The 55716-nt window shown below is 73.4% G+C and carries 52 protein-coding genes, 1 other RNA gene and 2 pseudogenes (1 of these 55 only partly in view); 29 read left to right on the top strand and 26 right to left on the bottom strand.

Annotation, left to right across the window (positions count from 1 at the left end; all coding sequences use genetic code 11):
* Positions 1-1288, bottom strand: the beginning of a protein-coding gene (locus ABZY31_RS17880) for a BTAD domain-containing putative transcriptional regulator (RefSeq protein WP_356411140.1). The gene continues 2030 nt to the left of window position 1, outside the view; 1288 of the gene's 3318 nt are visible here — the first part of the coding sequence; it begins with the start codon at positions 1286-1288; its stop codon lies beyond the left edge, outside the window.
* Positions 1289-1409: 121 nt separating this feature from the next.
* On the opposite strand from ABZY31_RS17880, the gene ABZY31_RS17875 reads away from it, so the two are divergent.
* Positions 1410-2219 (top strand): site-2 protease family protein, encoded by an 810-nt coding sequence (locus tag ABZY31_RS17875; RefSeq protein ID WP_356411138.1) that lies wholly within the window; start codon positions 1410-1412, stop codon positions 2217-2219.
* Here ABZY31_RS17875 and ABZY31_RS17870 read toward each other — a convergent pair.
* Positions 2197-2376, bottom strand: coding sequence for a hypothetical protein (locus ABZY31_RS17870; protein WP_356411135.1), 180 nt, complete (start codon positions 2374-2376; stop codon positions 2197-2199). The two genes, ABZY31_RS17875 and ABZY31_RS17870, sit on opposite strands and share 23 nt — an antisense overlap.
* Before the next feature lie 243 nt (positions 2377-2619).
* On the opposite strand from ABZY31_RS17870, the pseudogene ABZY31_RS17865 reads away from it, so the two are divergent.
* A pseudogene (locus ABZY31_RS17865) lies at positions 2620-4425 on the top strand (TerD family protein); the annotation flags it as partial.
* A 73-nt stretch (positions 4426-4498) separates the two neighbouring features.
* Here ABZY31_RS17865 and npdG read toward each other — a convergent pair.
* On the bottom strand, positions 4499-5203 hold the full coding sequence (npdG, locus tag ABZY31_RS17860) for an NADPH-dependent F420 reductase (RefSeq protein WP_356411132.1): 705 nt from the start codon (positions 5201-5203) through the stop codon (positions 4499-4501).
* A gap of 94 nt (positions 5204-5297) precedes the next feature.
* Here npdG and ABZY31_RS17855 point away from each other — a divergent pair, with 94 nt between their 5' ends.
* Positions 5298-5900 (top strand): hypothetical protein, encoded by a 603-nt coding sequence (locus ABZY31_RS17855; RefSeq protein WP_356411129.1) that lies wholly within the window; start codon positions 5298-5300, stop codon positions 5898-5900.
* Positions 5901-5944: 44 nt separating this feature from the next.
* Here ABZY31_RS17855 and ABZY31_RS17850 read toward each other — a convergent pair whose 3' ends face one another.
* Positions 5945-6190, bottom strand: coding sequence for a hypothetical protein (locus ABZY31_RS17850; RefSeq protein WP_356411127.1), 246 nt, complete (start codon positions 6188-6190; stop codon positions 5945-5947).
* Between the two features lie 58 nt (positions 6191-6248).
* Between ABZY31_RS17850 and map the strand changes: the two genes are divergently transcribed.
* Both map and ABZY31_RS17840 read left to right on the top strand, forming a co-directional pair.
* Positions 6249-7106 (top strand): type I methionyl aminopeptidase, encoded by an 858-nt coding sequence (gene map, locus ABZY31_RS17845; RefSeq protein WP_356411124.1) that lies wholly within the window; start codon positions 6249-6251, stop codon positions 7104-7106.
* A 146-nt stretch (positions 7107-7252) separates the two neighbouring features.
* Complete coding sequence (locus tag ABZY31_RS17840) at positions 7253-7900, top strand: biliverdin-producing heme oxygenase (RefSeq protein ID WP_356411121.1); 648 nt, start codon at positions 7253-7255, stop codon at positions 7898-7900.
* A 51-nt stretch (positions 7901-7951) separates the two neighbouring features.
* On the opposite strand, the gene ABZY31_RS17835 is transcribed toward ABZY31_RS17840, so the two are convergent.
* Positions 7952-8620, bottom strand: a complete 669-nt coding sequence (locus ABZY31_RS17835) for a PhzF family phenazine biosynthesis protein (protein WP_356411118.1) — start codon at positions 8618-8620, stop codon at positions 7952-7954.
* Positions 8621-8870: 250 nt separating this feature from the next.
* Here ABZY31_RS17835 and efeO point away from each other — a divergent pair, with 250 nt between their 5' ends.
* The 3 genes from efeO to efeU are packed head-to-tail and all read left to right on the top strand — an operon-like array spanning position 8871 to position 12187.
* Positions 8871-10007, top strand: a complete 1137-nt coding sequence (gene efeO / locus ABZY31_RS17830; RefSeq protein WP_356411115.1) for an iron uptake system protein EfeO — start codon at positions 8871-8873, stop codon at positions 10005-10007.
* Positions 10008-10018: 11 nt separating this feature from the next.
* Complete coding sequence (efeB, locus tag ABZY31_RS17825; protein WP_356411113.1) at positions 10019-11332, top strand: iron uptake transporter deferrochelatase/peroxidase subunit; 1314 nt, start codon at positions 10019-10021, stop codon at positions 11330-11332.
* Between the two features lie 18 nt (positions 11333-11350).
* Complete coding sequence (efeU, locus tag ABZY31_RS17820; RefSeq protein WP_356411110.1) at positions 11351-12187, top strand: iron uptake transporter permease EfeU; 837 nt, start codon at positions 11351-11353, stop codon at positions 12185-12187.
* Positions 12188-12212: 25 nt separating this feature from the next.
* On the opposite strand, the gene ABZY31_RS17815 is transcribed toward efeU, so the two are convergent.
* The 3 genes from ABZY31_RS17815 to ABZY31_RS17805 form a co-directional block, all read right to left on the bottom strand.
* Positions 12213-12779, bottom strand: coding sequence for a GNAT family N-acetyltransferase (locus tag ABZY31_RS17815; RefSeq protein WP_356411107.1), 567 nt, complete (start codon positions 12777-12779; stop codon positions 12213-12215).
* Positions 12776-13642, bottom strand: coding sequence for a PhzF family phenazine biosynthesis isomerase (locus ABZY31_RS17810; protein WP_356411105.1), 867 nt, complete (start codon positions 13640-13642; stop codon positions 12776-12778). The genes ABZY31_RS17815 and ABZY31_RS17810 overlap by 4 nt, the downstream gene beginning before the upstream one ends.
* Positions 13643-13757: 115 nt before the next feature.
* Positions 13758-14519 (bottom strand): SDR family oxidoreductase, encoded by a 762-nt coding sequence (locus tag ABZY31_RS17805; RefSeq protein WP_356411103.1) that lies wholly within the window; start codon positions 14517-14519, stop codon positions 13758-13760.
* 118 nt (positions 14520-14637) lie between these two features.
* Here ABZY31_RS17805 and ABZY31_RS17800 point away from each other — a divergent pair, with 118 nt between their 5' ends.
* Positions 14638-15936 carry a multidrug effflux MFS transporter gene (locus ABZY31_RS17800; protein ID WP_356411100.1) on the top strand — a complete coding sequence of 433 codons (1299 nt, stop codon included), beginning with the start codon at positions 14638-14640 and terminating at the stop codon, positions 15934-15936.
* A 9-nt stretch (positions 15937-15945) separates the two neighbouring features.
* Positions 15946-17022: a small ribosomal subunit Rsm22 family protein gene (locus ABZY31_RS17795; protein WP_356411097.1), complete on the top strand. Its 1077-nt coding sequence runs from the start codon at positions 15946-15948 to the stop codon at positions 17020-17022.
* Positions 17023-17065: 43 nt separating this feature from the next.
* Here the strand turns inward: ABZY31_RS17795 and ddaH are convergent.
* Positions 17066-17917: pseudogene (gene ddaH, locus ABZY31_RS17790) on the bottom strand (dimethylargininase); the annotation flags it as partial.
* A 304-nt stretch (positions 17918-18221) separates the two neighbouring features.
* Here ddaH and ABZY31_RS17785 point away from each other — a divergent pair.
* Positions 18222-18971, top strand: coding sequence for a bifunctional DNA primase/polymerase (locus ABZY31_RS17785; protein ID WP_356411095.1), 750 nt, complete (start codon positions 18222-18224; stop codon positions 18969-18971).
* 294 nt (positions 18972-19265) lie between these two features.
* Here ABZY31_RS17785 and yaaA read toward each other — a convergent pair whose 3' ends face one another.
* Positions 19266-20066: a peroxide stress protein YaaA gene (gene yaaA / locus ABZY31_RS17780; RefSeq protein ID WP_356411092.1), complete on the bottom strand. Its 801-nt coding sequence runs from the start codon at positions 20064-20066 to the stop codon at positions 19266-19268.
* 112 nt (positions 20067-20178) lie between these two features.
* On the opposite strand from yaaA, the gene ABZY31_RS17775 reads away from it, so the two are divergent.
* On the top strand, positions 20179-21633 hold the full coding sequence (locus tag ABZY31_RS17775; RefSeq protein ID WP_356411089.1) for an RNB domain-containing ribonuclease: 1455 nt from the start codon (positions 20179-20181) through the stop codon (positions 21631-21633).
* A gap of 94 nt (positions 21634-21727) precedes the next feature.
* An RNA gene (gene rnpB / locus ABZY31_RS17770) (RNase P RNA component class A) lies at positions 21728-22129 on the top strand.
* Between the two features lie 71 nt (positions 22130-22200).
* Here rnpB and ABZY31_RS17765 read toward each other — a convergent pair.
* The 4 genes from ABZY31_RS17765 to ABZY31_RS17750 all read right to left on the bottom strand — a co-directional run bounded on the left by ABZY31_RS17765 (position 22201) and on the right by ABZY31_RS17750 (position 26240).
* The gene (locus ABZY31_RS17765; protein ID WP_356411086.1) at positions 22201-23547 is read right to left on the bottom strand and encodes a bifunctional RNase H/acid phosphatase; all 1347 of its coding nucleotides are present in this window, start codon (positions 23545-23547) and stop codon (positions 22201-22203) included.
* On the bottom strand, positions 23547-24290 hold the full coding sequence (locus ABZY31_RS17760) for a C4-type zinc ribbon domain-containing protein (RefSeq protein WP_356411259.1): 744 nt from the start codon (positions 24288-24290) through the stop codon (positions 23547-23549). Before ABZY31_RS17760 ends, ABZY31_RS17765 begins: the two co-directional genes overlap by 1 nt.
* Positions 24287-25144 carry a Nif3-like dinuclear metal center hexameric protein gene (locus tag ABZY31_RS17755; RefSeq protein WP_356411083.1) on the bottom strand — a complete coding sequence of 286 codons (858 nt, stop codon included), beginning with the start codon at positions 25142-25144 and terminating at the stop codon, positions 24287-24289. Before ABZY31_RS17755 ends, ABZY31_RS17760 begins: the two co-directional genes overlap by 4 nt.
* Positions 25145-25208: 64 nt before the next feature.
* Complete coding sequence (locus ABZY31_RS17750; protein ID WP_356411080.1) at positions 25209-26240, bottom strand: iron-siderophore ABC transporter substrate-binding protein; 1032 nt, start codon at positions 26238-26240, stop codon at positions 25209-25211.
* A gap of 235 nt (positions 26241-26475) precedes the next feature.
* On the opposite strand from ABZY31_RS17750, the gene ABZY31_RS17745 reads away from it, so the two are divergent.
* The 3 genes from ABZY31_RS17745 (at position 26476) to ABZY31_RS17735 (ending at position 29481) form a co-directional block, all read left to right on the top strand.
* Complete coding sequence (locus tag ABZY31_RS17745) at positions 26476-27723, top strand: hypothetical protein (protein WP_356411077.1); 1248 nt, start codon at positions 26476-26478, stop codon at positions 27721-27723.
* A gap of 127 nt (positions 27724-27850) precedes the next feature.
* Complete coding sequence (locus tag ABZY31_RS17740) at positions 27851-28729, top strand: chitosanase (RefSeq protein WP_356411074.1); 879 nt, start codon at positions 27851-27853, stop codon at positions 28727-28729.
* A gap of 305 nt (positions 28730-29034) precedes the next feature.
* On the top strand, positions 29035-29481 hold the full coding sequence (locus ABZY31_RS17735; protein WP_356411072.1) for a hypothetical protein: 447 nt from the start codon (positions 29035-29037) through the stop codon (positions 29479-29481).
* Positions 29482-29659: 178 nt separating this feature from the next.
* Here ABZY31_RS17735 and ABZY31_RS17730 read toward each other — a convergent pair whose 3' ends face one another.
* The 3 genes from ABZY31_RS17730 to ABZY31_RS17720 all read right to left on the bottom strand — a co-directional run bounded on the left by ABZY31_RS17730 (position 29660) and on the right by ABZY31_RS17720 (position 32631).
* Positions 29660-30601, bottom strand: coding sequence for a 3-oxoacyl-ACP reductase (locus ABZY31_RS17730; protein ID WP_356411069.1), 942 nt, complete (start codon positions 30599-30601; stop codon positions 29660-29662).
* 35 nt (positions 30602-30636) lie between these two features.
* Positions 30637-31713 carry a Zn-dependent alcohol dehydrogenase gene (locus tag ABZY31_RS17725; protein WP_356411066.1) on the bottom strand — a complete coding sequence of 359 codons (1077 nt, stop codon included), beginning with the start codon at positions 31711-31713 and terminating at the stop codon, positions 30637-30639.
* 63 nt (positions 31714-31776) lie between these two features.
* A complete protein-coding gene (locus ABZY31_RS17720) occupies positions 31777-32631 on the bottom strand; it encodes a MaoC/PaaZ C-terminal domain-containing protein (protein WP_356411063.1) in 855 nt (284 codons plus the stop codon).
* A 265-nt stretch (positions 32632-32896) separates the two neighbouring features.
* On the opposite strand from ABZY31_RS17720, the gene ABZY31_RS17715 reads away from it, so the two are divergent.
* Positions 32897-33271: a DNA-binding response regulator gene (locus ABZY31_RS17715; RefSeq protein ID WP_356411256.1), complete on the top strand. Its 375-nt coding sequence runs from the start codon at positions 32897-32899 to the stop codon at positions 33269-33271.
* Positions 33272-33351: 80 nt separating this feature from the next.
* Here the strand turns inward: ABZY31_RS17715 and ABZY31_RS17710 are convergent, their stop codons facing one another.
* The 3 genes from ABZY31_RS17710 to ABZY31_RS17700 form a co-directional block, all read right to left on the bottom strand.
* Positions 33352-34542 (bottom strand): lipid-transfer protein, encoded by a 1191-nt coding sequence (locus ABZY31_RS17710; protein ID WP_356411060.1) that lies wholly within the window; start codon positions 34540-34542, stop codon positions 33352-33354.
* A 16-nt stretch (positions 34543-34558) separates the two neighbouring features.
* A complete protein-coding gene (locus tag ABZY31_RS17705; RefSeq protein ID WP_356411058.1) occupies positions 34559-36691 on the bottom strand; it encodes an acyl-CoA dehydrogenase family protein in 2133 nt (710 codons plus the stop codon).
* Between the two features lie 101 nt (positions 36692-36792).
* Positions 36793-38727, bottom strand: coding sequence for a serine/threonine-protein kinase (locus ABZY31_RS17700; RefSeq protein WP_356411056.1), 1935 nt, complete (start codon positions 38725-38727; stop codon positions 36793-36795).
* A 122-nt stretch (positions 38728-38849) separates the two neighbouring features.
* Here ABZY31_RS17700 and ABZY31_RS17695 point away from each other — a divergent pair, with 122 nt between their 5' ends.
* Positions 38850-41174, top strand: a complete 2325-nt coding sequence (locus tag ABZY31_RS17695; RefSeq protein ID WP_356411054.1) for a bifunctional serine/threonine protein kinase/MFS transporter — start codon at positions 38850-38852, stop codon at positions 41172-41174.
* A 19-nt stretch (positions 41175-41193) separates the two neighbouring features.
* Here ABZY31_RS17695 and ABZY31_RS17690 read toward each other — a convergent pair whose 3' ends face one another.
* Both ABZY31_RS17690 and ABZY31_RS17685 read right to left on the bottom strand, forming a co-directional pair.
* On the bottom strand, positions 41194-41454 hold the full coding sequence (locus ABZY31_RS17690) for a DUF397 domain-containing protein (RefSeq protein WP_356411051.1): 261 nt from the start codon (positions 41452-41454) through the stop codon (positions 41194-41196).
* Positions 41414-42262, bottom strand: a complete 849-nt coding sequence (locus ABZY31_RS17685) for a helix-turn-helix transcriptional regulator (RefSeq protein ID WP_356411048.1) — start codon at positions 42260-42262, stop codon at positions 41414-41416. Before ABZY31_RS17685 ends, ABZY31_RS17690 begins: the two co-directional genes overlap by 41 nt.
* Before the next feature lie 134 nt (positions 42263-42396).
* Here ABZY31_RS17685 and ABZY31_RS17680 point away from each other — a divergent pair, with 134 nt between their 5' ends.
* The 9 genes from ABZY31_RS17680 (at position 42397) to ABZY31_RS17640 (ending at position 50312) form a co-directional block, all read left to right on the top strand.
* A complete protein-coding gene (locus ABZY31_RS17680; protein WP_356411253.1) occupies positions 42397-42810 on the top strand; it encodes an ATP-binding protein in 414 nt (137 codons plus the stop codon).
* A 62-nt stretch (positions 42811-42872) separates the two neighbouring features.
* The gene (locus tag ABZY31_RS17675) at positions 42873-43514 is read left to right on the top strand and encodes a class I SAM-dependent methyltransferase (protein ID WP_356411045.1); all 642 of its coding nucleotides are present in this window, start codon (positions 42873-42875) and stop codon (positions 43512-43514) included.
* Between the two features lie 104 nt (positions 43515-43618).
* Complete coding sequence (locus tag ABZY31_RS17670; protein WP_356411042.1) at positions 43619-44623, top strand: N-acetylmuramoyl-L-alanine amidase; 1005 nt, start codon at positions 43619-43621, stop codon at positions 44621-44623.
* Between the two features lie 174 nt (positions 44624-44797).
* Positions 44798-45652, top strand: coding sequence for a hypothetical protein (locus tag ABZY31_RS17665; protein ID WP_356411039.1), 855 nt, complete (start codon positions 44798-44800; stop codon positions 45650-45652).
* A 116-nt stretch (positions 45653-45768) separates the two neighbouring features.
* Positions 45769-46779: an LLM class F420-dependent oxidoreductase gene (locus tag ABZY31_RS17660; RefSeq protein ID WP_356411036.1), complete on the top strand. Its 1011-nt coding sequence runs from the start codon at positions 45769-45771 to the stop codon at positions 46777-46779.
* Positions 46780-46922: 143 nt separating this feature from the next.
* The gene (locus ABZY31_RS17655; RefSeq protein WP_356411033.1) at positions 46923-47486 is read left to right on the top strand and encodes a hypothetical protein; all 564 of its coding nucleotides are present in this window, start codon (positions 46923-46925) and stop codon (positions 47484-47486) included.
* A gap of 77 nt (positions 47487-47563) precedes the next feature.
* Positions 47564-48463: a DUF4097 family beta strand repeat-containing protein gene (locus ABZY31_RS17650; RefSeq protein WP_356411031.1), complete on the top strand. Its 900-nt coding sequence runs from the start codon at positions 47564-47566 to the stop codon at positions 48461-48463.
* Between the two features lie 95 nt (positions 48464-48558).
* Positions 48559-49539, top strand: coding sequence for an ATP-binding cassette domain-containing protein (locus ABZY31_RS17645; protein WP_356411028.1), 981 nt, complete (start codon positions 48559-48561; stop codon positions 49537-49539).
* Positions 49536-50312, top strand: coding sequence for an ABC transporter permease (locus ABZY31_RS17640; protein ID WP_356411025.1), 777 nt, complete (start codon positions 49536-49538; stop codon positions 50310-50312). The genes ABZY31_RS17645 and ABZY31_RS17640 overlap by 4 nt, the downstream gene beginning before the upstream one ends.
* An 80-nt stretch (positions 50313-50392) precedes the next feature.
* Here the strand turns inward: ABZY31_RS17640 and ABZY31_RS17635 are convergent, their stop codons facing one another.
* Positions 50393-51034 (bottom strand): hypothetical protein, encoded by a 642-nt coding sequence (locus ABZY31_RS17635; RefSeq protein ID WP_356411250.1) that lies wholly within the window; start codon positions 51032-51034, stop codon positions 50393-50395.
* A 141-nt stretch (positions 51035-51175) separates the two neighbouring features.
* Here ABZY31_RS17635 and ABZY31_RS17630 point away from each other — a divergent pair, with 141 nt between their 5' ends.
* Complete coding sequence (locus ABZY31_RS17630) at positions 51176-51466, top strand: hypothetical protein (RefSeq protein ID WP_356411022.1); 291 nt, start codon at positions 51176-51178, stop codon at positions 51464-51466.
* 33 nt (positions 51467-51499) lie between these two features.
* Here ABZY31_RS17630 and ABZY31_RS17625 read toward each other — a convergent pair whose 3' ends face one another.
* From ABZY31_RS17625 to ABZY31_RS17615, 3 genes are all read right to left on the bottom strand, one after another.
* Positions 51500-52579 (bottom strand): prenyltransferase, encoded by a 1080-nt coding sequence (locus ABZY31_RS17625; RefSeq protein WP_356411020.1) that lies wholly within the window; start codon positions 52577-52579, stop codon positions 51500-51502.
* Positions 52576-53310 carry a class I SAM-dependent methyltransferase gene (locus tag ABZY31_RS17620; protein ID WP_330330181.1) on the bottom strand — a complete coding sequence of 245 codons (735 nt, stop codon included), beginning with the start codon at positions 53308-53310 and terminating at the stop codon, positions 52576-52578. The genes ABZY31_RS17625 and ABZY31_RS17620 overlap by 4 nt, the downstream gene beginning before the upstream one ends.
* Positions 53311-53398: 88 nt before the next feature.
* Positions 53399-54706 (bottom strand): glycosyltransferase family 4 protein, encoded by a 1308-nt coding sequence (locus ABZY31_RS17615; protein ID WP_356411018.1) that lies wholly within the window; start codon positions 54704-54706, stop codon positions 53399-53401.
* Positions 54707-54934: 228 nt separating this feature from the next.
* Between ABZY31_RS17615 and ABZY31_RS17610 the strand changes: the two genes are divergently transcribed.
* Positions 54935-55573, top strand: coding sequence for a TetR family transcriptional regulator (locus tag ABZY31_RS17610; protein ID WP_356411016.1), 639 nt, complete (start codon positions 54935-54937; stop codon positions 55571-55573).
* Positions 55574-55716 lie beyond the last annotated feature (143 nt).

The raw sequence follows: 55716 nt of genomic DNA, 5'->3' as shown, positions 1-55716 counted from the left end.
GCCGCAGCAGCTCCCCCGGCACGCCGAGGGGTTCGCGGCTGGTGGCCAGGATCTGCACGCCGGGGCAGTGGGTGAGGAGCCGCTCGGCCAGTTCGGCGGCGGCGCCGATGACGTGCTCGCAGTTGTCCAGGAGGAGGAGCATGCGGCGCCGGGAGCAGTGTTCGGTGAGCCGGTCCAGGGGGTGGTCGCCGGTCTGCCCGGTGAGCACGCGCAGTTCCTCGGCGGCGGCGCCGCGCAGCTTGGTCTCGCGGGCGCCGAGCGCGGCGAGCGCCGCTTCGACGACGCCGTCCGGGTCGTCGACGGGGGCCAGTTCGACCATCCAGACCCCGTCCGGCCAGTCGGTCGCGGCCGCCGAGTGCGCCTCCGCGGCCTCCTGGGAGAGCCGGGTCTTGCCCGCGCCGCCGGGCCCGAGCAGGGTGACCAGCCGGGCTCCGGCGAGGTCCGATCCGATGACCCGGATGTCCTCCTGGCGGCCGACGAAGGTGGTGAGCCGGGCCCGCAGGTTCCCCGTGGGGGCGGCCGCCACGGGTGCGGGCGGCGGGGCGGCGGCGGGGGCCCGGCCGGCGGGCGCCGGGGCCAGCAGCTGCGTGTGCAGGGCCCGCAGGGCGGGTCCCGGGTCGGCGCCGAGCCGGTCGGCCAGGTCCCGGCGCACGCCGTCGTAGGCGGCCAGCGCCTCGGCGGCGCGGCCCGCGTCGCGCAGGGCCCGGATCCGCAGCACCTGGAGGGGCTCGTCCAGCGGCAGTTCGGCGCACAGGGCGGTCAGCTCGGGCAGCACCCGCTCCGCCTCGCCCAGGGCGAGGGCCGCGCCGAGGCGGCCCCGGCGCGCGTCCAGCCGTACGGTCTCCCAGCGCGCGGCCTCGGCGGCCCCGTCCGGCAGATCCGCGAGGGCGGCCCCGCGCCACAGGGCCAGGGCCTCGTCGTACAGGCCGGCGGCCGCGCCCGGGTCCCCCGCCTCCAGGCGCTGCGCGGCGGTGCGGGCGAGGCGCTCGAAGCGGTAGAGGTCGATGTCGTCGCGCCCGGCGGCCAGCCGGTAGCCGCCCTCCTCGGAGACGACGGCCGCGTGCCCGGCGGCCCGGCGCAGCCGCGCGATCAGGGCCTGCAGGGCGCCGGACGCGTCCTGGGGCGGTCCGTCGCCCCAGACCTCGTCCACCAGGAGCTCGGCCGGCACCACCCGCCCGGGGCGCAGCGCGAGCGCGGTCAGGAGCGCGCGCAGGCGTGCTCCGCCGAGGGCGACGGGGGTCCCGTCGCCGCGGACTGCCTGGGCACTGCCGAGAATCGCGTAACGCACCGGCCCATTGTGACCGCACCGGAGCCCGGACCCACCGGGATTTCGCGGCGGGCCGATGCCCGCGACCACGGCGGCGGTCCCCGGGGCGGGGCCCCGGACCCCCTGGGATAGGTTTCGGAGCATGGATCATCAGGGCGGCCGCGGCGAGCGGCGGATCAGCGCGGTCTTCCTCGGGATCGCCGCGGTGATGGGCGTCACCGGGTGGGCCGTGTGGACGGGGTACTCGACCAGTACCGGACTGGCCGTCTTCCTCTTCGTCACGTCCGCGTGGATCGTTTCGCTGTGCCTGCACGAGTACGCGCACGCCCGGACCGCCCTGCACGGCGGCGACCTGTCGGTCGGTGCCAAGGGCTATCTGACGCTGAACCCGCTGAAGTACACGCACGCGCTGCTGAGCATCGTGCTGCCGGTGGTCTTCGTGATCCTGGGCGGGCTCGGCCTGCCCGGCGGGGCCGTGTACATCGAGCGCGGGCGGATCCACGGCAGGTGGAAGCACAGCCTGATCTCGGCCGCCGGGCCGCTGGCCAACGTGGCGTTCGCCGTCGTGTGCACGGCGCCGTTCTGGCTGGACGCGCTGGACGGGGTGCCGACGGCCTTCCGCTTCGCGCTCGGGTTCCTGGCGCTGCTCCAGGTCTCGGCCGCGATCCTGAACTTCCTGCCGGTCCCGGGCCTGGACGGCTACGGCGTGATCGAGCCGTGGCTGTCGTACCGGGTGCGCCGCGAGGTCGAACCGCTGGCGCCCTTCGGGCTGATCGCGGTCTTCGCCCTGCTGTGGATCCCGGGGGTCAACGCGTTCTTCTTCGACGTCGTGAACGGCGTCCTCGGCGCGCTCGGCGTCTCCGACTTCGAGACCTACTGCGGCCGCGACCTCTACACCTTCTGGCGGGAGGCCGCTGCGGTCTGCTCGGTCAGTTCGCCGCTCGCCGGCTGAGCCGGTCCTTGCGCAGGTAGAACCACGCCATGTTCGAGGTCACGCCCGCCAGCAGCACCCAGACGATGCCGAGGAAGCTGCCCTCCACGAAGGCGACGACGGCCGCGGCCACGGACAGGGCGCAGACGATCAGGGCGAACACGGCAAGGCGGGGCATGGGCCGAACTCCTCGGGGACACTGAACGGGGCCGATCCCCTCCAGTGTCCCCCATCGTGGCGGGCGCTCATATCCGGACCTTTTTCGGCCGAACCCGCGCGTTTCGCGCGACGGCGGGTCTACGGTGCGCCCAGCGCGCTTCTCAGCGCGCACGAACAGAGCGACGGCCCGGCCCGCTCGGCCCGGTGACGGACGGCACCGGGCCGAGGCTTCTTGTCGAGTGCGGCACCCTGCCGACCGCGGCGGATCGTGATCGCGGCCAGCCAGTACGGCGGGACGTGCTTCGGGGACCTGGACGACCTGCGGATGACGGTCGCGGACCGCTCCGGCGAGCCGCTGGTCGGGTTCTCCATCAAGGACGCGAGCGTGGAGACGGCCTTCATCTTCGGCGAGCTCTACCGGCGGGGCGAGGAGTGGAAGTTCCGCGCGGTGGGCCAGGGCTACGAGACCGGGCTGACCGGGCTGACCAACGACTTCGGCCACGCGCTCCCCGAGGACCCGGACGAGCAGGCGGGCCCCTCGGACGCGGAGGAGGCGCAGGCGGGCGCCGTGGCGGTGGGCGTCGTGGAGGCGGGCGTCGCACAGGGCACGGCGGTCGGCCCGGCAGCGGCGGACGCCGGGGCGACAACGGATCCCACGGGGACGGCGGACCCGGCGGCTCCGGCCGGCACGGCGGGCGGCGCGCTCGCCCCCGCGGCGGCCGACGCCGTGCCCGCCCAGACCCGCGGCCGGGCCCCGCGCACCACCAAGAAGAAGATCACGCTGCCGCGGGTGCCCAGGACCACGCTCGCCGAGAACGAATCCTGGCGCCCGGCCCGGCTGTTCCCCGTCCCCTCCCTGAAGAGCGACGGCGAGCGCGAGGTGCGGGCCACCTCGGTGCTGCTGTCCGTGATGGCGCAGGTACCGGAGCTGGGCCGCAGGCTGACGGCCGGCTTCGGCGCGCCCGCCGGGCGGATGGAGACCTTCACCGAGGTGTCCCTGCCGCACGGCGACTCGCCGAAGCGGCCGGACGGGGTGATCCGGGTGGAGCGCGCGGGCAAGCTGTGGACGGCGCTCGTGGAGACGAAGACGAACGGCAACCCGCTCAAGGCGGAGCAGGTGCAGCAGTACATGGACATCGCCGCGCGGCGCGGCTACGAAGCCGTGATCACGCTCTCCAACGACGTGGCCCTCGAAGGCGCCGCCATGGTGGACGTCAAGATCGACGGGCGGCGCAAGCACAAGGTCGGCCTCTGGCACCTCTCCTGGGCCGAGGTCGCCCACCAGGCACAGATGCTGATCCGGCACGAGGGCGTGGGCAACGCCGCGCACGCCTGGCTGCTCCAGGAGCTGCTGGAGTACCTCCGGCACGAGAACTCCGGCTGCCACGGCTTCCAGAACATGGGGCCCGCCTGGGTGCCCGTGCGCAAGGGCATCGAGGACGAGACCCTCGGCGCGGACGACCCGCGGGCCGTCGAGGTGGTCGGCAGCTGGGAGCGGCTGATCCGCCAGGTCTGCCTGCGCCTCGGCGGGGAGCTGGGCCAGAAGGCGCTGCCGGTGCAGCGGGCCCGCAGGGGAAGCGATCCGCAGGCGCGGCGGGCCGCCGCGGCCGCGCGGCTCGCCGCGGAGGGCCGGCTGGCGGCGGAGCTGCGGATCGACGGGACCAGCGTGGTCATCGCGGTCGTCGCTGACCTGCGCACGGCCAAGGTGCGCACGTCGGTCGAGGTGCCGGCGCCGGAGGCCGCGTACCCGCTGGTGGGGGCGAAGCGGCTGCTGAAGCTGCTCGCCGACTCCCCGGCGGACCTGCACGTGGAGACCTTGACCGACGGTGCGGGTCCGTGGCCGCGCGGCACCCTGGAGCGGCTGCGCCCCGAGCCCGGAGACCTGCTGCCCCGGGACGGCGCGGCCGTCACCGGCTTCCGGCTGTCGCTGGTCAAGGGGATGGGCAGCACCCGGGGCAATACGGAGTCGGGCTTCATCCGCAGCGTCGACGACGCCGTGGCCCGCTTCCACCAGGCCGTCGTGGCGCCCCTGGGCGCCGGGGAGGGGCGTACGGGCCGCCGCGGCTGAGCCGGGCGCGGGCGTACGGGCCCCCGGCCGCCGCCGTGTTCGGGCGGCCGGGGCGCCCGTACGCCCCGGGCGCTCAGACGTCCGTGACGCGCAGGCCCGCGTGGGCCTTGTAGCGGCGGTTGACCGAGATCAGGTTGGCGACCAGGGACTCCACCTGGTGGGCGTTGCGCAGCCGCCCGGCGAAGACGCCGCGCATGCCCGGGATGCGGGCGGCGAGGGCCTGGACGATGTCGGTGTCGGCGCGGACCTCGCCGAGGACCATCACGTCGGTGTCGATCTCCTCCACCGACGCGTCCTGGAGCAGGACGGCCGACAGGTGGTGGAACGCGGCGGTGACCCGCGAGTCCGGCAGCAGCAGCGCGGCCTGCTGCGCGGCGCTGCCCTCGTCGGGCTTCAGCGCGTAGGCACCCTGCTTGTCGAAGCCGAGCGGGTTGACGCAGTCGACGACGAGCTTGCCCGCCAGCTCCTCGCGCAGCGCTTCCAGGGTCTTGGCGTGGCCGTCCCACGGCACCGCGACGATGACGATGTCGCTGCGCCGGGCGCACTCGGCGTTGTCCGCGCCCTCCACGCCGAGGCCCAGTTCCGCGGCGGCGGCCCCGGCCCGGTCGGCGGCGCGCGAGCCGATGATCACCTTCTGGCCCGCCCGGGCGAGCCGGTAGGCGAGGCCGCGGCCCTGGTCCCCGGTGCCGCCGAGGACGCCGACGACCAGGCCGGAGACGTCGGGCAGGTCCCGGGGGTCCTTCGCCGGAGCCTTCTGGGTGCTGTCTGTGGAAGTCATGAGGGCGAGGGTACTGCCGGGTAGCTCAAGGCCGAACGGGTGAGCGTGCGCCGGACGCCCCCGGTTGCTCCGTCCGTGGTGCAGGATGCCGCCCATGGATGCCGTCCGAGTCTCCCTGCTGCGCGACGTGCTCGCCGGCACGCAGTGGCCCGCCGCCGCCCGCCGCTTCGCGGGAGCGCTGCGCGCCTCGGTGGTCCCGGCGGGCGGGAACCTGCTCCTGGTGGGCACCGAGCAGTACGAGCCCTGGCACCTGGCCGCCCACCTCGTCGACGAGGCGGCCTGGTCGGGACTGCCCGCCCTGGCGCCGACGCTGGTGCGCCACCGGGTGCTGCCCGGGGAGCCGGCGCACCTGTCGGTGGGCCTGGGGCGGCTGGCGGCGGCCCGGCGCGGCCACACGCTGCTGGTGGTGGCTCCGCAGCGGCCCGGCGCGGGGCTGCTGGAGCGGGTGCACGACGCGCGGCGCGCGGGGGCGACCGTCCTGTCCCTGGACGGCGGGGACCGGGAGCTGGCCGCGCTGGCGCACGACGCGCTGTCGGTGCCCGACGGCGCGGAGCTGGACCTGGACACGGCGGCGCACCTGGTCAGCGCGGCCGCCGGGGAGAACAGCGTGCCCGCGCAGCGCACCCCGCGCCGCTTCCGGGACCGGCTGGCGCGGCTGGCCGAGCAGCTGACCGCGCCGCCGCCCAGCCGCTGGTAGCCGGGCGGCGCGGGTCGGGCCGGGTCCTGCGGGAGTTCCGGGACCTACGGCGCGCTCCGGGCCTCTCCCTCCCCTTCCTCCCGGGACGCGTCGTTCCACTTGGGGTCGTTCTGCCACTCCAGGTTCCGCTCCTGGGCGGTCTCCATCGCGTGGTTGGCCTCTTCGGGCGTGGCGTAGGGCCCGAAGCGGTCCTTGGCGGGACAGTCCGGCCCCTCCTCGACCTTCTTGTGGACGAGGCAGTAGTACCATTCGCCCGGTTTGCCCACTTGACGCTTCTTGAACAGAGCCATTCGGCGCTCCTTCCTGTGCCGCCATGCTGCCCGATCCCCGCTGGATACACTCGTTCGCATGTCTGGCCAGTCACTGCTCGTTCCAGGCGAGCTCTCCCCCGCCCTTTCCGTTCCCGGAAACATCCGCCGCCCCGAGTACGTGGGCAAGCCCGCACCCACTCCGTACACCGGGCCCGAGGTGCAGACGGCCGAGACCATCGAGGCGATGCGCATCGCCGGCCGCATCGCCGCCCGGGCGATGGAGGAGGCCGCCAAGCTGATCGCCCCCGGGGTGACCACCGACGCGCTGGACCGGGTCGCGCACGCGTACATGTGCGACCACGGCGCCTACCCGTCGACCCTGGGCTACCGCGGTTTCCCCAAATCCCTCTGCGCCTCCGTCAACGAGGTCATCTGCCACGGCATCCCGGACTCCACGGTGCTGCGCGACGGTGACATCGTGAACCTCGACGTCACGGCGTACATCGGCGGCGTGCACGGCGACAACAACGCCACCTACCTGTGCGGCGACGTCGACGAGGAGTCGCGCCTGCTGGTGGAGCGCACCCGCGAGGCGCTGAACCGCGCCATCAAGGCGGTCAAGCCGGGCCGCCAGATCAACGTCATCGGCCGGGTCATCGAGTCGTACGCCAAGCGCTTCGGCTACGGCGTGGTCCGGGACTTCACCGGGCACGGCATCAACTCGTCCTTCCACTCCGGCCTGATCGTCCCGCACTACGACAGCCCGCACGCCACCACCGTCATCGAGCCCGGCATGACCTTCACCATCGAGCCGATGCTGACGCTGGGCACCCACGAGTACGACATGTGGAAGGACGGCTGGACGGTGGTCACGAAGGACCGCAAGCGCACGGCGCAGTTCGAGCACACGCTGGCGGTGACGGACACTGGGGCGGACATCCTCACGCTGCCGTAGCCGGGCGGGCAGCAGGCGCCGGTGACAGGGCGGCGGGTACGGCGTACCTTTTTACCGACAGGGCGTCGGCAACCGACCGACTCGGGTGAGCCCGAGCAGGAGGACCCGGCGTACGCCCGCCCGCCCCCGGCCCCCGGAGGTCCGTCTTGGACACCTTCTCCACGGTCATCCGCGTCGCCTCCCACGCGCAGCACACGGAGGCCGAGACCTCGTCCTTCATGAGCGACCTGCTCGGCGGCCGGCTCGGTGTGGACGCCTACGCGCGCTACACCGAGCAGCTCTGGTTCGTGTACCGGGCGCTGGAGGACGCGGCCGGGTCCCTTCAGCACGATCCGGTCGCGGGCCCGTTCATCCGGCCCGAACTGATGCGCGTCCCCGAGATCGAGCGCGACCTGGCCCACCTCCTCGGCCCCGGCTGGCGCGAGCGCGTCGCGGCGCTGCCCGCGACCCGCGCGTACGCCGACCGGGTGGCCGCCTGCGCCGCCGAGTGGCCCGGCGGGTACGTCGCCCACCACTACACCCGCTACCTCGGCGACCTCTCCGGCGGCCAGATCATCCGCGACAAGGCGGAGCGCACCTGGGGCTTCGCGCGCAAGGGCGACGGCGTCCGGTTCTACGTCTTCGAGGCCATCGCCAACCCGGCCGCCTTCAAGCGGAGCTACCGCGAACTCCTGGACGCCATCGACGCGGACGACCTGGAGAAGCAGCGGATCGTCGACGAGTGCAAGCGGGCCTTCGACTTCAACGGGGCCGTCTTCCGCGAACTGGGCGAACGCTTCCCGCTCAGCGCCTGAGCCGCCCGCCGCGGGGCGGCGCCGGTGCGCGGCGGCCGCCCGGGCGGGGGCTCAGTTCCCGCCCGGCGACTGCGCGGCGAAGCGCACCCGGCCGCCGATGTCGATCGTGCCGTCCGGGCCCGGGGCGGTGAGGATCTGGGAACCCGCGCCCTGGGTGATGTTCAGCGCCCGGTTCAGCTGGGCCGTCAGCAGCAGCGCCGCCGAGCCCGTGGCCTCGTCCTCGGCGATCGCCCCGTCGGGGCGGCGCGGGAAACCGCGGGCGCGGACCCGGCCCGCCGGCTCGTCCTCCCAGGCCCACGCGTACAGCCAGCCCTCGCCCGGCGGCGGGGCGGGCAGCGCCTCCACCTCGGCCGCGCTCGCGTACTGCTCGGTCCGCTTGCCCTCGACCCATTCGGCGCGGGCGGTGATCCAGGTGAACTCGCCGTCGTCGCGCGCCCACACGGCGCCCGCGGGCGGCCGCAGCTCCTCGATGTCCAGGAGCCAGGCGACCCCGACGAGCGGGTGCCCGGCGAAGGCCATCCGGGTGCCGGGGGTCCGGATGTCGACGATCCCGCGTTCGGGGTCGTCGACGAACACCGTTTCGCTGTAGCCGAGTTCCGCCGCGAGCGCCTGGCGGGACGCGTCGTCGGGACAGCTGCCGCCGTCGCGCACGACGCCGAGCAGGTTGCCGAACCGCCCGTCACCCGCGCAGAACACCCTGAGTACGTCGAGATCGTTCACGACGGCATTCAAGCACGGGCGCGGGCCGCCGCCCGCCCCTCCGGCGGGTGCCTACCGCGCCCTGACGCGCCCGCCGGACTTGACCCGCACTTGACCCGACCATGGGGTGCCCATGGGGGCGTTGTGACGGCCCCGTGTCCGGCATCGGCCAATGAGAGCTGAATCACTGGACGAGCGGGCATCGGTCAGGTAAGCCTCGGTTAAGTTAGGTCCGCCTCACCCAGCCTTCGCCTTTTCGCCAGGAGCCTCCATGCGATCCGCCGCCCGCTTCACCGTCGTCACCGCGGCCGCCGCCGTGGCCGCGCTCACCGCCGTCACGGGCTGCGCCGAGAAGAACGACTCGGTGTACGGGACGATCAAGGTCGCCGCCTCGGACACCGCCTGCGACGTCTCCACGAAGGAGATCCCGTCGGGCAAGGTGCAGTTCGAGGTCGAGAACAAGGGCTCCAAGGTCACCGAGCTGTACGTCCTCTTCCCGGACGGCCGCATCGTGACCGAGAAGGAGAACATCGGCCCGGGCACCAAGGCCTCCATCACCGCCGAGATCAAGGCCGGCGACTACGAGGTCGCCTGCAAGCCCGGCATGAAGGGCGACGGCATCCGCCAGAAGCTCAAGGTGACCGGCGGGGACGCCGTGAAGCGCAGCCCCGAGCTGGACGCGGCCGTCGCCGAGTACCGCAAGTACGCGCAGGCGCAGGCCGACGAGACCCTGCCGAAGACGCAGGCCTTCGTGGACGCGGTCAAGGCCGGCGACGTCGAGGCCGCGAAGAAGGCGTACGCCCCCTCCCGCATCGGCTGGGAGCGCACCGAGCCGGTCGCCGAGTCCTTCGGTGACATCGACCCGAAGGTCGACGTCCGCCAGGACGGCCTGGAGGCCGGGCAGAACTGGACCGGCTGGCACCGCCTGGAGAAGGCCCTGTGGGCCGACAACAAGATCGGTGACGAGGAGAAGAAGCTCGCCGACCAGCTGATCACCGACCTCACCGACTGGCAGAAGCGCGTCGGCACCGCGGAGATCACCCCCACCTCGATGGCCAACGGCGCCAAGGAGCTCCTCGACGAGGTCGCCACCGGCAAGGTGACGGGCGAGGAGGAGACCTACAGCCACACCGACCTGGTCGACTTCAAGGCCAACGTCGAGGGCGCGCAGAAGGCGTACGAACTGCTGAAGACGACCGCCGCCAAGAACGACGCGGCGCTCACCCAGCAGCTGGACACCCAGTTCGCGGCGCTGAACACGCTGCTGGACAAGTACCGCGCGGACAAGACGGGCTACGAGTTCACCTCGTACGACAAGGTCGGCGCCCCCGAGCGCAAGGAGCTCTCGGACGGCGTGAACGCGCTGGCCGAGCCGCTCTCCAAGCTCGCCGCCGCCGTCACGAAGTAAGGGAGGCCCCGATGACCGACCCGACCCCCGACCAGGCACCCGGCTCCGCGAGCACCGCTGACGCCGCCCCGGCCGCCGACACCGCCACCGGCAAGGGCGCGGCGCCCTCGCGCCGTGCCGTCCTCGGCTGGGGCGGTGCCGGGCTCGCGCTCGGCGCCGCCGCGGCGGGCGGTACGGTCGCGGCCCTGAGCGGCGGCTCCGACGCCGTCCCCGCGGCCGCGGCGGGCGCGGCCGTGCCCTTCCACGGCGAGCACCAGGCCGGTATCGCCACCGCCGTCCAGGACCGGCTGCACTTCGCCGCGTTCGACGTGACGACGAAGGACCGCGCCGAGCTGGTCAAGCTGCTCAAGGACTGGACCGAGGCGGCCCGCCTGATGACCGCCGGCCAGGCGGTCGGCGAGGGCGCCTTCGGCGGCCTCGCGCAGGCCCCGCCGGACGACACGGGCGAGGCCGTCGGCCTCAAGCCGTCCCGGCTGACCCTGACCATCGGTTTCGGCCCCGGCCTGTTCGCCAAGGACCGCTTCGGACTGGAGGGCAGGCGCCCCGACGCCCTGGTGGACCTGGAACTGTTCCCCGGCGACAACCTGGACCCGGCCCGCTCCGGCGGCGACCTGTGCGTCCAGGCCTGCGCCGACGACCCGCAGGTCGCGGTGCACGCCATCCGCAACCTGGCCCGGATCGGCTTCGGCAAGATCGCGGTGCGCTGGTCGCAGCTGGGCTTCGGCAAGACCTCCTCCACGACGCCCGACGCGCAGACCCCGCGCAACATGATGGGCTTCAAGGACGGCACCCGGAACGTCTCGGGCACCGACGAGAAGGCGCTCGCCCAGCACGTGTGGGCGGCCGCGGGCGACGGCAGCGACTGGATGGCCGGGGGCTCGTACCTGGTGGCCCGCCGCATCCGGATGCACATCGAGACCTGGGACCGCACCTCCCTCCAGGAGCAGGAGGACGTCTTCGGCCGCGACAAGGGCGAAGGCGCGCCGGTCGGCAAGGCCAAGGAGCGCGACGAGCCGTTCCTGAAGGCCATGAAGCCGGAGGCGCACGTGCGCCTCGCGCACCCGGACAGCAACAACGGCGCGACGATCCTGCGCCGCGGCTACTCCTTCACCGACGGCACGGACGGGCTGGGCCGGCTCGACGCGGGCCTGTTCTTCCTGGCCTACCAGCGCGACATCCGCAAGGGGTTCGTGCCGGTGCAGCGGAGCCTGTCGAAGAACGACGCGCTCAACGAATACATCCAGCACGTGGGTTCGGCCGTCTTCGCCGTCCCGCCGGGCGTCCGCGACAAGGACGACTGGTGGGGCCGGACGCTGTTCGCCTAGGGCCGGGAAGGAACCGACGTGTTCAGCAACTACCTGATCGGGCTGCGCGAGGGGCTGGAAGCCAGCCTCGTGGTCTGCATCCTCATCGCCTACCTGGTGAAGACCGGCAACAAGGACAGGCTGGGGCCGCTGTGGCTCGGCGTGGGCCTGGCCGCCGCGCTGTCCCTGGCCTTCGGCGCGGGGCTGGAGTTCGGCACCTCGGAGCTGACGTTCCAGGCGCAGGAGGCGATCGGCGGCAGCCTGTCGATCATCTCGGTGGGCCTGGTGACCTGGATGGTCTTCTGGATGAAGCGCACCGCGCGGCACCTGAAGAGCGAACTCCAGGGCAAGCTCGACGCCGCGCTCGCGATGGGCACCGGCGCGCTGGTGACGACCGCGTTCCTGGCGGTGGGCCGGGAGGGCCTGGAGACCTCGCTGTTCGTGTGGCGCTCGGTGCACGCGGCCGGTGACGGCGCGGGCCCGCTGATCGGCGTGCTCCTCGGCATCGGCACGGCGATCGTGCTGGGCTGGCTGTTCTACCGGGGCGCGCTGCGCATCAACCTGGCGAAGTTCTTCAAGTGGACCGGCGGCATGCTCGTCGTCGTCGCCGCGGGCGTGCTCGCGTACGGCGTCCACGACCTCCAGGAGGCGGACTTCCTGCCCGGCCTGAACAGCAGGGCGTTCGACGTCACCGGGGCGGTCCCGCCGGACAGCTGGTACGGCACCCTGCTGAAGGGGACGTTCAACTTCCAGCCGGACCCGACCGTGCTCCAGCTCTGCGTGTGGGCGCTGTACCTGGTGCCCGTCCTGGCGCTCTTCCTCTACTCGGCGAAGTCCCCCGCGCCGGGGAAGACGCCCGTGGGCGCCGGCAGGTAGCACCACCGGAGCCGGTCGGCCGCGGCTACCAGAGCCGGTCGACCGTGCCCGGGTACAGGCCGATCCGCGTCCCCGCGAAAGCGGCGGCCGGGTCGGCCTCGTGCGTCGGGCCGAAGAAATCGGCCAGCACCACCTTGTCGAAGCCCGGCGCGTCCGTGGCCAGCGGGTCCTGCGGGGTTCCGCCGACCAGCACGGCCCCGGGCAGCCGCCGGAAACCGGCCGCCTCGTAGAAGGCGGCCAGGCCGCGGTCGCAGCTGAACAGGGCCAGGTCCGGCCCCGGCCGCAGCGCCAGCGCGGACCGCGCCGCCGCCACCAGACGGCCGCCGTGGCCGCGCCCGCGCACGTCCTCCCGGGTCACGACCGCGCTCAGCCCGGCGGCCCGGTACGTGCGCCCCGCGTGCCGGATCTCCTTGTGCAGCAGGGTCAGGGCCGCGGCCACCGCCCCCGGCGCGTCCAGGAGCAGCATCGTGCGGGGCGCCAGCGCGGGGTCGTGGCCGGGCGCGGCGCCGGGCCAGGCCCGCGCCTCCAGGGCGGCGGCCTGCGCGGCGAGCGCGGGAGGCAGGTCGGCCTCGGCGTAGGTCGCGATCGTCACGGGATGCGGACTCCGGTGCCGCCGACCCGGACGCGGGGGTCGCCCGCCCGCAGCTCGACGCTCAGCACGCCCGGGCGGCCCATGTCGGCGCCCTGGTGCAGGGTCAAGGTCGTGTCGGCGTCCGCGGGGACCAGGCCCAGCTCGCGCGCGTACGCCCCGAAGGCGGCCGCGGCTGCTCCGGTGGCCGGGTCCTCGACCACCCCGCCGACCGGGAACGGGTCGCGGACGTGGAAGACGTCGGGTGCGGCGCGGTGCACGAGCTGGACCGTGGTGAGGTCCAGGCGGCGCATCAGCGCCTCCAGCCGGGCGAAGTCGTACGAGAGGTCCGCGAGGCGGGCGCGGGTGGCGGCCCCGAGCACCAGGTGCCGGGCCCCGGCGTAGGCGATCTTCGGCGGGAAGGCGGGGTCGAGGTCGGCGGCGGGCCAGTCCAGGGCGGCCAGCGCCTCGGCGAGATCGTCCGCGGTGATCTCCTCCAGGTGCGGCTCGACGCTGGTCAGGGTGGCGCGCAGGCCGCCGTCGACCGCCTGCACCGAGACGGGGACGGTTCCGGCCGGGGTCGCGAACACCAGCTCGCCGGGGCCGGTGCGTTCGGCCAGGGCGATGGCCGCGGCGATGGTGGCGTGGCCGCAGAAGGAGACCTCGGCCTTGGGGCTGAAGTACCGGACGGTGAAGGCGCGGCCGTCGGGGGCGGCGAGCGACTCGGGCGGGGCGGTGAGGAACGCCGTCTCGCTGTACCCCAGCTCGGCGGCGATCTCCAGCATCCGCGCGTCCCCGAGCCCGGTCGCGTCGAGCACGACCCCGGCGGGATTCCCCCCTGCGGGGTCGGCGGAAAAAGCGGTGTACCGAAGAATCTCGTTGCTCATGCCGCCACAACCCCCCACCCCGACCGGGCATTCCCGCCCCAGGTCCCTCCGGCGGGCCCTCAAACGCCGGGCGGGCTGGATGTGCCCCTCCCGGAAGCCGAGCCGCAGGCAGAGGTCAGCCGCGCCCGATGTACGGCATGGCGGTGGCCATCACCGTCGCGAACTGCACGTTCGCCCCCAACGGCAGCTCCGCCATGTGCAGCACCATCCGCGCCACATCCCCCGCATCCATCACCGGCTCGACCGCCAGCCGCCCGTCGGCCTGCAGGATCCCCGTCCGCATCCGCTCCGTCATCTCGGTCGCCGCGTTCCCGATGTCGATCTGCCCGCAGGCGATCCCGTACGCCCGCCCGTCCAGCGACAGCGACTTCGTCAGCCCGGTCATGGCGTGCTTCGTCGCCGTGTAGGCGATCGAGTTCGGCCGCGGCACGTGCGCCGAGATGGAGCCGTTGTTGATGATCCGGCCGCCCTGCGGGTCCTGTTCCTTCATCATCCGGAAGGCGCCCTGCGCGCAGAGGAAGGACCCGGTCAGGTTGACGTCGACGGCCTGCTTCCAGGCCTCGTAGGTGATGTCCTCCAGCGCGACCCCGCCCGGCCCGAAGGTGCCCGCGTTGTTGAAGAGGAGGTCGAGGCGCCCGTACCGCTCGGCCACGGCGGCGTACAGCGCGTCCACGTCACCGGGATCGCTGACGTCCGTCGGCACGCACAGGACGTCCGCCCCGGCCCCCGCCGCCGCGGCCGTCTCCTCCAGCGCCCCGGATCGCCGGCCCGCCAGGGCGAGGCTCCAGCCCGCACCGGCCAGGGCGAGGGCGACCGTACGCCCGATGCCCGAGCCCGCCCCGGTCACCACGGCGGTCTTCTTCGTGCTTGCGTTCATGAAGCCGCAATGTACGTCAGCCCCCGCTCCGTCCCCCGGACGTTCCGACAGCTGAGAACATGGAGCGGCCAGGGTGTGATGAAACGACAAGAAGAGCGACGAGAAGACGGAGTTTCGTATGCCGGAGAGAGGTCCCGCGACGGTCCCCACACCCACCGGCGGCCCCGCGGCCCCCACGACGGCCGCCGTCGCCGCCGCCCGCCGGACCGGGCTGCTCGTCACCTTCGTCCTCGGCGGGCTCACCGCCCTCCCCCCGCTGTCCATGGACATGTACCTGCCGGCCCTGCCCGCCGTCACCAGTTCCCTGAGCAGCCCGGCCGCCACCGTCCAGCTCACCCTGACCGCCTGCCTCATCGGCATGGCGCTGGGCCAGCTGGTCATCGGCCCGATGAGCGACAAGTGGGGGCGCCGCACCCCGCTGCTGACCGGCATGGTCGTCTACGTCCTGGCCACCGCCGCCTGCGCCTTCGCGCCCACCATCGAGCTGCTCATCGGCTTCCGGCTGCTCCAGGGCCTCGCCGGGGCCGCCGCGATCGTGATCGCGCGGGCCTCCGTGCGCGACCTCTACGACGGCGTCGAGATGGCCCGGTTCTTCTCCACCCTGATGCTCATATCCGGCGCCGCCCCCATCGTCGCGCCGCTCGTCGGCGGCCAGGTGCTGCGCTTCGCCGACTGGCGCGGGGTCTTCCTCGTTCTGACCGGCGTCGGCGCCCTGCTCACCGTCCTGGTCTGGCGCGGCCTCGGCGAGACCCTGCCGCCGGAGCGCCGCCAGACCGGCGGCGTCGGCGCGGCCCTGCACACCATGCGCGGACTGCTCGCCGACCGGGTCTTCGCGGGCTACACCCTGGCGGGCGGCTTCGCCTTCGCCGTCCTCTTCTCCTACATCTCCGCCTCACCCTTCGTGATCCAGGAGATCTACGGCGCCTCCGCGCAGGAGTTCAGCCTCCTCTTCGGCGTCAACTCCGTCGGCCTGATCATCGTCGGCCAGATCAACGGCAAGCTGCTGGTGGGCCGGGTCAGCCTGGACAAGGCGCTCGCCGTGGGCCTGGCGGTCATCACGGCCGCCTCGGTGGCGCTGCTGGTGATGTCGAGCGGGGTCTTCGGCAAGGCCGGGCTCCTCCCCGTCGCGGCCGCCCTCTTCGTGCTGATGTCCGCGATGGGCCTGCTGCTGCCCAACACCAACGCGCAGGCGCTCATGCGGACCCCGCACGCGGCGGGCTCCGCCTCGGCCCTGCTGGGCACCTCCTCGTTCCTGGTCGGCGCGGTCGCCTCGCCGCTCGTGGGGATCGCGGGCGAGCACACGGCGGTGCCGATGGCCGTCGTCCAGCTGGCCTGCTCGCTGCTCTCCGCCGCCTGCTTCCTGGGCATGTGCCGGCCCTGGCGGCCGCGGGAGCCCCTGGTCGCGGTGGCGCCGTAAACTCAGCGGGTGAACCCCTCCGTACCCACCTCCGCCGACACCCTCCGCTCCGCGCTGGGCGGGCTGCTCGACGGTCTCCCGCCGAAGCAGGCCACGGCCGCCGTCGAGCGGCTGATCGCCAACTACCGCGGGCAGACGCCGACGAACGCCCCAGTCCTGCGCGACCGCTCCGACGTCGCGGCGTACGCGGCCTACCGGATGCCGGCGACCTTCGAGGCGGTACGGGCGGCCCTGGACGCCTTCCGGGCGGCGGCCCCGGACTGGGCGCCCGCCTCGCACGTGGACGTCGGCGGCGGCACCGGGGCGGCGGCCTGGGCGGTCGACGCCACCTGGGAGGGGCCCCGCACGACCACCGTCCTCGACTGGGCCGAGCCCGCGCTGACCCTGGGCCGGGAACTGGCCGGATCCTCCTCCTCCGAGGCGCTGCGCGGCGCCGAGTGGCGGCGTGCGGTGATCGGGGCGGGACTGGAGCTGCCCGACGCCGACCTGGTGACGGTGTCGTACGTACTGGGCGAGCTGACCCCGCAGGCGCGCGCCGCCGTGGTCACCGAGGCGGCCCGGGCGGCGGCCACCGTGGTGATCATCGAGCCGGGCACGCCCGACGGGTACCTGCGCGTCCGCGAGGCCCGGGACCTGCTGATCGCGGCCGGACTGCGGGTCGCGGCCCCCTGCCCGCACGACGGGACCTGCCCGGTCGTGGTCGGCGAGGACTGGTGCCACTTCGCCGCGCGGGTCAGCCGCTCCTCCCTGCACCGCCAGGTCAAGGGCGGTTCGCTGGCCTACGAGGACGAGAAGTTCAGCTACGTCGCCGCGACCCGGGTCCCGGCGGTCCCGGCCACCGCGCGGATCACGCGCAGGCCGCAGATCCGCAAGGGGCTCGTCCTGCTGGACCTGTGCGGCGGACCGGCGGCCTCCGGCGCAGCCGCCGACGCGGCCTCCGACACGACCGTCGGCGCGGCCGCCGAAGCCGCCGCGCCGGGGCCGGGCCTGTCCCGGGCCACCGTGACCAAGCGCCACGGTGACCTGTACAAGGCGGCGCGGGACGCCGACTGGGGCCAGGAATGGCCGCCGGTCCAGCCGGGCTGAGCCGGGCTGTGGGCTGAACCGGGCTGGGACGCCCTGAGCCGGCTTAGGCAGGCGCCTCCTCGACCGCCGGGCGCAGCTCCTGGGTGCAGCACTTCACGCTGCCGCCGCCCTTGAGCAGTTCGGTCAGGTCCATCGGGACCGGCTCGAATCCCCGGGCGCGCAGCGGGGCCAACAGGCCCGCCGCCGCTTGCGGGAGCAGGACGTGCCGGCCGTCGGAGACCGCGTTGAGCCCCAGCGCCGCCGCGTCCTCGCCGGAGGCGAGCAGCGCGTCCGGGAAGAGGCGCCGCAGCACGGAGCGGCTGCCGGGCGAGAAGGCCTCCGGGTAGTACATGACCTCGTCGCCGTCCAGGACGCAGAGCGCGGTGTCCAGGTGGTAGTAGCGCGGGTCGATCAGGTCGAGGCCGATCACCGGGCGGCCGAAGAACTCCTGGGCCTCGTCGTGGGAGAGCGGGCTGGAGCGGAAGCCCCGGCCCGCGAGGATGTAGGACCGGGTGACCGCGAAGTCCCCCTCGCCCTCGTTGATGTGGGAGGGCTCGTGCACCTGCGTGAAGCCGTGCTCCCTGAACCAGTCCAGGTGCGCCTGGGCCTCGGCGGTGCGTTCCGGATAGGCGAAGCGGGCGCCCAGGACGCGGCCGTCGATGACGGTGGCGCCGTTGGCGGCGAAGACCATGTCGGGCAGGCCGGGTTGCGGCCGGAGCGTCTCGACGGTGTGGCCGAGGGACCGGTAACGGTCCCTCAGGTCTTCCCACTGGGCGAGGGCGAGGGGCAGGTCGACCGGTTTCGTGGGATCCATCCACGGGTTGATCGAGTACGTGACCTTGAAGTGCGCGGGTGGGCACATCAGGTAACGCCGGGGTGTGGCGTCTCTGCGCAAAGAAAGCTCCTCACGGCGGACGTGATCCGAGTGTGAAGAGAATCGTCTCTCCTCGGGGAAGGGCGCGCAGTGGACCGATGGGGTGGTTTTCCGGACGCGTGTCCGTGGGGAGGGCGTCGGGGCGGGGTGGTGGCGAAAGTCACCGGGGCGTACCTGTGCGCGAACGGCCGGGAACCGATGGCTCGAATGAGCCGTTCTGTGGCGGTTCTTGACGGAACGGGGGCCCTCGTCCGGTGCCCCCCGGCCGGGGAGCGCGGTCATCCGGGGCGCAGGATGGTGGGACCATGGTGGGATCTGCCGGGGTAACGGTGAGGTGAGGGGATAGATGGGGTCAGAGTCCGACCGCGTCACGCGCGGTCCGCAGAGCAGGATGTCCCAGTGGCTGCGCCGCCGGTCCAAAGCGGCCGCCGAAGATCCCGGGCGCGAGCGTGAAGCGCTGCTCCTGGCCGTCGCCGCCGCGGGTCTGCCGCTCTCCCCCGCCGCCCATCCCGCCGGGTACCGGTGTTCGTGCGACCGCGTCGGCTGTCCGACCCCCGCGCGCCACCCCGTCTCCTTCGCCTGGCAGACGCAGTCGACCACCGACCGCGCGCAGGTCGAACGCTGGGCCCGCAACCAGCCCGAGGCGAACTTCATCACCGCGACCGGCATGGTCCACGACGTGCTGGACGTCCCCCTCGAAGCCGGGCGCAGCGCGCTGGAGCGGCTGCTGGCCGCCGGGGTCGACGTGGGACCGGTTGCCGAGTCCGGCGGTACGGGCGACCACGCCCGGATGCTCTTCTTCACCGCGACGCGGGGGACGCCGGAGGACGAGGACGAGTGGTGGCCGTGCGAGCTGGACTGCCATCCCGAGACCATGGACGAGCACCCCGGGCTGCGGTGGCACTGCCGGGGCAGCTACGTCCTGGTTCCGCCGGCCGTCCTGCCCGGTGACTTCGCGGTCAGCTGGATCCGCGGCATGGAACACGGCCTCCCGGACCCCCTGACCCTCCTGGAGACCCTGACCGACGCCTGCGCCCAGTACGCGGGCACCACCCCCCACACCCCCCAAGCCGTAGCCTGGCCCCTGGGCCGCTGACCCACCCCCGGGCAGCCGCTTCCAGCCCCGCCGGCGTTTGAGGCGCGGGTCCGGGCAGAGCCCGGGACGACGGCCCGCGGCCGAGGACCAACGCCGCCTGCCGCCCAGCCTCCTGGGCTCCGCCCAGACCCGGTCCTCAAACGCCGGACGGGCTGAACTTGCCCCGCATGACCAACCCGCGAATCCAGCCCCGCCGGCGTTTGAGGCGCGGGTCCGGGCGGAGCCCGGGACGACGGCCCGCGGCCGAGGGGCGGCGCCGCACCGCACCCCGCGGGTCCGGGCGGAGCCCGGGGGTCAGTGGATCTGGGTGACGATCACGTCGAGGGACCACGCCCGGCCCGGCTTCGTCGGCGGCTCCGCCTCCACCGTGAAGCCGAGGTCCCGCAGGGCCCCCACCAGCTCGGCCGGCCCACCCGGCACCACCCCCGCCAGCAGCAGATCCCGCACCAGCCGCCCCTTGGTCGCCTTGTTGAAGTGGCTGACCACCGACCGCTTCTCGACCCCGTCCACCACCTGCGCGTGCAGCACCCGCACGGTGGCCGTCCGCCCCGCCACCTCCCCCTTCGGCTTCCACGCGGAGCCATAGGCCGCGGACCGCAGGTCCAGCACCAGCCCCTCCCCCACCGCCTCCGGCATGACCTGCGCCATCGGCGCGCGCCAGTACGCCCCCAGCGCCCCCAGCCCCGGCAGCTTCACGCCCATCGAGCAGCGGTAGGACGGGATCCGGTCCGTCATCCGGACGGCGCCCCACAGCCCGGAGAAGACGAGCAGGGAGCGGTCCGCCAGCGCACGCGCCCCCGCGGGCAGGTCCGCCCAGCCGAGGGCGTCGTACAGCACCCCGGTGTAGATCTCCCCGGCCGGCCGGGCGGCGGCCGACCGCAGCCCCGCGTTCTTCGCGACCTCGCCCCGCAGCCCCTCGCTCAGCCCGAGCACCTCGCGGGCCTTGTCCTCGTCGGCCGCGCACAGCTCGACCAGTTCGTCCAGCACCGCCGCGCGGGCGGGCGCAAGCCCCGGCAGGGACAGCCCCTCGGCCTTCAGGGGTGCGCCGGAGCCGCCGGCGGCCTTTCCTTCGGACGGCGGCAGCAGCACGAGCACGGTGGTTCTCCTTCGGTACGGCCGGGACGGCGCGCGGCGGGGGGTGCGGCCCCCCGGCCAGCGTAATGGCCTCGCCGCGACACCCGGCCGCACCGGCCCTAGGCTTCGGTCCATGCCACGCCGTCACCTGCACATGACCGGCGCAGACGGGGCTGCTCTGACGGCCGCGCTGCGTGACCTGCGGACCAGGCTGGAGGTGCCGCAGGACTTCCCCCCTGCGGTACTGGCGGAGGCCGAGCGGGCCGCGAAGGCGCCCCGGCCGCCCGCCGGGGAGGCCGTGGACGCCACCGACCTGCCCCTCTTCACCATCGACCCGCCGGCCTCCACCGATCTGGACCAGGCCATGCATCTGGCCCGCCGCCCGGGCGGCGGCTACCGGGTGCACTACGCGATCGCGGACGTGGCGGCCTTCGTCACCCCGGGCGGCGCCCTGGACGCGGAGGCCCACCGCCGGGTGACGACCCTCTACTTCCCCGACGGCAGGGTCCCCCTGCATCCCCCCGTCCTCTCCGAGGGCGCGGCCAGCCTGCTGCCCGACCGGACCCGCCCGGCCCTGCTGTGGCGCCTCGACCTGGACGCGGACGGCCGGGTGGGGACCACCGAGGTCCGGCGGGCGCTCGTACGGAGCCGGGCGAAGCTGGACTACGAGGGCGTCCAGAAGTCCATCGACGCCGGGGCCGCCCCGGAGTCCCTCGCCCTGCTGAAGGACATCGGAACGCTGCGCGAGGCACTGGAGGCGGAGCGCGGCGGGATCTCGCTGAACGTGCCCGAGCAGGAGGTCGTCGAGCAGGACGGCTCGTACTCCCTGGCCTACCGGGCCCCGCTCGCCGCGGACGGCTGGAACGCGCAGGTCTCGCTGATGACCGGCATGGCGGCCGCGGACCTGATGATCGCGTCGGGCACCGGCATCCTGCGCACCCTCCCCTCGGCGCCCGACGGCGCGGTCGGGCGGCTGCGGCGGACCGCGCGGGCGCTGGGCATCGACTGGCCGCACCACGTGCCGTACGCGCAGCTGATCCGTTCGCTGGACCCGCACCGCCCGGCGCACGCGGCGTTCCTCCAGGAGTGCACGGCCCTGCTGCGCGGGGCCGGGTACACGCCGTTCACGGACGGCGAGGTGCCCTCCCCGGCCCTGCACGCGGCGGTCGCGGCGCCGTACGCCCACTGCACGGCCCCGCTGCGGCGCCTCGTCGACCGCTACGCGGGCGAGCTGTGCCTGGCCGCGGTGGCGGGACAGGCCCCGCCGGAGTGGGCCGTGGCGGCCCTGGCCACCCTCCCGAAGGAGATGGCGGACGGCGGCCGGCTGGCCAACGCGGTGGAGCGGGGCTGCGTCGACCTGGTGGAAGCGGCGCTCCTGAAGGACCGCGTGGGCGAGACCTTCGATGCCGTGGTGATCGACGTCAAGGACCACGAACCGACGGTCGGCACGGTCCACCTGGAGGACCCGGCGGTGGTGGGCCGCGTCGAATCCCCCGCGGCCCCCCTCCCGCTCGGCTCCCGCATCCGCGTCACCCTGACCGCGGCCGACCCGGCCACCACCACGGGCGTGCAGTTCACGACGGCGTGAGCCGGGCCCGCTGACGCAGGGCGGCGTCGCGCACGTCCGCTGCGGCAAGGTCAAGCACCCGTGGGTGGCCGGGTAGCATGGTCGGAGCGCAGAACGACACAAGCGGGCGGCCGCGTCGGGGTCTTCGGATCCCGCCGAGGAACGTCCGGGCTCCACAGGGCAGGGTGGTGGCTAACGGCCACCCGGGGTGACCCGCGGGACAGTGCCACAGAAAACAGACCGCCCGGGGCTTCGGTCCCGGGTAAGGGTGAAACGGTGGTGTAAGAGACCACCAGCGCCTGAGGTGACTCAGGCGGCTAGGTAAACCCCACCCGGAGCAAGGTCAAGAGGAGTCGTCTCCGGACGGCTCTGCGCGGACGTTCGAGGGCTGCCCGCCCGAGTCCGCGGGTAGACCGCACGAGGCCGGCGGCAACGCCGGTCCTAGATGGATGGCCGTCTCCCCGGTGATCGCGAGGTCACCGGGTGACAGAACCCGGCGTACAGCTTGTGTCGGTCTGCGCGCCTACGACGACATGCCTGTGGCCCGCACCGTTCCGGTGCGGGCCACAGGCATGTCCACAGGCGTTCTCACCTCAGGTGCGAGGTGTCGTTCAGCAGCCGCAGCGAGGCGTTGCCGTCGGCGTAGTAGGCCACGGCCGAGAGCGAGGCGGCGGCCAGTTCCATCCGGAACAGGGATTCCGGCGGGGCGCCGAGGGCGAGCCGGACCAGCGTCTTGACCGGTGTCACGTGGGTGACCAGCAGCGCCGTGCGGCCCGCGTGCGCGGCGAGCAGCCGGTCGCGGGCGGCGGCGACCCGGCGGGTGACGGTGGCGAAGCTCTCGCCGCCACCGGTGGGGGCTGCCTTCGCGGAGTTCAGCCAGGCGTCGAGGTCGGCCGGGTAGCGCTCGCGGACCTCGCCGAAGGTCAGGCCCTCCCAGGCGCCGAAGTCGGTCTCGCGCAGCCCTTCCTCGATCGTGACGGGCAGTCCGAGCCGGTCGGCGACGGCCTGCGCGGTCTCGCGGCAGCGCCGCAGCGGGGAGCTGACGACGGCCTGGACGGTGCCCCGGGCGGCGAGCGCCGCCGCAACGGCCTCGGCCTGGCGGCGCCCGGCCGGGGAGAGTTCGGGGTCACTGCCGCCGCTGCCGGAGAAGCGCTTCTGCGGGGTGAGGGCGGTCTCGCCGTGCCGGAGCAGCACGAAGGTGGCGGGCGTCCCGAGGTCGGGCGCCCCCCACCCGGGCGCGCCGGCCGCAGGAGCCGGAGCCCCGGGAGCCGCCGGAGCCTCGCCGAGCGCGTCCCCCAGCACGTCCGCGGCCGCGCCCCCGAGCGCGTCCACCGGCGCGTCCCCGAACAACGTGTCCGCTCCGGCCACCGTCGGAGCAGCCGTACGGGCCCCCGCGAGCGCGGCGCGGGCCGCGGCGGCGCCGGCCGCCGCGTCACCGGGCGGGCCCGACGGCGGCGGGGTCGCGAGCGCGCGGGCCGCCCCGTGGTCGAGGGCGGCCGAGGAGGCGGACGGCTCCCACCGCTCGCCCCGCTTGCCCGCGTCCATCGCCTCGTTGGCGAGCCGGTCGGCGTGCTTGTTGCGCTCGCGCGGGATCCACTCGTACGTCACCTGCGCGCGCGGCAGGATCCGCGCGGCCTCGGCGGCCAGCGGCTTCATGTCCGGGTGCTTGATCTTCCAGCGGCCGGACATCTGCTCGACGACGAGCTTGGAGTCCATCCGCACCAGCACCGTGGCGTCGGGGAACAGCTCGCGGACCGCGGTGAGGCCCGCGACCAGGCCCTTGTACTCGGCGACGTTGTTCGTGGCGACGCCGATGTACTCCGCCCGCTCGGCAAGGGTCTCCCCGCTCACCGGGTCGAGGACCACCGCGCCGTAGCCCGCGGGTCCCGGGTTGCCCCGGGACCCGCCGTCCGCCTCGACGACCACCCGCGGCATCAGATGCCCGAGTCCGCCGTACGGACCAGGATCCGGCCGCAGTTCTCGTGCCGGACGACCTCGTCGCGGGCCGCGCTCTTGATCTCGTTGACCTCGGCCATGTCCAGCTCCAGGCGGCAGCCCTCGCAGCGCCGCTGGTACAGCTTGGCCGCGCCGACGCCGTTCTGCTTGGCGCGGATCTTCTCGTACAGGGCGATCAGCGGCGCCGGGATCGAGGCGACGATCAGCTCGCGGTCCTTGGCGACCTTCGCCGCGTCCGCGTCGAAGGCGGCGAGGGCGGCGTCGCGGCGCACCATGGCGTCGTCGGCCTTGCCCTGGAGTTCGGTGACGCGGGCGGTCAGCTCGGCGACGCGGGCCGCTGCGGCCTCGCGGCGCTCCATGACCTCCAGGACCACGTCCTCCAGGTCGCCCTGGCGCTTGGCGAGCGAGACCAGCTCGCTCTGCAGGTTCGCCAGGTCGCGGGCGGAGACGCCGACGCCGGAGTCGAGGCGGGCCTGGTCGCGGACCGCGCGGGTGCGGACCTGGTCCACGTCCTGCTCGGCCTTGGTCTGCTCGCGGGCCGCGTCGCTCTCCTGGGTCTGCGCGGCGACGAGGAGGTCGCGCTGCTGTGTCAGGTCGCTGGTCAGGGCTTCCAGTTCGAGGTGCTCGGGCAGCGAGTTGCGCTTGTGGTCGAGCTGCGACAGCCGCAGGTCCAGGGCCTGGACGTCGAGAAGTCGGATCTGGTCGGCGGGCTCGGCGTTCAGTTGGGGGCTCCAGGGAGAGAAGGGGCGGAAACGGACGGCGCGTGCGCCGTCCAGGGGTCGGTGACCGTGCGCGAGACGTGGGTCCGCAGACCCCAGCCCCGGCGCTCGGAGATCGCGTCGAGCTGCGCGGCGGCCTGCTCGCACCAGGGCCACTCGGTGGCCCAGTGGGCGGCGTCGACGAGGGCTAGCGGGGACTGCTCGCGGGCCTCGGACACCGGGTGGTGGCGCAGGTCGGCGGTGAGGAAGGCGTCCACACCGGCGTCCCGCACCTGGTCGAAAAGGCTGTCGCCGGAGCCGCCGCTGACGGCGACGGTGCGGATCAGCGCGTCCGGGTCGCCCGCGGCGCGGATGCCCTGCGCGGTGCGCGGCAGCCGGGCGGCGGCGCGCGCGGCGAACTCGCGCAGGGTTTCGGGGTGGTCCAGGACGCACACCCGGCCCAGGCCCCGGCGGCCTTCGGGGTCGGTGGGGTCGGGCACGAGCGGCCCGGTGATGCGCAGGTCCAGCGCGCCCGCGAGGGCGTCGGAGACCCCGGGGTCGGCGCTGTCGGCGTTGGTGTGGGCGACGTGCAGCGCGACGTCGTTCTTGATCAGCGTGTGCACGACGCGGCCCTTGAAGGTGCCCGCCTCGACGGTGGTGGTGCCGCGCAGGTAGAGGGGGTGGTGGGTGACGAGCAGGTCGGCGCCCAGCTTCACCGCCTCGTCGGCGATCTCCTGTACGGGGTCCACGGCGAACAGGACCCGGGAGACCGGGGCGTCGGGGTCGCCGCAGACGGTTCCGACGGCGTCCCACTGCTCGGCCCGCGAGGGGGGCCAGAGGGCGTCCAGCGCGGCGATGACTTCGGAGAGACGGGGCACGGGCCAAGGCTACCGTCCGTGGCGCACCCCCCGCCGACCAGCGGGGGGTGCGCGGGCGGCGGGGTTACTTGACGAGGAGGCCGCGGAGGTCGTCGAGGACCTTGTCGGCGGCGCTCACGCCGAGCCCGAGGTACCAGGTCTCGTCCGGTACGTCCTTGGCCCGGCCCTGCTTGACGGCGTCCAGGTTCTTCCAGAGCGGGTTGTCCTCGGCGGAGTCCCGCTTGGTCTTGTCCTTGGTCCCGTAGACGCCGGTGAAGATCCAGTCGGCGGCGGCCTCGTCCATGCGCTCGGGGCTGACCTCGACGGCCAGTTCCTCGGCCTGCTGGTTCTGCGGGCGCGGGATGCCGGTGTCCTTGAGGATGGTGCCGATGAAGGAGGCCCCGGCGTACAGACGGGTCTTGCCGGGCATGTAGCGCAGCATCGTGACGGTCGGCTTGTGCGCGCCGAGGTCGTCGCCGAGCTTCTTCGCCTTCGCCTGGTAGGCGTCGAGCTTGCCCCTGGCCTCGGCGGTCTTGTCCAGCGCGGCCGCGTTCAGCAGGTAGTTCTCCTTCCACGGGAAGCCCGGGCGGATGGAGAACACGGTCGGGGCGATCTTCGACAGCGCGGCGTACTTGTCCGCGGAGCGCAGCTGGCTGCCGAGGATGAGGTCGGGCTTGAGGGCGTTGATCGCTTCCAGGTTGAGGCTGTTGATGGTGCCGACGGACTGGGGGGTGCCCGCGCCGTCCTTGAGGTAGCCCGGGATGCCCTCGTCGCCCTCGGTCGGGGCGTAACCGACGGGCTGGAGGCCGAGGGAGACGACGTTGTCGAGTTCGCCGACGTCCAGGACGACGACCCGGCGGGGGGCGGCCTTGATCTCGGTGGTGCCCATCGCGTGGGTGACCGTGCGCGGGAACTGGCCGGCCGCGGCGGTGGTCCCGAAGGCCGCGGTCTTCTTCGCGGCGTCGGAGAAGTCCTTGCCGCCCTGGGCGACGGCCTTCTTGTCGCCGCCGCCGGGCTGCGGGGACGCCGCACCGTCCTTCCCGCCGCAGGCGGAGAGGGTGAGCGCGGCTGCGGCGGCGAGGGCGACGGCGGCCGTGCCGCGGCGTCGGAAGGACATGTCACAACTCCTGGAATGGGGGAAGGAGTGCGGTTAGGCATACCTAACCACGCCGCCTCACCCTAAACGCCCCGGTATCGCACAGCACAATCGCCTCCGCGGCCACGGGAGAACCACCGGGCGGCCACCCGTACGTGTGAAGCCGAGGTGGTCGTGCCGTGGGGCGGGAGCTGCGAAAACTAGCTTCCTGACCGGAGGTGACGCAGCAATGACTGCCTGTGCTGTTGAGGAGCCCGTGACGCAAGCGGCGCCGGAGGGCGGGCCGGGGACCGCGACCGCGCCGGACGCCCCCGCCGAGGGGGGCGCGGAAGCCGCGCCAGCCGTGCCCGCGCCGACGGGACCCGCGCCGGCCGGACCCGGCGGGCCGTACGCGTCCGCGGGCCTCGGGTTCGTGCTCGCCGCGGACGGCTCGTACGCCGCCCGCCTCGCCGGGGAGGGCCAGGCCCGCTACCCCGAGCGCTGGACCCTGGACGGCCCCGAGCCGTACGCCGTCCCCCTTCCGCTGGGGCAGCCCGAGGAGGCCGACTCCGAGGTCCTCCCGCTGACCGACGGGCGGGTGCTGATCCACCGCCGGGTCGCCGGGCACCACGCCTTCTCCCTGCTGTACCCCACCGGTTCGCACGCCGGGCCGCACACCGGCCCGCGCACCGGCCAGCTCCCGCTGGGCGCCCTGGAGTGCGACGGCCGCCTCACCCTGCTGCCCCCCGCCCCGGACGGGCGCAGCGCCTACGCCCTGGCGGTGGACGGGCACTCCACCACGGTCTGGCAGGTCGCCGGGGGCGCCTTCGGGCCCGAGCGGGTCGCCGAGCTGTCCGGGCGCTGCTCGGGGGGCGTCTGGCTGGACCGGGAGGGCCGGCTGCTGGCCCTGGACCGGGAGCGGGAGGGGCGCACGAAGACGGTCGTGGTGGACCTGGGGCGCGGGGGCGAGGTCTCGCCGCTGCTCCAGATCACCGAGGCCAGTGACGACCGGCTGCTGCTGGCCGACCCGGACAGCGGGCTGCTGCTGATCCGCTCCGACGCGCCGTCGCCGGGCGAGGGGGCCCGTATCGGCTGGGGGGTGCTGGGGAGTTCGCGTCCGGTGCGCTTCCCGGAGTGCCTGCGGGCGGAGGGGGCTTCGGCCGTGCCCTTCGCGGTGCAGCCGGGCCAGATGCTGATGCCGGAGAGCTGCGCGGTGGCGCTGCGGATCGGCGATCCGGGTCCCGGGGCCGCCGCGGGCGCGGCCGGGATCGCGCTGTGGCGTCCGGCGGATCGGCACGTCTTCCGGCTCGGGGCGCCGATGGGCTGGGTCGGCACCGGGCTGTGGTCGCGCGAGGGCCGTCTGCGGCTGCCTTACACGACCCCGTTCGTCCCCTGCGGGGTGGTCGGCCTGGGACTTCCGCCGGGTCCGCCGCCGCCGGTGCGCTCCGAGGCCGGGCCTGCGCCCGACCCGGCGCCCGCGCCCGCGCCCCGCCCCGTGCCGCTCCAGCAGGCGCCGTTGCGGTAGCGGCCCTTCCGTCACCCTCACTGACCCACGGTCACACCGTGCCGGAGGGGTGTTGGGCGTGCCCGTTTATATGATAGGTAAGTTTCCTAACATTAGCGGAGCGCACCAACCCCCCCATGGAGGCGTTGTGTTCACCCCTCATCACCGCATCATCGGCTCGCGTCGTACGAGGCTGGCCATCGGTGCCCTGCTCGGCGCGGCGGTCCTCGCCGTCCCCGTCGCGGCCCACGCCTCGCCGGCCGCCACCTCCCCGGCAGCAGCCGCTCCCCACGCGGCGGCCGCCTTCGGCGCCACCGCGACCGGCCTGGACGACCCCGCGAAGAAGGACGTCGCGATGCAGATCGTGTCCAGCGCGGAGAACTCCTCGCTGGACTGGAAGGCGCAGTACAAGTACATCGAGGACATAGACGACGACCGCGGCTACACCGCCGGGATCATCGGCTTCTGTTCCGGCACCGGTGACATGCTCGACCTCGTCGAGTACTACACCAGCGTCAAGCCGGACAACGTCCTCGCCAAGTACCTCCCGGCCCTGCGCAAGGTCGACGGCACCCCGTCGCACAAGGGCCTCGACCCGAACTTCACCAAGGACTGGGCGAAGGCGGCCACCGACAGCACCTTCAGGAAGGCCCAGGACCACGAGCGCGACCGGGTGTACTTCAACCCGGCCGTCAGCCAGGGCAAGAGCGACGGCGTCGGCGCCCTCGGCCAGTTCGCCTACTACGACGCCATCGTGATGCACGGCAACGGCGACGACTCCACCAGCTTCCGCAACATCCGCAAGCGCGCCCTGACCAAGGCCAAGCCCCCGGCCCAGGGCGGCAACGAGACCACCTGGCTGAACGCCTTCCTCGACGCCCGTGTCTGGGCGATGAAGCAGGAGGAGGCCCACAGCGACACGAGCCGCGTGGACACCGCGCAGCGGGTCTGGCTCAAGAAGGGCAACCTCGCCCTGAACACCCCGCTGGACTGGAAGGTCTACGGGGACTCCTACCACATCGGCTGATCCCCCCGCGGCGGGTGAGAACGCGAGTGCCGGGGGCGGTCGACAGCCCCCGGCACTCGCGCGCCGCACCCGCCCCGCCGCGCCGGCTTTACCGTTGGCACCCCGTCGCGACTGGGGAATTCCCTTCGGATCACGGTCCTCGGTCCGAACCCTATCGATAGTGGACGGAGGAACTGTTCAACTGCGGCCGTCGACGCCCCCGATCCGGTCGACTACCGTGGCGAATCGCCGATCCCCCGAAGGAAGCTGATCTTCCACTGGTGGACGGCATTTCGAAGGTTCACTTGCCGTGCGAGGGGGCACAAATGAGAATCCGCAAAGCAATTTCCGCAGCGGTCGTCGTGGCGAGCGCTGCCGTCGCTACGATCACCGCAGCCGGCGCTCCGGCCCAGGCCGCCTGGGAGTCACCGTTCAGGAAATGCACGTCATTCGACAAGAGTGGCTTCAAAGGCGAGGTCTGTGCGGACCGGTTCGGCTGGGGAGCACAGGAATTCTGGGGCCAGGGCGCTATCCAGGCATTCCCCAGCAACTGCGCCAAATTCCGGGTCGACGTCGTTGACCCCGACGGCACGGCGGTGCATTCCGTGAACAACATCCCCTGCGCCGTCGGGGCTGTTGGTACCGCTCGATATCTCACCGAGCTGCATGTGAACGGCCGGGCGTATGCCCGCCTGGTCAGCTTCGACAGTGCAGGAAACACGCTGCTGTCGGTCAATTCTGAGATCATCGTCTCCCCGTACGACAACCACTGACGGGCCAGGGCGTGTCTTAAAAGTCCCGCCCGGCCTTCGACGCCTGGCACCCGCACCTCGCCGCATCGTCGACAGGACGCCTCGGCGAGGTGCGGTGGCAGGACCATCGGCAGGTCATCGACGCGATCGCGTTCAGGTACCGCACCGGCACACCGTGGACGGGCCGAAGGGAAACGCCCTAGCCGTGCTTGAGGGCCAGTACCTCGGACGCCGCGAAGGTCTCGTTCGCGGGCCGGTCCGCGTAGTGCGGGGTGAGGACCTCGTCCAGCTCCTCGTAGGAGAAGGCCTCCTTGGTGGTGTCGAACTTCGCGGCCACCTTCGGCCGTTCCATCACCACCACGATCCCGCCGTGCACGACGAAGAGCTGGCCGTTCGCCTTCGCCGAGGCGGGCGACGCCAGGTAGCCCACCAGCGGGGAGACGTGCTCGGGCGCCAGCGGGTCGAGCCGGCCCTCCTCCGGCACCTGGAAGCCCGCGAAGACGTCCTCCGTCATCCGGGTCCGGGCGCGCGGGCAGATGGCGTTGGCCGTGACCCCGTACTTGGCCAGCGCGAGCGCGGTCGAGGTGGTGAGGCCGACGATGCCGCCCTTGGCCGCCGCGTAGTTCGGCTGGCCCGCGGAGCCGCCGAGGAAGGCCTCGGAGGAGGTGTTGACGATCCGGCCGTAGACCGGCCCGCCCGCCGCCTTCGAGCGTTCCCGCCAGTGCGCGGCCGCGAAGTGGGTGGTGTTGAAGTGGCCCTTGAGGTGGACCCGGATCACCGAGTCCCATTCGGCCTCGGACATCGAGAAGATCATCCGGTCCCGCAGGATGCCCGCGTTGTTGACCAGGACGTCGAGCTTGCCGAAGCGGGCGACGGCCAGCTCGACCAGTTCGCGGGCCTGCTCGAAGTCGGCCACGTCACCGAGGTGCGGCACCGCCTGCCCGCCCGCGGCGCGGATCTCGGCCGCGACCTCCTCTGCCGGGGCGGCCGAGGCCTCGCCGGAGCCGTCACGGCCCGGCTGGCCGAAGTCGTTGACGACGACGCTCGCGCCGAGGCGGGCGAGTTCGAGCGCTTCGGCGCGCCCGAGCCCGCGCCCGGCGCCGGTGACGATCGCGGAAAGTCCCTCTAGGGGGAGCGACATGGGGCCCGTTCCTCTCGGGTGCAGGGGTGCAGGGGTCAGAGTTCGATGCAGGTGCGCAGGGCGACGCCGGTGCGCATCTGGTCGAGCGCGTCGTTGATCTCGGCGAGCCGCACCCGGTGGGTGATCAGGCCCGCCAGGTCCACCCGCCCGGCCCGCCACAGGCCGATGGTCCGCTCGTAGGACCGCAGGACGTCCCCGCCGCCGTACATCGAGGGCAGGATCTTCTTCTCGTCGAAGAACAGCGAGAACATGTTGATGGAGTAGTTGTCGTCGAGCGCGCCCGCGCCGACCACCACGACCGAGCCGCCGCGCCGGGTCATCTCGTAGGCCGTCTGCGTGGTCTGGGACTTGCCGACCACCTCGAAGACGTAGTCGAAGCCCTCACCGGCGGTGATCCGGTTCTTGGCGTCGCCGAAGGCCTCCGGGGCGACCGCCTCGGTCGCCCCGAACCGCAGGGCCGCCTCGCGCCGCGACGCGACCGGGTCCACGGCGACGATCTGCGCCGCGCCCTGCACCTTGGCGCCCTGGATGACGGAGATGCCGACGCCGCCGCAGCCGATGACGGCGACCGAGGCACCGGCTTCCACCTTGGCCGTGTTGATGGCCGCGCCGAGCCCGGTGGTCACCCCGCAGCCGATCAGGGCGGCGATGTCGAAGGGCACGTCGTCGGGGATCGGTACCGCGCAGCCCGCCGGGACCACCATCTCCTCGGCGAAGGTGCCGGTCCCGGCGAAGCCGAAGATGTCGCTGTCGCCGCGCCGGAAGTTGGGGGTGGCGACGTTGCCGAACGCCTCCAGGCACAGGTGCCCCTGGCCGCGGCGGCAGGACGGGCAGTGCCCGCAGGGCGGCAGCCAGCAGACCAGCACCCGGTCACCGATCCGGTGGCTGGTGACCCCGTCGCCGACGTCCACGATCTCGCCGGAGCCCTCGTGACCGGGGATGAAGGGGGCGGGCTGCGGCAGCACCCCGCTCATCGCGGAGAGGTCGGAGTGGCACAGGCCGGTGGCCCGGATGCGGACCTTGACCTTGCCGGGGCCGAAGCCCACGGCTTCCATGTCCTCGACGACTTCGAGCTTGTCCTGGCCTATCTGGCTCTGGAGTGCTGCGCGCACGGTGCGGCTCCTCTGCTGGAGGTACGGGTGGTGTCGCTCGTACGGTCGTGACGCGTACGGTCGTTACGCGTGCTCGACCACGGTGTCCGCGAGGACCGGCGCGTCGTCCCGCTCCGCCGCGGTCACCGAGACCAGGACGCGGCCGGGCTCCCGCCACATCCGGATGCGGAGCGTCTCGCCCGGGAAGACGATCCCGGCGAAGCGGGTGCGGTAGGCGCGCACCCGCGTCACGTCCCCGTCGAGGACCGTGTCGACCACGGCCTTCAGCGTCATGCCGTACGAGCACAGCCCGTGCAGGATCGGCCGGTCGAAGCCGGCCAGCTTGGCGAACTCGGGGTCGGCGTGCAGCGGGTTCCAGTCGCCGGAGAGGCGGTAGAGCAGCGCCTGCTCCTCGCGGACCGGCCGCTCCTCCACCCGGTCGGGGGCGCGCTCGGGCGCCTCGCCGCGGACGGAGGGCCCGCGGTCGCCGCCGAAGCCGCCCTCGCCGCGGACGAAGATCTGCGCGTCGCTGGTCCACAGCGGGCCGTCGGCGTCGGCGACCTCGGAGCGCAGCACGATGACGGCCGCCTTCCCCTTGTCGTACACGGCGGCGACCCTGGAGGTGGAGGTGGCCCGCCCTTTCACGGGGATGGGCCGGTGCAGCTCGATGGAGTGCCCGCCGTGCAGGACGGCGGCGAGGTCGACCTGGATGCCGGGGGCGGCGAGGCCGCCGAGCATGGCCATGCCCGCGCCCGCGACGGTCGCGAAACTGGGCAGGACGTGCAGCTTGGATTCCAGGGTGTAGCGCAGCTCGTCGGGGTCGGTGGCCGGGAGGCCGGCGCCGAGGCCGAGGTGGTAGAGCTGGATGTCCTTGTGGTCCCAGGCGATCTCCCCCACGCGGGGGTCGGCGGCGAGGGCCTTCGCGGCATCGATCGGCATTGAGGATGCTGCTCCTTGTTCGTCGTTCCACACCGTGGACGGCAGTGGAAGACCTCGGTGCGACCGTCCGCACCGTCGGCCGCACCGAGGTCGTATGCGGGTCGGCCCCGCCGCAGTAGAACGCGTTCTAGGACCGATGAAGGAATGTATAACGCACGTCCCAGTACTTGGGAAGACTCCTGACCGCGCGTCAGTTTCCGCTTTGGCCGGGTGTGTTCCCCGCGCCGGGGAGCAGCGGGGGGACTACCCTGCCCCCGTGAACGAAATGCCCCGGGAGCACCGGACCGCCAAGTCCCTGCGGGTCCTGCTGGTCCCCGCGGACCCGGCGCTGGCCCTGCGGCTGGGCCTGCGGCCGGACATCGAGGTGGTGTCCTCGACGACGGCCCGCCCGGCGGTGGCGCTGGTGGACACGCCGGACGCGGTGGCCGCCGTACACGAGGAGGACCCGGAGTGCCGGGTCCTGGTCGTCACGGGCTCGGCCCGCCCCGGCCTCCTGGACGCGGCCCTGGCGGCAGGCGCCGCGGGCCTCATCCCCCGCGACCTCCCGGACGAATCCCTGGCAGAAGCCCTCCGCCGCACCGCCACAGGCGAAACGGTCATCGACCCTGCACTGCGAAATCCCACCCCGCCCGACGCTTGAGGGCGCCCTTCCGCCTTCCAGCCCCGCCCGGGGGCCCCTCCCAGCGGTAGCTGGGGGAGATTGAGGCGCCCCCGGAGGGCCTACGACCTGCGGAGCATCGTCACCACGGCAGCCCCCCCGAGCCCAATGTTGTGCGCCAGCCCAACCCGCGCCCCCGGCACCTGCCGCGCCCCGGCAGACCCCCTCAACTGCCACACCAACTCCGCGGCTTGCGCCAGCCCAGTGGCCCCCAGCGGATGCCCCTTCGAGATCAGCCCCCCGGACGGGTTCACCACCCACCGCCCCCCGTACGTCGTCGCCCCGCTCTCCACCAGCTTCCCGGACGCCCCGTCCGCGCACATGCCCAGCGCCTCGTAGGTCAGCAGCTCGTTCACCGAGAAGCAGTCGTGCAGCTCGATGACGTCCACGTCCTCGATCCCGAGCCCCGACCGCTCGTACACCTGCCGGGCCGCCGCCGCCGTCATCGGCTTGCCGACCACGTCGATGCACGACCCCGACGCGAAGGACTCGCCGGTGTCCGTGGTCATCGCCTGCGCCACGATCTCCACGGCCTGCTCCCCCAGCCCGTGCGCCTCCACGAACCGCTCCGAGACGACCAGCGCGGCCGCCGCCCCGTCCGAGGTCGGCGAGCACTGGAGCTTGGTCAGCGGCCGGTGGATGGTCTTGGCCGCCAGGATCTCCCCGACCGTGTAGACGTCCTGGAACTGCGCGTTCGGGTTGTTCGCCGAGTGCCGGTGGTTCTTCTCGCCCACCGCCGCCAGCTGCGCCTCGGTGGTCCCGTACCGCTCCATGTGCTCGCGCGCCGCGTTCCCGAAGATCTGCGCGGTCGGCGGGGTCATCTCGAAGCCGTGCGCGGCGGACATGATCCCGTAGTGCCGGGCCACCGGAGAGGTCTTGAAGTCGCCCCCGTCGGCCCCGCCGCCCAGCGCGCCCCTCTTCATCTTCTCGAAGCCCAGCGCGAGCACGCAGTCGTTCAGGCCGCCCTCGACGAACTGCCGGGCCAGCATCAGCGCGGTCGAACCGGTCGCGCAGTTGTTGTTGACGTTGTAGACGGGCACCCCGCTCAGGCCCAGTTCGTACGCGGCCCGCTGGCCGGCGGTGGAGGCCTGGAAGCAGTACCCCACCGGCACCTGCTCGACCAGGCCGTAGTCCACGCCCGCGTCGGCCAGCGCCGCGCTCCCGGCTTCCTTCGCCATGTCCCAGTACTGCCAGTCCCGCGACTCCGGCTTTTCGAACTTCGTCATGCCGACGCCCACGATGTACGACTTCATCTGACGCAACGCCCCTTCAGTCCCTGGGAAGGCCGAGAATGCGCTCGGCCACGACATTGAGCTGGACCTGCGTGGTGCCCCCGGCGATGGTCAGGCAGCGCGACATGAGCATCCCGTGCACCGCCCGCGCGCCCGCCCCCTCGCGGACCGCGCCCGCCGGTCCCAGCAGTTCGAGGGTCAGCTCGGCGGTCCGCTGCTGGTGCGGGGTCTGGACGAGCTTGCGCACGGAGGCACCCGCGCCCGGCTCCAGCCCGGACACCTGCTGGAGGGTGGTGCGCAGCCCGATGCAGGCCAGGGCGTGGGCCTCGGCGGCGAGCGCACCGATCCGGGCCCGGCCCGCGCCGTCGAGGTCGGCGCAGCGGGCGATCAGTGCTTCGAGGCCGCTGTCGAAGGTCATCTGGTCGGCCATGTGGACGCGTTCGTTGCCGAGGGTGTTGCGGGCGACCTTCCAGCCGCCGTCGGCCGCGCCGACCAGCGCGTCGGCGGGCAGCTCGACGTCGTCGAAGTACACCTCGTTGAAGAGGGCGTCCCCGGTGATCTCCTTCAGGGGGCGCACGTCGATCCCGCGCGCCGCCTTCATGTCGACGACGAAGTACCCGAGCCCCTTGTGCTTGGGCGCGTCCGGGTCGGTGCGGGCCAGCAGGATCCCGAAGTCGGCGCTGTGCGCGGAACTCGTCCACACCTTCTGTCCGTTGACCTTCCAGGTCCCCCGCGCCGTCCGCTCCGCCCGGGTCCGCAGCGAGGCGAGGTCGGAGCCCGCGTCCGGCTCGGAGAAGAGCTGGCACCAGGTGACGTCCCCGCGCAGGGTCGGCGGCAGGTAGCGGTCCCGCTGCTCGGGGGTCCCGTAGGCCAGCAGGGAGGGCACGACCCAGGTGGCGATGCCGAGGTCGGCGACCTTGATCCCGGCCGCCCTCAGCTCCTGCTGGACGACGAGCTGCTCGACCGGGCCTGCGCCGAGGCCGTAGGGCAAGGGCAGGTGGGGAGCGGCGTAGCCGGTGGGGGCGAGCACCCGGCGGGCGGCGGCCGGGTCGAGGCCGCGCGCCGGCGCGAGGGCGGTCCGGGCCCGCTCGCGGTGCCGCTCGGCCTCGGCCGGGAGCTCCAGGCGCAGTTCGCGCCGGGCCCCGCCCGCCGCGAGCCGCACGGCCCGCACCCGGTGGCCGTCGCCGGAACCGAGCAGCTGGCGCGCGACCAGGGCGCGCCGCAGGTAGATGTGGGCGTCGTGCTCCCAGGTGAAGCCGATGCCGCCGAGCACCTGGATGCAGTCCTTGGCGCAGCTGTAGGCGGCGTCCAGGGCCGTCCCGGCGGCCAGCGCGGCGGCCAGCGAGCGGACGTCGGGGTCCTCGTCCATCGCCTGGGCGGCGTCCCAGGCGAGCGCCCGCGCCTGTTCGAGGCGGACCAGCATGTCGGCGCACAGGTGCTTGATCCCCTGGAACTGCCCGATCGGCCGCCCGAACTGCTCGCGCACCTTGGCGTGTTCGGCGGCCGTGTGCAGCGCCCAGGCGGCGGTGCCGCAGGCGTCGGCGGCGAAGAGCGCGCAGGCCGCGTCCCGGACGAGGGCCGCGTCCAGTGCCAGCACCCGCCCCGGCGGTACGGAGACCCCCCGCGCCCGCACCTCGGCGGTCGGCCGGGTCGGGTCGGCGCTCTCGTGGGTGCGGATGTCGAGCGCGGCGGCGTCCACCGCGAACCACAGGGTGCCGTGCGCGGCCTCGGCGGCCAGCACGACGAGGTCGGCGCCGCCCGCCCCGAGCACCGGGGGCGCGGTCCCGTCGAGCAGGTGGCCGCCGCCCTCGACGGCCACGGCGGTCAGCGTCCCGGCTTCCAGGGCCACGGCCCCGGTCCGCCCCTCCAGCGGCTCGGCCCCGGCCCGCTGCAGGAGTACGGACGCCAGCGCGCTCGGCAGGTACGGCCCGGGCAGGGCCGCCCGGGCGGCCTCCTCGACGACGACGGCGAGGTCGAGCAGGGTGCCGCCCTCCAGGTGCGGCGCGAGCAGCCCGGAGGCGGCGAGCGCGTCCCAGTAGAGGGGGCGTCCCGCGGCCTGCGGGGCGGTGTCGAGCAGCTTGCGCACTTCCTCGGGCGGCACGGCGCGCGCCGCCCAGCCGCGCATCGCGTCGGCCAACTCCCGTTGTTCCTGCGTGATTCCGATGCCCATGCGCGGCAGAGTAGAACACGTTCCATTCTGACGGAAGGTCAGAAGTGAAACGTGTTCTTCCTCCGCGACGGCCACCCGGACGGCCACCCGGGTCCGCCGGATCAGGAGCGCTGGTAGTAGTACCCCTCACCGTGTGAGGGGCCCACGTTGTGCTGGATCCCGGACGGATCGCTGCGGGTGAAGAACGACGGGTCCAGGGGCTGGCAGAAGCTGCCGGTGGACTTGCTCTTGTCCACCGCCGCCGTGCCGACGTTGATCCGGGCCCCGCCGGAGCCCACCGAGACCACCTTGGCGATGTACTCGCAGTGGCCCATGCTCGCGTCGCTGATCAGCCGGACCGCCCCGGAGCGCGCGATGACCACCGTCTCCGGCTGGCCGATGTTGAACTGCCCCGCGTAGTTCCATGAGCCCGCGAAGTACGAGGGGACCGCGTCACCGGCGGAACCCCCGCCGCTCGGCGCGCCGGAGCCGCCAGGGGTCGCGCCCGAGCCGCCCGGGACCCCGCCGCCCGCCCCGCCCGCGCCGGCGGCCGCCCCGGAGCCCTTGGCCGGATCGCTCCCCGTACCGCCGGCCCCGCCCGGGATGCCCGAGCCGCCGCCCGGCGTCCCCGCCCCCGCGCCGCCCGGCGCGGCCGCACCACCCGCGCCGCCCGCCGCCGCGGCCCCGCCGCCCTGGGCCTGCCCCGGCACGGAAGGACTCGGCGAACCGGACGCACCCGGGCTCGGCGAGCCCTGCGCCGCCGGAGGCGCGCCCACCGCGCCGCCGGACGTCACCGGAGCGCTCGCGGCCGGGGGCGAGGCCTTCGCGGCGTCCCCGCCGCCACTGCCGAAGGGCTGGATCAGCGCCACCGTCCCGCCGCCGACCGTGAACACCAGCACCGCCGGCACCGCGACCGTCCACCGGCGCTTCCCGCGCCGCTCCCCCGCGGCGGTGGCGCCCCCGGCCACCGGCGCGACCAGCGGTCCGGCCCCCGGATCACCGGCCGCACCCGCCGCGCCCCCGGCCCCGCCCTTCGCCCCCAGGTCCAGCGTCGCCCGGTCGACGAGAGCCGCGGCCTCCGGCGCCGCGCCCTCGCGCCGGGGCTCCGCCTCGGCGTCGAGCAGCCGCGCCGCCTGGCCGGCCAGCCGCGCCACCACCTTGGGCGGCAGCCACGCCCCGCCGAGCTCGGTCGGCCGGACCCGCTCGGGGTCCGCCAGCAGGGCGTCCACCCCGGGCCGTTCCCCGATGTCCTTGACCAGGCAGCGGGCGATGAACGCGCGCAGCGCCTCGTCCCCGACCTTCTCCAGGTCCGGCTCGCCCTCCACGATCTGGAACATCACCGCGTGCTGGTTGCTCGCGCCGTGCCCGAAGGGCAGCGCGCCCGTGGCCGCGTACATCAGCACGCAGCCGAGGGTGAACACGTCGCTCTTCGCCCCGGCGCGCTGCCCGCGGACCTGCTCGGGCGACATGAAACCGGGCGAGCCGACGGCCATGCCGGTGCTGGTGAGGAGCGACTCGACGGAGGTCTCCAGCGCGCGCGAGATGCCGAAGTCGATGACGCGGGCGCCCTCGACGGTCAGCATCACGTTCGACGGCTTGAGGTCGCGGTGCACGATCCCGGCGGCGTGGATGTCCTGGAGCGCGCGCAGCAGCCCGTCGGCCAGGGCGTGTACGGAGTCCACCGGCAGCGGGCCGAAGCGGCGCACGATCTGCTCCAGCGAGAGCCCGGGCACGTACCCCGTGGCCACCCACGGCAGGTCGGCGTCGGGGTCCGCGTCGAGCACGGGCGCCGTGTACCGCTCGCCGACCTTTCGCGCGGCGTCGATCTCGCGCCGGAAGCGGGCCCGGAACTGCGCGTCCGACACCAGTTCCTCGTGCACCACCTTCACCGCGACCGTCCGCCCGCCCTCGGACCGGGCCAGGAACACCCGCCCCATGCCCCCGGCCCCCAGCCGCCCGAGCAGCAGGTACGGCCCGATCCGGCTCGGGTCCCCGGCCGCGAGCGGCTTTATGCCCCCCTCGACGTTGTCGTCGTCACTGCGCGCACCGCTGCTCATGCTGCCCGTCCCCCGCTGGTCCTTGTGGTCATGCCGGTCGAACCCGCCACAGAATAGGGGGATTTGAATGCAGGACGAAGACAAGGCCGCTGCCCGCCGACGGCCTCCGCTAGATTCCTGGCGTGGACTCGCTCACCCCCGAAGACCCGACGCACATCGGCCCCTACCGCCTGATCGCCCGCCTGGGCGCCGGCGGCATGGGCCTGGTCTACCTCGGCCGCTCCGACGTCGGCCGCACGGTCGCCGTCAAGGTCGTGCAGGCCGAGTACGCCGCCCACCCCGAATTCCGCAGGCGCTTCGCCCGCGAGGTGGCGGCGGCCCGCCGGGTGGGCGGCAGCTGGACCGCGGACGTCCTGGACGCCGACACGGACGCCGACGTGACGGTGCCGTGGGTGGCCACGCAGTACATCGCCGGGCCCGACCTGACCCGGGTCGTCGCCCGGGACTTCGGCCCGCTGCCCGAGCAGTCCGTCCGCGTGCTCGCCAACCGGCTGTCCCTCGCGCTGGAGGCCGTGCACGCCGCGGGGCTGATCCACCGCGACCTCAAGCCGTCCAACGTCCTGGTGACCGTCGACGGCCCCCGCGTCATCGACTTCGGCATCGCCCGCGCCATGGACAGCCTGAGCGGCGACAGCCTGCACACCCGCACCGGCATGCTCATCGGCTCGCCCGGCTTCATGTCGCCGGAACAGGTCCGCGGTCTGTCCCTCACCCCGGCCAGCGACGTCTTCTGCCTCGGCGCCGTCCTCGTCTACGCCGCCACCGGACGCCTCCTCTTCGGCGCCACCGGCACCGGCCTGAACGCGCACCTCTTCCGGATCGCCGAGGAGGAGCCCGACCTCACGGGCGTACCGGAATCGCTCCTCGATCTGGTGCGCGCCTGCCTGGAGAAGGACCCCGCCCTACGGCCCACCCCGGCCCAGGTCGCCGAGCGCACCGCCGGGGACGGACCCGGCGTCTGGCTGCCCGGCGAGGTGCTGGCCCAACTGGGACGGCACGCGGCCCAGCTGCTGGACTACGTCCCGGCGGCCCGGCCGCAGCCGCCCGCTCCCGCCCCGGCCGCCGCTCCCCCTGCCGCTCCCGCGCGCGCCGAGACCCCCACTCCCACCACCGCGGACCCCGCCCCAGCGCCCTCGCCCCGCCGCGGCCGGCAGCTGGCCGTACTCGCCCTGGCCCAGCTGGCGGTGCTGCTCGGGGTGGGAGACGCGGAGTCCTTCCGCGCGGGGTTGGTCGCTCCGGACTTCGTCCTCTTCTGCGCGGTCCCCTTCGCGGCGCTGCTGCTCCTCGGCGGCCACGTCGTCGACCGCTTCGGCGGAAAACGGACCCTCATCACGGGCCTGGCCGGGTTCGCGGCGGCCTCCGCCCTCGGCAGCGCGGTCGGCTCCTTCGCCCCCGAGCCGCTGCTCCTGGCCCGCTTCGTCCAGGGCGCTTCCGGCGCCCTGGTGACCGCGGCGGCGCTGACCCTGCTCGGCACCGGTTTCCCCGACGCGAGAGAACGGGCCAGGGCGTTGGGGATCTACGCCACGGTCGGCGTCGCCGGGCCGGTGCTCGGTCTGCTCCTGATCGGGTGGACGAACTGGGGACCGATCCTGGGGATCGTCACGCTCCTCGCCCTGATCGCCCTGGCCGGCACCCGCGTCCTGCCGCACGACCGCCCGGAGCGCCCCGGCCGCTTCGACCTGCCGGGCGTCCTGCTCGGCGCCCTCGGTATCGGCGGCGTCGTCGTCGGCTCCCTGGGGGTGTCGCAGAGCTGGAGCGAGCCCGCCGAGATCTGGGGCGATCCCGTGGTCTTCGGGCCGCTCGCCGGGGGCGTCGTCCTTTTCCTGGCCTTCCTGGGGTGGCAGCGCGGCGCCTCGGCCCCGCTCCTGCCGCCGTACGTCCTTGCGGACCGGGGCCGGCTCGTCGGCTTCCTCGCGATGCTCCTCAGCGGGGCCGCCCTGCCGTCCCTGGCCGGGCTGCTGCGGCAGACCATCGGCTACTCCACGGCTGCCACCGCTCTGGCCATGCTGCCCGTGCTGGCTGGCCTCGTCCTCGGCTCCACGCTGGTCGCGCCCCGCCTGCTGAGCCGCGACATAGCACCGCGGGTCCTCGTCGTGACGGGCCTGCTGGTCACCTCGCTCGGCGTGGCGATGCCCGTCTTCCTGATCGAGGGCGGTGGCGGATACCCGGCCCTGCTCCCCTTCATGGCCCTCGCGGGCCTGGGCATCGGGCTGGCCTTCGTGCCGGTCCTGGCCACCGCGACGGCCACTGTCCTTCCGCAGCACGCGGGCGCGGCCTCGGCCGTGGCCATCACGGCGCAGGTCGTGGGCGTGGGGATCGGCACGGCGCTGGTCAACAGCCTGCGCATCATGCCCTGGTGGGCGGTCGGCTGCCTGCTCCTCGCGGCCCTGATCGCCCAGCTGACGGCGCCGTCCACGGCCCCGGCCGCGACTCCTCGTCACGGCTAGGGCCGCTCCGGCCGCGCGGTCAGAGACCGCGCACGAACTCCGCGAAGGCGGCGGGGCTCACGGTGAAGGCGGGCAGCTCGGGGTTCTTGGAGTCCCGCACGGCGATCCGGTGGGGCTGCGCGGCGACCTCGACGCAGTCGCCACCGGTGTCGCCGCTGTACGAGGACTTCTGCCAATCAGCTCCGCCAAGGGGTGCGCACTCGACGCAGTTGCCTCCGGTGTCGCCGCTGAACGAGGACTTACGCCATCGCGCGCCCGACAGGTTCTGGATGGTGTCCATAGCGTTCCTCCATTACACGGGCGATCCGCGCCGCCGATTCCTCCACGGAGAGGGCGGCGGCCTGCAAGTGATCGTAACGGAGCGAACCCTCCCTGAGGGCTTGTGGATTGGCCGTCATGTGCCCCTGTACGAAGTCTTCCGTGTAGACGATGTCCGGGTCATCGTCGAACCGCAGAAGAGTGAACTCACCCAACAACCCGGCATGGGCGCCAGCCTCGAAGGGGAGGATCTGCACTTTCACCCACTCCCGCTCCTCCAACGCCAACAAGTGGCCGAGTTGCTTCCGCATGACCTCCCGGCCGCCGATCTCCTGGTGCAGCACGGCCTCGCTCATCACCACCCACATCGGTGGCGGGTTCTCGCGCTGGAGGAGCCGCTGCCGGTCCATCCGCGCTTCGACCTTCGCGTCGAGTCCCTTGGCGGTCCGCACGCCCAGCACGGCCCGCGCGTACTCGGGTGTCTGCAGCAGCCCGTAGACCACCTGCGCCTGGAACGACGAGATGAACGCGGCCCTCGCCTCCATCTCGGCGAAGGCCTGGAACCACACCGGGAGTTGGCTCCGCAGCACCAGCCCCACCAGCCGGGAGAACATCCCGTCCGTGCCCAGCGCCGCGTCCACCCGCTCCGAGAAGTCCCTGGTCGGGACCTTGTGCGCCGTTTCGATCTGCCCGATGAGGGAGCCCGTGCAGAAGATGATGCTGCCGAGCGCCTGCTGTTTCAGTCCGGCTTCCTGCCGTACGCGGCGCAGCTCGGCGCCGTAGTAGTCCAGCGGAGAGGCGCTGGGATCCAGATCGCGGATGTTGACCATGAGCGGTCACCCCCAAGTACACGCCGCGAGGCGTTCGTTTCGGTCCGTAGCCGAGCGTAGTCAGTTCGCTCCACTCTGGTGCCGTGAATCACGTAACTGACTTCTCCGCCGCCGAAGTTGACGGGACCTACCGGATGGGCTTCACCGTGGGTGAGCACTCCGTCCGGCACATGCGGCGGATCCTGCGGATGCTGCTGGGCCGCTGGGAGCTGGCGTCGCTGTCCGAGGCGGCCGAGCTGGCGCTGACCGAGCTGGTCGCGAACGTCGTCCGGCACGTGCCGGGGCGCGGCTGCGCGGTGGTGATCCTGCTGCGGCCGCAGGGGCTGCGGGTGGAAGTGGCGGACGGCTCCCCTTCTCCCCCGCGTCCGGATCCCGGCCCGGACCCGCTGGCCGACGGCGGGCGGGGGCTGCTGCTGGTCGAGGCGGTCACGGACCGCTGGGGCGCCGAGGTGGGCGCGTCCGGCAAGACGGTGTGGTTCGAGTGCGACCGGCCCGGCCTCCGCGAGGCCGCGCGCGGGACCCGGCCGTGGCGTCCTACCGGGCGGTAGGGCAGCATGGGCCGCCACCCGCCCCGCGGCCCCGCACGCGCAGCACCACCTGGAGGAACACCATGGCCAGCCCCAAGCCGGAGACCCTCGCCGCCTTCGAGGCGGCCAAGGGGTTCATGCCCGTACGGGAAGGGCTCGCGCTCCACGAGGCGGCCACGGCGGCCGCCGCGCTCGGGCTGCCGCTGCTGGAGGTGGGCACGTACTGCGGGCGTTCCACGATCCTGCTCGCCGACGCGGCCCGCGAGGCCGGGCTGTGCGCGATCACCGTGGACCACCACCGGGGCAGCGAGGAGCAGCAGCCGGGCTGGGAGTACCACGACCCGACGGTCGTGGACCCGGAGGTCGGGCTCATGGACACCCTGCCCACCTTCCGCCGGACCCTGCACAAGGCGGGCCTGGAGGAGCACGTGATCGCGGTCGTCGGGCGGTCGCCGAAGGTCGCGGCGGCCTGGGGCGGCCCGCTGGGCCTGGTCTTCATCGACGGCGGGCACACCGACGAGCACGCCACCGGGGACTACGAGGGCTGGGCCCCGCACCTCGCGCCCGGCGGGACCCTGGTCATCCACGACGTCTTCCCGGACCCGGCGGACGGCGGGCAGGCGCCGTACCGGATCTACCTGCGGGCGCTGGCCTCCGGGGCCTTCGAGGAGGTCTCGGTGACGGACTCCCTGCGCGTGCTGCGCCGCACCGGCACCGGCATCTGACCTGCGCGGACGGGGGGCGCGGGGACTCCATCCGGGCGTGCGCCCGGCCCTCGGACGGGTCAGGGTCCGGACGCGGGGCGGGCCCGGGGTCTAGCATCGCCGACGTGCCGTACGACGACAGTGCCCCGCAGCCCGAGTCCGCTTCTTCGGTCAGCCCCGACCGGCCGTGGTTCACGCGCCGTTCCACGCTGGCCGTGGCGGTCGCCGCCCTCGCACCGATCTGCCTCGCCGGGTGGGTGCTGGTGGAGGTGACGACCGGGGCGGGCGCCGACGACGGCCGGCCCCCGGCCGCGGCGCGTCCGCCGGCCGCCCCGCCGTCCTCCCAGGCGCGCGCCCAGGGCAGCGCCTCCGCCCCGGCCGGCGCCTCCCCTTCTGCGTCCGCTTCCGCTTCGACGTCCGCTTCCGCGAGCGGGTCCCCGGCGGCTCCCGGCAAGGGGCCGGTCGCCGGACGGGTCGTGGTCATCGACCCCGGGCACAACGCGGGCAACTTCAAGCACACGGGCGAGATCGACAAGCAGGTCGACATCGGCACCACCCGCAAGGAGTGCGACACCACCGGCACGACGACCAACGCCGGGTACCTGGAAGCCGACTTCAGCCTCGACGTCTCGCGGCGGCTGAGCGCGATCCTGCAAGCCCAGGGCATCAAGGTGGTGTTCACCCACCAGGCCGACCGGCCGTTCGGCCCGTGCATCGACGAGCGGGCCCGGATCGGCAACGCGGCGAACGCGGACGCGGTGGTCTCGGTCCACGCCGACGGCGTCTCCTCCGGCAACCGCGGCTTCCACGTGATCCTCCCGGCGAAGGTCAAGGGCGGCGCCGCGGACACCGCGAAGATCGTGGGTCCGTCGAAGGAGCTGGGCGAGCGGATCGCCGGGAACTTCACCCGGACGACCGGCTCCGCCCCCTCCAACTACGTGGGCGGCGGTACGGGCCTGGTCGTCCGCGACGACCTCGGCGGCCTCAACCTCTCCACCCGCCCCAAGGTGTTCATCGAATGCGGCAACATGCGCGACGCCAAGGACGCGGCGCTGCTGACCAGTCCGGAGTGGCGGGAGAAGGCGGCTCAGGGCATCGCCAACGGCATCGTCGGCTTCCTGGGCGGGTAACGGTCGGGTAGAGGAGGGGCCCGGGTACGGCCCCTGACCTCTCGGACGCGCGAAACGTCCGTACGATGGTGCCCGCCCGCCCCGCACCCGCGTCCGCACGCGGACCGCGGACCGCGGCACCGTCGGCACCACGAGACGACGAGACGACCGAGACCGAGAAGGACACACATCCAAGTGAACATCCGCTCCCTCACTCGAGGCGACGGCGTGGTGATCGGAGCAGCGGTGCTGCTGTTCATCGCCTCGTTCCTCAACTTCTACTCCGTCGACTGTTCCGGGCTCGCGGCCTGCGAGGCCCGCATCCCGAACGCGTGGGACACGGAACGGCTGAACATCGTCCTCCCGTCGATCTTCCTGACCGGCATCGCCGCCGCCGCGCTGATCATCACCACCCGGCTGCTGCCGTCGGGCCGCAAGGTCGCCGGGCAGGGCCTGGAGGTCTGGGGCACCGGCCTCGCCGTCGCCGCCGCGTGGTCCGCGCTGTGGGCGCTGATCGTCAGCCCGCCCGGAGCCGGCCTGGGCGCGGGTTCCGTGATCGCGTTCCTGGCGACCTTCGCGCTCGCCGGTGTCGCCATCGCCGGTACGAAGATCCCCGCGCTCGCGGGCCCGCTGGTGCCGGAGCCGAAGCCGCAGGCCGCGGCTCCGTACGGCGGCCAGCCGCAGCCGGGCGCCGGGTACGGCTACCCGGGCGGCCAGCAGCCCGCGCCGTACGGCACGACCCCGCAGCCCGCGCCGCCGTACTCCGGTCACGGCGGCCCGGCGCCCGCCCCGGGGCCGCAGGCTCCGCAGGACGCGCAGCCGCAGGCCGCGGGGCCCGCGCAGGGCGGCGAGTTCACCCCGTTCTGGTTCGCGGTGCCGGTGGCCCGCCCGCTCTTCGGCGAGGACGGTTCGCCGAGCCCGATCGCCGAACTGGCCCCGGGTACCTGGTACCTGGCGGTGGAGCAGCGCGGTCCGTCCACCCTGGTGGCCCAGACCCAGGACGGCCGCCGCGGCGTGCTGAACGACACCTCGGGCATCCAGCGCGGCTGAGCGCCCGGACACCCGTACGGCCGACGGCCCCCCGCCCTTCCGGGCGGGGGGCCGTCGGTCTACTCTCTCCTGACGTTACTGACGCCCCGTCAGATCTGGCTCCGGGAGGACCGTACATGCGCCTCGGACTCGCACTCGGCTACTGGGGCCGCGGCCCCAACCCGGCCCACCTGGACCTCGCGCGCGAGGCCGAGAACCTGGGCTACGACTCCGTCTGGACCGCCGAAGCCTGGGGTTCGGACGCCTTCACCCCGCTGACCTGGATCGCCGCGCACACCAGCCGGATCCGGCTCGGCACCGCCATCGCGCAGATGGCCGCCCGCACCCCCACGGCCACCGCCATGCACGCGCTCACCCTGGACCACCTCTCGGGCGGCCGGATGATGCTCGGCCTCGGCCTGTCGGGGCCGCAGGTGGTCGAGGGCTGGTACGGCCGCCCCTTCCCCGCAAGCCCGCTGACGGCCACCCGCGAGTACGTCGACGTCATCCGCCAGGTGCTGCGCCGCGAGGCGCCGGTCGCGCTCGACGGCCGCTTCCACAGCCACCCGTACCGCGGCGCCGACGGCACGGGCCTCGGCAAGCCGCTGCGCCCCATCACCCACCCCCTGCGGGCGGACCTCCCCCTCCTGCTGGGCGCCGAGGGCCCGAAGAACATCGCGCAGACGACCCGGATCGCGGACGGCTGGCTCCCCCTGTACTGGTCCCCCACCCGCAGGGACGTCTACCAGGCCTCCCTGACGGACCTCCCCCCGAACTTCATGATCGCGCCGATGGCCCGCGCCCACGTCTGCGACGACGTCGCGGAGGGCCTCCTCCCGGTCAAGGCCATGCTCGGCTTCTACATCGGCGGCATGGGCCACGCGGCCCGCAACTTCCACGCGGACCTGATGGCGCGCATGGGTTACGAGGAGGAGGCCCACCGCATCCAGTCCCTCTTCCTGGCGGGCCGCAAACAGGAAGCGGTCCTGGCCGTCCCGGACGCCTTCGCGGACGAGATCTCCCTGATAGGCCCCCGCGCCCGCATAGCGGAACGCCTGACCGAATGGCGCAAGGGCCCGGTGACCGACCTCCTCGTCACGGCCCCGGACCTCCCCACCCTCCGCACTCTGGCGGACCTGAACACCTGACCCCGAGGCACACACCCACCCACCCCGGAGGCACACACCCAGAACCCCCGCCGGAGCCACATGGCACCACGCCCCGCCAAAGTGGCACCACATTGGCGCCATAAACACTGGCAATGGCGCCACCCATGTGCCATTCTTAAGCCATGGACCTCACGCCCTACGTCGACCACCTCAGAAACGAACTGGCATCCGCCGCAGAGGCCGGCGGCCCGGAATCCCGCGCCCTGGCCGACCGCCTCACGGCCCCCCTGGAGTCGGCGGCCAGACTGACCCTCCTGAACGCCTTGTCCGCCGCCATGGGCGAGGTGACCCAGGACCTCGCCCCCGGCTCGGTCGACGTACGGCTCCGCGGCCTCGACCCCGAGTTCGTCGTCACCGCCCCGCCGGCCGCAGAGCCCTTCGCGTACGGCGACCCCACCGCCCCGCACCTCACCCAAGCCGTCCCCCCGGCCGCACCCCCCGCCCCCACGACCCCGCCCCCCGAAGGGGACGACGGCGGCACGGCCCGCATCAACTTCCGCCTCCCCGCGCACCTGAAGAACCGCGTCGAGGACGCCGCCGGCCAAGAGGGCCTCTCGGTCAACGCCTGGCTGGTCCGGGCCGTCGCGGCGGCCCTGGAGCCGACCACCCGCCCCGCCCCCGCCACCGCGGCCCCCACCTCGGGCCGCTCCCGCGGCCCCCAGGGCTTCACGGGCTGGGTCCGCTAACCACCCACACCGCACCCCCACACCCACACAGCCCCACCCACACCTTCCGCTCCACGAGCCAAGAGGACGGCACAGCCATGTCTCAGCCCCAGACCTCCCACAACGCCCAGACCTCCCACCACTCCGAGACGGCCGACATCTCCGAGACCTTCAAGACCCCCGACCCCATCTCCGCCACCGTCGAGTTCGACCTCGGCACCCTCCGCGTCACCACCTCCCCCCGCACCGACACCGTCGTCGACGTCCGGCCGAGCAACCCGGGCGCGGAGGCGGACGTCCGGGCCGCCCAGCAGACCAAGGTCAGCTACGCGGCGGGCCGGCTCCTCGTCAAGGGCCCGCGCAAGCGCTCCCTGTTCGGCCGCAGCGGATCGCTGGACATCACCCTCGCCCTGCCCGCCGGATCCGACCTCCGCGGCGACTCCCCCATGGCGGACTTCCTCTGCTCCGGACCGCTCGGGCAGGCCCGGATCAAGACCTCCCTCGGCGACATCCGCATCGAGGAGGCGTCCGCCGTACTCCTCTCCACGGGCCACGGCACGACGCACGTCGAAACCGTCACCGGCAACGCCGAACTGTCCGGCTCGGGCCGGATCCACGCCGAACGCATCGGCGGCGCCGCGATCGTCAAGAACTCCAACGGCGACATCGTCGTCGGCGAGATCCAGGGCGATCTGAAGGCCACCACGTCCAACGGCTCCGTCAGCGTCGGCACCGCGCACGCCGGCGTCGAGGCCAAGTCCGCCAACGGCCACATCGAGGTCGGCGAAGTGGCCCGCGGCCAGGTCGCGCTCCAGACCGCCGCGGGGAACATCTCGGTCGGCATCGCCCCCTCCACCGCCGCCTGGCTGGACGTGAACACCCGCGTCGGCAGCGTGCGCAACACCCTCACCACCACCGACGGCCCGGCCGCGACCGACGAGACCGTCGAGGTCCGCGCCCGCAGCGGGGCCGGGAACATCGACGTCCACCGCGCCTGAGCCACCACCGCCCACGCCACCACCAGCCGCAGCAGCCACCAGCCCCAGCAGTCCCAGCACAGCCCGGCCCCACCACCCAGAGGAGAGAACGCCCCATGACCACAGCCGTCGCGACAGCGACCGGGTCCACCGCCGTCACCTCACCCGCGATCAGCGTCACCGGCCTCACCAAGTCCTACGGCGACAAGAAGGTCCTGGACGGCATGGACCTACGCGTCGCCCCCGGCACCGTCTTCGCCCTGCTCGGACCCAACGGCGCGGGCAAGACCACCACCGTGCAGATCCTCACCACCCTCATCCCGGCCGACTCGGGCGAGGTCCGCGTCGGGGGCCACGACCTGGCCCGCGCAGCCGCCGCCATCCGCACCGTCATCGGCGTCACCGGCCAGTTCTCGGCGGTGGACAACCTCCTCACCGCCGAGGAGAACCTGATCCTGATGGCGGACCTGCTCCACCTCGGCCGCCGGGAAGGCCGCCGCCGCACCGCCGACCTGCTGAGCCGCTTCGACCTCACCGAGGCCGCCCGCAAGCCCGTCTCCACCTTCTCCGGCGGCATGCGGCGCAAGCTCGACCTCGCGATGACCCTGGTCGGCGACCCGCGCGTGATCTTCCTGGACGAACCGACCACCGGACTCGACCCGCGCAGCCGCCGCACCATGTGGGAGATCATCCGGAACCTGGTCAGCGAACAGGGCGTCACGATCTTCCTCACCACCCAGTATCTGGAGGAGGCCGACCAACTCGCCGACCGGATCGCCGTCCTGGACCACGGGAAGCTGGTCGCCGAGGGCACCGCAGAGGAACTGAAGCGACGCATACCCGGGAGCCACATCCGCCTGCGGTTCGCGACCCTCCCCGAACTGGACGCCGCCGAGGCCCTGTTCGCCTGCCTCGCCGTCGACCGCGAGGCGCTCACCCTGGACCTCCCCGGCGACGGCAGCCCGGACACGCTGCGAGCCGTCCTGGACATCCTGGAGCACGCCTCGGTCCCCGCCGAGGAGCTGTCCGTCCACACCCCCGACCTCGATGACGTATTCCTCACCCTCACCGGCCCGAAGCGGGAGAACGCGCGATGACCACCCTGGCCCATTCCGTCGGCGACTCGGCGACGATGCTGCGGCGCAACCTGCGCCACGCCCTGCGCTACCCGTCGATGACCATCTCCGTCGCGGTCATGCCGGTGATGATGCTGCTGCTGTTCAACTACGTCTTCGGCGGCGCCCTCGGCACCGGCACCGGCTCGGAGCACTACATCGACTACATCGCCCCGGGCGTCATCCTGATGTCCGCGACCGCCGGGGCCGTGGCCACGGCCGTCGGGGTCAGCGTCGACATGACCGAAGGCATCGTCAACCGCTTCCGTACGATGCCGATATCCAGGGCCTCGTTCCTGACCGGTCACGTCGTGGGCGGGGTCATCCAGACCCTGATCAGCGTCGCGCTGGTGACCGGCATAGCCCTGCTCATGGGCTTCCGGCCCTCCGCCACCCCCGTCGAGTGGCTGGCCGTGGCCGGGCTGCTGACCGGGCTCGTGCTGGGCCTCACCTGGCTGGCCGCCGCCATGGGTCTGGTCGCCAAGACCCCCGAGACCGCCAGCAACATGCCGATGCCGCTCCAGTTCCTGCCGCTTCTCGGCAGCGCGATCGTCCCGGCGGACTCGATGCCGGCCGGCCTGCGCTGGTTCGCCGAGTACCAGCCCTTCACCCCGGTCATCGAGACCCTGCGCGGGCTGCTGATGGGCACCGGGATCGGGAACAACGGGATCATGGCCCTCGCCTGGTGCGTGGCGCTGACCCTGCTCGGCTACCTGTGGGCGCGGTCGGTCTTCAACCGCGACACGACGCGCTGATGCCGTACGCACCACGTGGTGATGACCCGCCGGTCGCCCGGCGGGTCATCACCATGTCGTGCGTCCGGGGTCCCCTGGGCTCAGCGGCTCAGCTGGGAGGCGCTCGGAACCTTGTCGGTGACCGGGGCGCCCGCGCTCTTGCCGGCGTCCTTGACCCCGTTGATCATCTGCTCGAAGGAGCTGACGTCGGCGTCGCCCGCGTCACCCTTGCGGAGCTTGCTGCCCAGCCCCTTGAGGGATTCGATGCCCGAGGTGAGCGGACCCATCGCCTTGGACAGCAGCGGGTCGCCCTTGGCGTTCTCGGACGCCGCCTTGAGCCGGTTGTAGGCGAAGGCGCCCGCGAGGCCGGCCTTCACCAGGGCGAAGGTGCGACCGCTCGCGCCCTTCTTGAACTTGCCCGCGCGGTACGGCTTGATGATCCACTGGTAGGCGGCGCCGGCCGCGAGACCGGCGTTGGCGACGAAGCGCGTCTTGGCGAACTTCTGCTTCTGCGCCTCGGTGGACGGGCTGGGCGACGGTGCGGCCTCGGCGGCCAGCAGCGCCTCCTCGGCCGGGTCGGCCGCGACCTGCTCCGCGGCGGCCGGGGCCCCGCGGACCTGGGCGTCCGTACGGCCGGCGCTCCGGTCGCCGCCGCTGCCGCAGGCGGTGGCGCCTCCGGCGATCAGGGCGGTGGACAGGATCAGCGCCGTGACGCCACGGCGGAATCGGGCGGTTCTGGGTATGGACACGGTTTCCTCCGGGAATGAGGTGTCCCCCGCAGCCTCACCCCGCCCCGCCGACTGCGCTACTCGGGGCACCCGTTCGGGTTTGGCCCCCACCGCAGCGGCAAGACGCATGACATGCCCACACACACCGGAGCCCACATGCGAGCAAGAACTCGGGGAAGCAGCTCTGTCGGTCGCGCCGTCGCGATCGTGGCCGACGTCATGGCCTTCGTGATCATCGCTTGGATCCTGCTCTACCTGCTGGACGCCAACCGGGGCAACGCCCTGGTCGACTTCGTCCACGACGCCGCCACCTGGCTGGCGACCTGGTCGTACGACCTCTTCACCTTCGACCGTGACTGGGTCCAGGTCGTCGTCGGCTACGGCATCGCCGCCGTCGCCTACCTCTTCATAGGCCACGCCCTCGCGGGCTGGCTCTCGCGCCGCTGATCCGCCGCTGATCCACCCGTCCGGGCGGATCAGCTAGCAGCAGTCGGGGTCGAGCCCGTCCGGCAGGGTGAGACCCCCGAAGACGGCCGTGGTCGGCTCGTCCCCGCCGAGCGCGGCCACGGCCAGCAGCAGGGACGCCGCCGTCCAGGTCGTCTGCTCCACCGGCCAGACCTTCTCGTCCTCGAAGACGTACCCGGTCCAGTACATGCCGTTCTCGGCCCGCAGGTGGGTGATCGAGCGCAGGATCTCCAGCGCCCGGTCGGACTCCCCCATCGCCCAGAGCGCGAGCGCGAGTTCACAGCTCTCGCCGCCCGTCACCCACGGGTTGGGCAGCACGCAGCGCACGCCCAGCCCCGGCACGACGAACTCCTCCCAGCGGCTCTCGATCCGCGCCTGCGCCTCGCTTCCGGTCAGCGCCCCGCCGAGGACCGGGTAGTACCAGTCCATCGAGTAGTGGTTCTTGTCGAGGAACCGCTCCGGGTGACGGCGCACGGCGTGCCCGAGCGCTCCCGCGGCCACCTCCCAGTCGGGCTGCGGCTCCTCACGGCACTCGGCGATCGCCAGCGCGCAGCGCAGCGCCTGGTAGATGGAGGAGGAGCCGGTCAGCAGGCCGTCGGGGACCACCGTCCCGTCCGCCTCCCGCTTCCAGCCGATCTGGCCGCCGGGCTGCTGGAGCCCGAGGACGAACTCGACGGCGGCGAAGACCACCGGCCACATCCGGTCCAGGAACGGGTCGTCGCCGGTGGCCAGGTAGTGGTGCCAGACCCCGACCGCGATGTACGCGGTGAAGTTGGACTCCTTGCTCGCGTCCTGCGGCTCCCGGGTGGCCACCCCGTCGGGCCGGTCGGCGTAGGCGGCGTACCAGGAGCCGTCCTCGTTCTGATGGGCCGCCAGCCACGCGTACGCCCGCTCCGCGGCCTCGTGCTCGCCCGCCACGTCCAGGGCCATCGCGGCCTCGGTGTGGTCCCACGGGTCGAGGTGGTGCCCGCGGAACCACGGTATGGCCCCGTCCGCGCGCTGCGCGGCGAGGATCCCGGCGACGGTCTGCGCGGCCTGCTCGGCCGTCAGTACGCCGTCCAGGACGAGGTGCTCGGTGCGCCCGGGCGAGGTCACTTGGCCGCGCCGACGGGCAGGTGGGGCTTGGTCGCGTAGGCCACGAAGCTCTTGCCGATGACCGGGTTGAGGGCCTGCTCGGCGAGCCTGGTCGCGAGCGGCTTCTTCATGATGTCCCAGACCAGGAGCTTGTGGTACGCCTTCACCGGCAGCGCCTTGTCGTTGTCCACGCCGAAGGCGCACTTGAGCCACCAGTACGGCGAGTGCAGGCCGTGCGCGTGGTGCGTGCCGTACGGCTTGAGACCGGCCTGCTCCATCTTGCCGAGCAGCTCGTCCGCCTTGTAGATGCGAATGTGGCCGCCCTCGACCTCGTGGTAGGCGTCGCTGAGCGCCCAGCAGATCTTCTCGGGGCCGTAGCGCGGGACGGTGATCGCGATGCGGCCGCCGGGCTTGAGCACCCGGACCATCTCGGCGAGCACGCCCTTGTCGTCGGGGATGTGCTCCATGACCTCGGAGATGATCACGACGTCGAAGGAGTCGTCGGGGAAGGGCAGCGCGAGCGCGTCGCCCTCCATGGCGGTGGCCGTGGCCCCGGCAGGGGCCTCTCCGGCCTCCTTCATGGCGGCGAACCACTTGGCGACCTCGCGGATCTCCTCGCCGTTGCGGTCCACGGCGACCACGTGGGCCCCGCGCCGGTAGCACTCGAAGGCGTGCCGGCCCGCGCCGCAGCCCAGATCGAGCACGCGGTCGCCCGCGGCCAGCGGGAACCTGGAGAAATCGACGGTCAGCACGCGGACCTGCCTTCGCGGTCGAGGTGTGGGGAGTTGACGGACTGCATGACGGAGTGCGGGTACAAGGGGTGCATGGCCTTCGTGAACCTCATCGACCGGCGCGCGCGGCCCGTTCGATGGCGGCCCGGTAGTGCACCACGGTGCCCTCGGCGGCTCTGGCCCAGGTGAACCGGTCCAGCACCCGCGCGCGCCCGGCGCTGCCCAGCCGGGCGCGCAGGGCGGGATCCTCCAGGAGCCGGCCCAGCGCGGCGGCCAGGGCCCCCGCGTCACCGGGCGGCACGGCCAGGCAGGTCTCGCCGTCGGCGCCGGTCACCTCGGGGATCGCCCCGCCGGTGGTGGCCACCAGCGGGGTGCCGGTGGCCATGGCCTCGGCCGCCGGGAGCGAGAAGCCTTCGTAGAGGGAGGGCACGCAGGCGACCTGGGCGCTGCGCACCAGGTCGACCAGCTCGGCGTCGGTGATGCCCTTGACGAAGCGGACGGCGTCCTGGAGCCCGTACGTCTCGATCGCCCTGGCGACCGGCCCGCGCTCGGCGCGCTTGCCGACGACCACGAGGTGCGCCCCGGGCTGCTCCGTGCGCAGCTTGGCGAGCGCTTCCACGAGGTGCACCAGGCCCTTGAGCGGTACGTCGGCACTGGAGGTGGTGACGATCCGGCCCGGGACCTCCGCGACGGAGGGGTCCGGCGACCACACGTCGGTGTCCGCGCCGATGTGCACGACGTGGATCCGGTCGCCCCGGACGCCGAGGTGGTCGGCGATCTCCTGCTGCGAGGAACCGGAGACGGTCAGGACGGTGGGCAGCCTGCGGGCGACCCGGCCCTGCATGCGGGTGAAGCCGTACCAACGGCGCACCGAGAGGCGCTTCCTGCGGCCCTTGGCGGCGGCGAGGTCGAGCCCCCGGTCCACCGTGATCGGGTGGTGGACGGTGGTCACCAGGGGGGCGCCGAGGTCGGCCAGGAGGCCGTAGCCGAGGGTCTGGTTGTCGTGGATGACGTCGAACTCGCCGCGCCGGGCCGCCAGGTGGCGGCGGGCGCGCAGCGAGAAGGTCAGCGGCTCGGGGAAGCCGCCCGTCCACATGGTCGCGACCTCCAGCGCGTCGATCCAGTCCCGGTACTCCCCGCGCTTGGGGGTGCGGAAGGGGTCGGGGTGGCGGTAGAGGTCGAGGCTGGGCAGTTCGGTGAGCGTGGCGCCGGTGTCGAGGACCGGGTAGGGCTGCGCGCCGATGACTTCGACGGAGTGCCCCAGGCGGACCAGTTCCCGCGCGAGGTGGCGGACGTAGACGCCCTGGCCACCGCAGAACGGGTTCCCCTTGTACGTGAGGAGTGCGATGCGCAACGGGCGGTCGCCGTCAGTGGCGGATCCCCTGAAAGGGCTCGTCACCATGGCCTCAGCGGTCACTCCCGGCCCCCTTCTCACTGCACTTTCGCCGGAGCGTAACCGCTCGGATAATGTAGAACAAGTTTCAGACTTGATCCGTTGAAGACCATTGAATCTACCGGCCGGAAACCACACCGTAAGAGCCGGAGCAGGTGATTCGCGCCACGGCTGCACTGCCTGCCATGCTGACCACGGAACAGCCTCGGAGCGGTGCGGATGGATATCTCGGAACGCCAGGGAACGGGACACATGACAGCGGAAGCCAAGGCCCTCGCCACGTCGGCGTCCCCGCCCCTGACGGAGCGGCAGGAGGCCCGCCGCCGCCGGATCCTGCACGCCAGCGCCCAGCTGGCCAGCCGGGGCGGGTTCGACGCGGTCCAGATGCGGGAGGTCGCCGAGGCGGCCGGTGTCGCGCTGGGCACGCTGTACCGGTACTTCCCCTCCAAGGTGCACCTCCTGGTCGCGACCATGCAGGACCAGCTCCAGCACATGCACACGACGCTGCGCAAGCGCCCTCCCGCCGCCGACACCCCGGCGGAAGCGGTCGCGGAAACCCTCATGCGCGCCTTCCGCGCCCTCCAGCGCGAACCGCACCTGGCCGACGCCATGGTCCGCGCCCTGACCTTCGCGGACCGCAGCGTGAGCCCCGAGGTGGACACGGTCTCCCGGCTGACCACGGCGATCATCCTGGACGCGATGGGCCTGGACGCCCCGCCCACGGCCGAACAGCTCTCGGCGGTCCGCGTAATCGAGCACACCTGGCACTCCGCCCTGATCACCTGGCTCTCGGGCCGCGCCTCGATCGCCCAGGTCAAGATCGACATAGAAACGGTCTGCCGCCTGATAGAACTCACGGCCCCACCGGGGTCGCCGACGTCGGTGGGCTGAGGATCGGCCGAAAGGCGCCGGGTCGCGGGTCCGCTGCCGGGGGGGGTAGGTTTCGCGCTTCGGGGTCGGGGTGGTTCCGGGGGCTGCCCGTCAGTTCCACTGTCTTCCCGTGCCGGGGCGTCCCGTCAAGAGCGCTCCCTGCG

Origin of the sequence: Streptomyces sp. NPDC006529 (genome assembly GCF_040611795.1) — a bacterium.
Lineage (GTDB): Bacteria > Actinomycetota > Actinomycetes > Streptomycetales > Streptomycetaceae > Streptomyces.
Note: the sequence above shows the minus strand (reverse complement) of the source record. Positions and strands in the feature narration are given on the sequence as shown.

Coding starts and splice junctions, on each gene's coding strand:
- ABZY31_RS17875 (WP_356411138.1), top strand. CDS start 1,410: ATGGATCATCAGGGCGGCCGCGGCGAGCGGCGGATCAGCGCGGTCTTC.
- ABZY31_RS17870 (WP_356411135.1), bottom strand. CDS start 2,376: ATGCCCCGCCTTGCCGTGTTCGCCCTGATCGTCTGCGCCCTGTCCGTG.
- npdG (WP_356411132.1), bottom strand. CDS start 5,203: ATGACTTCCACAGACAGCACCCAGAAGGCTCCGGCGAAGGACCCCCGG.
- ABZY31_RS17855 (WP_356411129.1), top strand. CDS start 5,298: ATGGATGCCGTCCGAGTCTCCCTGCTGCGCGACGTGCTCGCCGGCACG.
- ABZY31_RS17850 (WP_356411127.1), bottom strand. CDS start 6,190: ATGGCTCTGTTCAAGAAGCGTCAAGTGGGCAAACCGGGCGAATGGTAC.
- map (WP_356411124.1), top strand. CDS start 6,249: ATGTCTGGCCAGTCACTGCTCGTTCCAGGCGAGCTCTCCCCCGCCCTT.
- efeO (WP_356411115.1), top strand. CDS start 8,871: ATGCGATCCGCCGCCCGCTTCACCGTCGTCACCGCGGCCGCCGCCGTG.
- efeB (WP_356411113.1), top strand. CDS start 10,019: ATGACCGACCCGACCCCCGACCAGGCACCCGGCTCCGCGAGCACCGCT.
- ABZY31_RS17810 (WP_356411105.1), bottom strand. CDS start 13,642: ATGAGCAACGAGATTCTTCGGTACACCGCTTTTTCCGCCGACCCCGCA.
- ABZY31_RS17805 (WP_356411103.1), bottom strand. CDS start 14,519: ATGAACGCAAGCACGAAGAAGACCGCCGTGGTGACCGGGGCGGGCTCG.
- ABZY31_RS17800 (WP_356411100.1), top strand. CDS start 14,638: ATGCCGGAGAGAGGTCCCGCGACGGTCCCCACACCCACCGGCGGCCCC.
- ABZY31_RS17785 (WP_356411095.1), top strand. CDS start 18,222: ATGGGGTCAGAGTCCGACCGCGTCACGCGCGGTCCGCAGAGCAGGATG.
- ABZY31_RS17775 (WP_356411089.1), top strand. CDS start 20,179: ATGCCACGCCGTCACCTGCACATGACCGGCGCAGACGGGGCTGCTCTG.
- ABZY31_RS17765 (WP_356411086.1), bottom strand. CDS start 23,547: ATGCCGCGGGTGGTCGTCGAGGCGGACGGCGGGTCCCGGGGCAACCCG.
- ABZY31_RS17750 (WP_356411080.1), bottom strand. CDS start 26,240: ATGTCCTTCCGACGCCGCGGCACGGCCGCCGTCGCCCTCGCCGCCGCA.
- ABZY31_RS17735 (WP_356411072.1), top strand. CDS start 29,035: ATGAGAATCCGCAAAGCAATTTCCGCAGCGGTCGTCGTGGCGAGCGCT.
- ABZY31_RS17730 (WP_356411069.1), bottom strand. CDS start 30,601: ATGTCGCTCCCCCTAGAGGGACTTTCCGCGATCGTCACCGGCGCCGGG.
- ABZY31_RS17720 (WP_356411063.1), bottom strand. CDS start 32,631: ATGCCGATCGATGCCGCGAAGGCCCTCGCCGCCGACCCCCGCGTGGGG.
- ABZY31_RS17715 (WP_356411256.1), top strand. CDS start 32,897: ATGCCCCGGGAGCACCGGACCGCCAAGTCCCTGCGGGTCCTGCTGGTC.
- ABZY31_RS17710 (WP_356411060.1), bottom strand. CDS start 34,542: ATGAAGTCGTACATCGTGGGCGTCGGCATGACGAAGTTCGAAAAGCCG.
- ABZY31_RS17705 (WP_356411058.1), bottom strand. CDS start 36,691: ATGGGCATCGGAATCACGCAGGAACAACGGGAGTTGGCCGACGCGATG.
- ABZY31_RS17700 (WP_356411056.1), bottom strand. CDS start 38,727: ATGAGCAGCGGTGCGCGCAGTGACGACGACAACGTCGAGGGGGGCATA.
- ABZY31_RS17690 (WP_356411051.1), bottom strand. CDS start 41,454: ATGGACACCATCCAGAACCTGTCGGGCGCGCGATGGCGTAAGTCCTCG.
- ABZY31_RS17685 (WP_356411048.1), bottom strand. CDS start 42,262: ATGGTCAACATCCGCGATCTGGATCCCAGCGCCTCTCCGCTGGACTAC.
- ABZY31_RS17680 (WP_356411253.1), top strand. CDS start 42,397: ATGGGCTTCACCGTGGGTGAGCACTCCGTCCGGCACATGCGGCGGATC.
- ABZY31_RS17675 (WP_356411045.1), top strand. CDS start 42,873: ATGGCCAGCCCCAAGCCGGAGACCCTCGCCGCCTTCGAGGCGGCCAAG.
- ABZY31_RS17660 (WP_356411036.1), top strand. CDS start 45,769: ATGCGCCTCGGACTCGCACTCGGCTACTGGGGCCGCGGCCCCAACCCG.
- ABZY31_RS17655 (WP_356411033.1), top strand. CDS start 46,923: ATGGACCTCACGCCCTACGTCGACCACCTCAGAAACGAACTGGCATCC.
- ABZY31_RS17650 (WP_356411031.1), top strand. CDS start 47,564: ATGTCTCAGCCCCAGACCTCCCACAACGCCCAGACCTCCCACCACTCC.
- ABZY31_RS17645 (WP_356411028.1), top strand. CDS start 48,559: ATGACCACAGCCGTCGCGACAGCGACCGGGTCCACCGCCGTCACCTCA.
- ABZY31_RS17640 (WP_356411025.1), top strand. CDS start 49,536: ATGACCACCCTGGCCCATTCCGTCGGCGACTCGGCGACGATGCTGCGG.
- ABZY31_RS17630 (WP_356411022.1), top strand. CDS start 51,176: ATGCGAGCAAGAACTCGGGGAAGCAGCTCTGTCGGTCGCGCCGTCGCG.
- ABZY31_RS17610 (WP_356411016.1), top strand. CDS start 54,935: ATGACAGCGGAAGCCAAGGCCCTCGCCACGTCGGCGTCCCCGCCCCTG.